The 57,671-nt window shown below is 68.9% G+C and carries 47 protein-coding genes (1 of these 47 only partly in view); 18 read left to right on the top strand and 29 right to left on the bottom strand.

The annotated features are described in order from the left end of the window. A protein-coding gene (locus ACN8ZM_RS33865; protein ID WP_420213177.1) for a nitrite/sulfite reductase crosses the window boundary here: on the top strand, positions 1 to 842 show its 3' portion. The gene continues 943 nt to the left of window position 1, outside the view; the window shows 842 of its 1,785 coding nt (coding positions 944-1,785); its start codon lies beyond the left edge, outside the window; the stop codon is at positions 840 to 842. Next, entirely contained in the window at positions 839 to 1,270 is a 432-nt protein-coding gene (locus ACN8ZM_RS33860; protein ID WP_089452773.1) for a DUF934 domain-containing protein, read from the top strand. Before ACN8ZM_RS33865 ends, ACN8ZM_RS33860 begins: the two co-directional genes overlap by 4 nt. A 78-nt stretch (positions 1,271 to 1,348) precedes the next feature. On the opposite strand, the gene ACN8ZM_RS33855 is transcribed toward ACN8ZM_RS33860, so the two are convergent. The 3 genes from ACN8ZM_RS33855 to ACN8ZM_RS33845 form a co-directional block, all read right to left on the bottom strand. Then, positions 1,349 to 2,629 (bottom strand): virulence factor family protein, encoded by a 1,281-nt coding sequence (locus tag ACN8ZM_RS33855; protein ID WP_420213176.1) that lies wholly within the window; start codon positions 2,627 to 2,629, stop codon positions 1,349 to 1,351. Further along, positions 2,626 to 5,220 (bottom strand): bifunctional lysylphosphatidylglycerol flippase/synthetase MprF, encoded by a 2,595-nt coding sequence (gene mprF / locus ACN8ZM_RS33850; protein ID WP_089452771.1) that lies wholly within the window; start codon positions 5,218 to 5,220, stop codon positions 2,626 to 2,628. The genes ACN8ZM_RS33855 and mprF overlap by 4 nt, the downstream gene beginning before the upstream one ends. Positions 5,221 to 5,647: 427 nt before the next feature. Further along, positions 5,648 to 6,571 (bottom strand): LysR family transcriptional regulator, encoded by a 924-nt coding sequence (locus ACN8ZM_RS33845; protein ID WP_420213336.1) that lies wholly within the window; start codon positions 6,569 to 6,571, stop codon positions 5,648 to 5,650. A gap of 95 nt (positions 6,572 to 6,666) precedes the next feature. Here ACN8ZM_RS33845 and ACN8ZM_RS33840 point away from each other — a divergent pair, with 95 nt between their 5' ends. Both ACN8ZM_RS33840 and ACN8ZM_RS33835 read left to right on the top strand, forming a co-directional pair. Further along, complete coding sequence (locus tag ACN8ZM_RS33840; protein WP_301800741.1) at positions 6,667 to 7,104, top strand: GlcG/HbpS family heme-binding protein; 438 nt, start codon at positions 6,667 to 6,669, stop codon at positions 7,102 to 7,104. A 4-nt stretch (positions 7,105 to 7,108) separates the two neighbouring features. Then, positions 7,109 to 7,885 carry an SDR family oxidoreductase gene (locus ACN8ZM_RS33835; RefSeq protein ID WP_420213175.1) on the top strand — a complete coding sequence of 259 codons (777 nt, stop codon included), beginning with the start codon at positions 7,109 to 7,111 and terminating at the stop codon, positions 7,883 to 7,885. A gap of 42 nt (positions 7,886 to 7,927) precedes the next feature. Here ACN8ZM_RS33835 and ACN8ZM_RS33830 read toward each other — a convergent pair whose 3' ends face one another. From ACN8ZM_RS33830 to ACN8ZM_RS33815, 4 genes are read right to left on the bottom strand one after another with little or no spacing between them, the layout of a single operon-like run. Further along, entirely contained in the window at positions 7,928 to 12,115 is a 4,188-nt protein-coding gene (locus tag ACN8ZM_RS33830) for a molybdopterin-dependent oxidoreductase (RefSeq protein WP_420213174.1), read from the bottom strand. 16 nt (positions 12,116 to 12,131) lie between these two features. Continuing rightward, entirely contained in the window at positions 12,132 to 12,479 is a 348-nt protein-coding gene (nirD, locus tag ACN8ZM_RS33825) for a nitrite reductase small subunit NirD (protein WP_043191070.1), read from the bottom strand. A 38-nt stretch (positions 12,480 to 12,517) separates the two neighbouring features. Continuing rightward, positions 12,518 to 15,115, bottom strand: coding sequence for a nitrite reductase large subunit NirB (nirB, locus tag ACN8ZM_RS33820; protein WP_420213173.1), 2,598 nt, complete (start codon positions 15,113 to 15,115; stop codon positions 12,518 to 12,520). A gap of 21 nt (positions 15,116 to 15,136) precedes the next feature. Further along, positions 15,137 to 16,462 carry an MFS transporter gene (locus tag ACN8ZM_RS33815; RefSeq protein ID WP_420213172.1) on the bottom strand — a complete coding sequence of 442 codons (1,326 nt, stop codon included), beginning with the start codon at positions 16,460 to 16,462 and terminating at the stop codon, positions 15,137 to 15,139. A gap of 665 nt (positions 16,463 to 17,127) precedes the next feature. Here ACN8ZM_RS33815 and cobA point away from each other — a divergent pair. From cobA to ACN8ZM_RS33785, 6 genes are all read left to right on the top strand, one after another. Continuing rightward, positions 17,128 to 17,898: a uroporphyrinogen-III C-methyltransferase gene (gene cobA, locus ACN8ZM_RS33810; protein ID WP_043191113.1), complete on the top strand. Its 771-nt coding sequence runs from the start codon at positions 17,128 to 17,130 to the stop codon at positions 17,896 to 17,898. A gap of 156 nt (positions 17,899 to 18,054) precedes the next feature. Next, positions 18,055 to 18,651 (top strand): ANTAR domain-containing response regulator, encoded by a 597-nt coding sequence (locus ACN8ZM_RS33805; RefSeq protein ID WP_043191078.1) that lies wholly within the window; start codon positions 18,055 to 18,057, stop codon positions 18,649 to 18,651. Between the two features lie 5 nt (positions 18,652 to 18,656). Further along, complete coding sequence (locus ACN8ZM_RS33800) at positions 18,657 to 19,709, top strand: CmpA/NrtA family ABC transporter substrate-binding protein (RefSeq protein WP_420213171.1); 1,053 nt, start codon at positions 18,657 to 18,659, stop codon at positions 19,707 to 19,709. Between the two features lie 121 nt (positions 19,710 to 19,830). Then, positions 19,831 to 20,430 (top strand): uracil-DNA glycosylase family protein, encoded by a 600-nt coding sequence (locus ACN8ZM_RS33795; RefSeq protein ID WP_043191082.1) that lies wholly within the window; start codon positions 19,831 to 19,833, stop codon positions 20,428 to 20,430. A gap of 267 nt (positions 20,431 to 20,697) precedes the next feature. Continuing rightward, entirely contained in the window at positions 20,698 to 21,639 is a 942-nt protein-coding gene (locus ACN8ZM_RS33790) for a helix-turn-helix transcriptional regulator (protein WP_043191084.1), read from the top strand. 125 nt (positions 21,640 to 21,764) lie between these two features. Beyond that, the gene (locus tag ACN8ZM_RS33785; protein ID WP_043191086.1) at positions 21,765 to 22,463 is read left to right on the top strand and encodes a fumarylacetoacetate hydrolase family protein; all 699 of its coding nucleotides are present in this window, start codon (positions 21,765 to 21,767) and stop codon (positions 22,461 to 22,463) included. 74 nt (positions 22,464 to 22,537) lie between these two features. On the opposite strand, the gene ACN8ZM_RS33780 is transcribed toward ACN8ZM_RS33785, so the two are convergent. The 5 genes from ACN8ZM_RS33780 to ACN8ZM_RS33760 form a co-directional block, all read right to left on the bottom strand. Then, entirely contained in the window at positions 22,538 to 23,077 is a 540-nt protein-coding gene (locus tag ACN8ZM_RS33780; protein WP_089452762.1) for a DUF4303 domain-containing protein, read from the bottom strand. A 161-nt stretch (positions 23,078 to 23,238) separates the two neighbouring features. After that, positions 23,239 to 24,450 carry an MFS transporter gene (locus tag ACN8ZM_RS33775; protein WP_420213170.1) on the bottom strand — a complete coding sequence of 404 codons (1,212 nt, stop codon included), beginning with the start codon at positions 24,448 to 24,450 and terminating at the stop codon, positions 23,239 to 23,241. A 228-nt stretch (positions 24,451 to 24,678) separates the two neighbouring features. Beyond that, positions 24,679 to 26,250, bottom strand: a complete 1,572-nt coding sequence (locus ACN8ZM_RS33770; protein WP_420213169.1) for a trypsin-like peptidase domain-containing protein — start codon at positions 26,248 to 26,250, stop codon at positions 24,679 to 24,681. 323 nt (positions 26,251 to 26,573) lie between these two features. Continuing rightward, positions 26,574 to 27,128: a hypothetical protein gene (locus tag ACN8ZM_RS33765; RefSeq protein WP_420213168.1), complete on the bottom strand. Its 555-nt coding sequence runs from the start codon at positions 27,126 to 27,128 to the stop codon at positions 26,574 to 26,576. Positions 27,129 to 27,333: 205 nt separating this feature from the next. Further along, a complete protein-coding gene (locus tag ACN8ZM_RS33760) occupies positions 27,334 to 27,924 on the bottom strand; it encodes a DUF3304 domain-containing protein (RefSeq protein ID WP_043191094.1) in 591 nt (196 codons plus the stop codon). Between the two features lie 376 nt (positions 27,925 to 28,300). Here ACN8ZM_RS33760 and ACN8ZM_RS33755 point away from each other — a divergent pair, with 376 nt between their 5' ends. After that, the gene (locus tag ACN8ZM_RS33755; protein ID WP_043191096.1) at positions 28,301 to 28,858 is read left to right on the top strand and encodes a sugar O-acetyltransferase; all 558 of its coding nucleotides are present in this window, start codon (positions 28,301 to 28,303) and stop codon (positions 28,856 to 28,858) included. A gap of 18 nt (positions 28,859 to 28,876) precedes the next feature. Here the strand turns inward: ACN8ZM_RS33755 and ACN8ZM_RS33750 are convergent, their stop codons facing one another. After that, on the bottom strand, positions 28,877 to 29,281 hold the full coding sequence (locus ACN8ZM_RS33750) for a hypothetical protein (RefSeq protein WP_241018096.1): 405 nt from the start codon (positions 29,279 to 29,281) through the stop codon (positions 28,877 to 28,879). A gap of 94 nt (positions 29,282 to 29,375) precedes the next feature. Next, positions 29,376 to 30,848, bottom strand: coding sequence for a PLP-dependent aminotransferase family protein (locus ACN8ZM_RS33745; RefSeq protein ID WP_043184444.1), 1,473 nt, complete (start codon positions 30,846 to 30,848; stop codon positions 29,376 to 29,378). Between the two features lie 188 nt (positions 30,849 to 31,036). Here ACN8ZM_RS33745 and ACN8ZM_RS33740 point away from each other — a divergent pair, with 188 nt between their 5' ends. Beyond that, complete coding sequence (locus ACN8ZM_RS33740; protein WP_420213167.1) at positions 31,037 to 32,239, top strand: GNAT family N-acetyltransferase; 1,203 nt, start codon at positions 31,037 to 31,039, stop codon at positions 32,237 to 32,239. 24 nt (positions 32,240 to 32,263) lie between these two features. On the opposite strand, the gene ACN8ZM_RS33735 is transcribed toward ACN8ZM_RS33740, so the two are convergent. Together ACN8ZM_RS33735 and ACN8ZM_RS33730 are read right to left on the bottom strand one after the other, a co-directional pair. Continuing rightward, on the bottom strand, positions 32,264 to 32,743 hold the full coding sequence (locus ACN8ZM_RS33735) for a DUF3331 domain-containing protein (RefSeq protein ID WP_420213166.1): 480 nt from the start codon (positions 32,741 to 32,743) through the stop codon (positions 32,264 to 32,266). A gap of 38 nt (positions 32,744 to 32,781) precedes the next feature. Continuing rightward, a complete protein-coding gene (locus tag ACN8ZM_RS33730; protein ID WP_420213165.1) occupies positions 32,782 to 33,993 on the bottom strand; it encodes a CynX/NimT family MFS transporter in 1,212 nt (403 codons plus the stop codon). A gap of 213 nt (positions 33,994 to 34,206) precedes the next feature. Here ACN8ZM_RS33730 and ACN8ZM_RS33725 point away from each other — a divergent pair, with 213 nt between their 5' ends. From ACN8ZM_RS33725 to ACN8ZM_RS33705, 5 genes are all read left to right on the top strand, one after another. Beyond that, on the top strand, positions 34,207 to 34,947 hold the full coding sequence (locus ACN8ZM_RS33725; protein ID WP_420213164.1) for a GNAT family N-acetyltransferase: 741 nt from the start codon (positions 34,207 to 34,209) through the stop codon (positions 34,945 to 34,947). A gap of 348 nt (positions 34,948 to 35,295) precedes the next feature. Then, positions 35,296 to 36,360, top strand: coding sequence for a 2,3-butanediol dehydrogenase (locus ACN8ZM_RS33720; protein ID WP_301767807.1), 1,065 nt, complete (start codon positions 35,296 to 35,298; stop codon positions 36,358 to 36,360). Between the two features lie 449 nt (positions 36,361 to 36,809). Continuing rightward, on the top strand, positions 36,810 to 38,747 hold the full coding sequence (locus ACN8ZM_RS33715) for an ATP-binding protein (RefSeq protein WP_420213163.1): 1,938 nt from the start codon (positions 36,810 to 36,812) through the stop codon (positions 38,745 to 38,747). A gap of 133 nt (positions 38,748 to 38,880) precedes the next feature. After that, positions 38,881 to 39,537, top strand: a complete 657-nt coding sequence (locus tag ACN8ZM_RS33710) for a VC0807 family protein (RefSeq protein WP_043184429.1) — start codon at positions 38,881 to 38,883, stop codon at positions 39,535 to 39,537. Between the two features lie 74 nt (positions 39,538 to 39,611). Then, the gene (locus tag ACN8ZM_RS33705) at positions 39,612 to 40,478 is read left to right on the top strand and encodes a CPBP family intramembrane glutamic endopeptidase (RefSeq protein WP_089452751.1); all 867 of its coding nucleotides are present in this window, start codon (positions 39,612 to 39,614) and stop codon (positions 40,476 to 40,478) included. Between the two features lie 20 nt (positions 40,479 to 40,498). Here the strand turns inward: ACN8ZM_RS33705 and ACN8ZM_RS33700 are convergent, their stop codons facing one another. From ACN8ZM_RS33700 to ACN8ZM_RS33680, 5 genes are all read right to left on the bottom strand, one after another. Further along, positions 40,499 to 41,479: an aldo/keto reductase gene (locus ACN8ZM_RS33700; protein ID WP_205824994.1), complete on the bottom strand. Its 981-nt coding sequence runs from the start codon at positions 41,477 to 41,479 to the stop codon at positions 40,499 to 40,501. Between the two features lie 186 nt (positions 41,480 to 41,665). Next, positions 41,666 to 42,337, bottom strand: a complete 672-nt coding sequence (locus tag ACN8ZM_RS33695) for a MarC family protein (RefSeq protein WP_043184423.1) — start codon at positions 42,335 to 42,337, stop codon at positions 41,666 to 41,668. 140 nt (positions 42,338 to 42,477) lie between these two features. Continuing rightward, positions 42,478 to 43,278 (bottom strand): enoyl-CoA hydratase-related protein, encoded by an 801-nt coding sequence (locus ACN8ZM_RS33690; RefSeq protein ID WP_420213162.1) that lies wholly within the window; start codon positions 43,276 to 43,278, stop codon positions 42,478 to 42,480. 38 nt (positions 43,279 to 43,316) lie between these two features. After that, positions 43,317 to 44,639 carry a phenylacetate--CoA ligase PaaK gene (paaK, locus tag ACN8ZM_RS33685; protein ID WP_011354922.1) on the bottom strand — a complete coding sequence of 441 codons (1,323 nt, stop codon included), beginning with the start codon at positions 44,637 to 44,639 and terminating at the stop codon, positions 43,317 to 43,319. A gap of 58 nt (positions 44,640 to 44,697) precedes the next feature. Continuing rightward, positions 44,698 to 46,254 carry a 3-hydroxyacyl-CoA dehydrogenase gene (locus ACN8ZM_RS33680; protein ID WP_420213161.1) on the bottom strand — a complete coding sequence of 519 codons (1,557 nt, stop codon included), beginning with the start codon at positions 46,252 to 46,254 and terminating at the stop codon, positions 44,698 to 44,700. A gap of 547 nt (positions 46,255 to 46,801) precedes the next feature. Between ACN8ZM_RS33680 and ACN8ZM_RS33675 the strand changes: the two genes are divergently transcribed. After that, positions 46,802 to 47,890 (top strand): calcium:proton antiporter, encoded by a 1,089-nt coding sequence (locus tag ACN8ZM_RS33675; RefSeq protein WP_043184413.1) that lies wholly within the window; start codon positions 46,802 to 46,804, stop codon positions 47,888 to 47,890. 90 nt (positions 47,891 to 47,980) lie between these two features. Here the strand turns inward: ACN8ZM_RS33675 and ACN8ZM_RS33670 are convergent, their stop codons facing one another. The 8 genes from ACN8ZM_RS33670 to ACN8ZM_RS33635 all read right to left on the bottom strand — a co-directional run bounded on the left by ACN8ZM_RS33670 (position 47,981) and on the right by ACN8ZM_RS33635 (position 57,614). After that, positions 47,981 to 49,114, bottom strand: coding sequence for a transporter substrate-binding domain-containing protein (locus ACN8ZM_RS33670; RefSeq protein ID WP_420213160.1), 1,134 nt, complete (start codon positions 49,112 to 49,114; stop codon positions 47,981 to 47,983). 20 nt (positions 49,115 to 49,134) lie between these two features. Then, positions 49,135 to 49,908, bottom strand: a complete 774-nt coding sequence (locus ACN8ZM_RS33665; RefSeq protein ID WP_420213159.1) for a hypothetical protein — start codon at positions 49,906 to 49,908, stop codon at positions 49,135 to 49,137. A gap of 664 nt (positions 49,909 to 50,572) precedes the next feature. After that, positions 50,573 to 51,397, bottom strand: coding sequence for an amidohydrolase family protein (locus ACN8ZM_RS33660; RefSeq protein ID WP_420213158.1), 825 nt, complete (start codon positions 51,395 to 51,397; stop codon positions 50,573 to 50,575). After that, on the bottom strand, positions 51,394 to 52,416 hold the full coding sequence (locus tag ACN8ZM_RS33655; protein ID WP_420213157.1) for an NAD(P)-dependent oxidoreductase: 1,023 nt from the start codon (positions 52,414 to 52,416) through the stop codon (positions 51,394 to 51,396). The genes ACN8ZM_RS33660 and ACN8ZM_RS33655 overlap by 4 nt, the downstream gene beginning before the upstream one ends. Further along, the gene (locus tag ACN8ZM_RS33650) at positions 52,413 to 53,483 is read right to left on the bottom strand and encodes a LacI family DNA-binding transcriptional regulator (RefSeq protein WP_420213156.1); all 1,071 of its coding nucleotides are present in this window, start codon (positions 53,481 to 53,483) and stop codon (positions 52,413 to 52,415) included. Before ACN8ZM_RS33650 ends, ACN8ZM_RS33655 begins: the two co-directional genes overlap by 4 nt. A 22-nt stretch (positions 53,484 to 53,505) precedes the next feature. Next, on the bottom strand, positions 53,506 to 55,392 hold the full coding sequence (locus ACN8ZM_RS33645; RefSeq protein ID WP_089452744.1) for a TRAP transporter large permease subunit: 1,887 nt from the start codon (positions 55,390 to 55,392) through the stop codon (positions 53,506 to 53,508). Positions 55,393 to 55,395: 3 nt separating this feature from the next. Continuing rightward, a complete protein-coding gene (locus tag ACN8ZM_RS33640) occupies positions 55,396 to 56,424 on the bottom strand; it encodes a TRAP transporter substrate-binding protein (protein WP_301767788.1) in 1,029 nt (342 codons plus the stop codon). A 281-nt stretch (positions 56,425 to 56,705) separates the two neighbouring features. Next, positions 56,706 to 57,614 (bottom strand): LysR substrate-binding domain-containing protein, encoded by a 909-nt coding sequence (locus ACN8ZM_RS33635; protein ID WP_043184397.1) that lies wholly within the window; start codon positions 57,612 to 57,614, stop codon positions 56,706 to 56,708. Positions 57,615 to 57,671 lie beyond the last annotated feature (57 nt).

Here is a 57,671-nt window from a genome sequence, read left to right as displayed (position 1 = left end):
CCGCGTCGTTCGTCCCGCCGCGGCTCAAGCCGCGCACGGCCAGCCTGCGCGACGCGAACCTGCGCGTGTCCGCCCAGGCGGCACGCCATCCGGCCTTCGCGCGCTGGCTCGCCCGCAATGTCGCCGGCCACCGCGACCCGGCGCTGCGCATCGTCACGCTGTCGTTCAAGCGCCGCCTGCAGGCGCCGGGCGACGCGTCGCCCGACCAGCTCGATGCGCTCGCCGATCTCGCCGACCGCTTCTCGGCCGGCGAGGCCCGCGTCACGCACACGCAGAACGTCGTGCTGCCGTGGGTGCATGTCGACGACCTGTTCCTGCTGTGGGAAAACGCGCGTGCGATCGGGCTCGCCAGCGCGAACGTCGGACTCCTGACGGACATGATCGCGTGCCCGGGCGGCGACTTCTGCGCGCTCGCGAATGCACGCTCGATCCCGATCGCCGATGCGATCGCGGAGCGCTTCCAGGATCTCGACACGCTGCACGACGTCGGCGACATCGACCTGCACATCAGCGGCTGCATCAACTCGTGCGGCCATCATCACAGCGGCCACCTCGGCATCCTCGGCGTCGACAAGGACGGCGCCGAGTGGTACCAGGTCACGCTCGGCGGTTCGGACGGCTCGACCGCGAGCGGCCCCGCGCGGCCGGGCAAGGTGATCGGCCCGTCGTTTTCGGCGGACGAGATCGTCGATGTCGTCGAGGCGATCGTCAACGCATATCTCGACGCGCGGATCGATGAGGACGGCCGCAGCGAACGATTCATCGACACGGTGCGCCGCATCGGCGCGGAACCCTTCAAGACCGCCGCGAACGACGCGCGCCACCAGGCGGAGCACGCATGAAGCAAGCACACCCGACCGCACGCATCCGGCTGCTGACGCCGGCCGAACACACCGGCGACACGCAGCCGCACGACGCCGCGACACTGACGATCGGCAACGACGAGGAACTGCCGCCGCTCGCCGCGCAGATCGCACAGGCTGCGCGCATCGACCTGCAGTTTCCGTCGTTCACCGATGGCCGCGCGTACAGCCAGGCGTACCTGCTGCGCAAGCGCTACGGCTTCGCCGGCGACCTGCGCGCGACCGGCGACGTGCTGGTCGACCAGGTGCTGCTGATGGAGCGCACGGGGTTTTCGAGCGCGGTGCTCGGCGACGGTACGGACATCACGGCCGCGCGGCGGCAGCTCGACCGGTTCCCGGGCTTCTATCAGCGCGATGCGAGAACGGCACTACCGCAGCAGGACGCGGCCACGCCCGCCGGAAAATGAAACGGGCGGCCCGCAGGCCGCCCGTACGATGAACCGGAAGCTACCGGCCGGTGCCCGCCGCGAAGCGGGCGCCGGCGTTCAGCGCGCCGCCACCGGCTTGCCGAACGCGCCGAGGATCTTCTTCTCGAGCGCGATGTAGTCGCGGCCGAAGTGGTGATCGCCCTGCGTCTTGATCACGTCGACGCCCGTGTTCACCAGCGCCGGACACATCGTGTCCTTCTCTTCCGCGCCGTAGAAGCACTGCACGAGCTGCGGCGGCACCTTCGCCATTTCCGGCGCGACCTTCAGCGCCTTGTCGCTCGCCGGCATGCCGAGCCAGCCCGTCACGCGGATCTGGAAATCGGCGGCCGGCGCGAAGCCGAGCAGCGACATCACGGCGACTTTGTCGCGCAGGTCGGCCGGCAGCCGGTTGTACGCGAACGGCATCACGTCGGCGCCGAACGAGTAGCCGACCAGCGCCACGCGATTCGCATGCCAGCGCGCCGTGTAGGTGCGCATCACGCGCGCGAGATCGCGGCTCACCTGTGCCGGCGGCTTCTCGCTCCAGAAATAGCGCAGGCTGTCGATGCCGACCACCGACACGCCGTCGCGCTGCAGCGCCTCGGCGATCGTCTTGTCGAGATCGCGCCAGCCGCCGTCGCCCGAGATCACGATCGCGAGCCGGTCGCTGCCGCCCTTGGCCGGCAGCTCGACGAGCGGCAGGTCCGACACGTCGAGCTCGTCGCCGCTGGTGGTGTCCCGCAGATGCGACGTGACCAGCGACACCAGCTTCGTGCTATCGCCCGCGGCAGCCGTTTCGACGAAACCCGGCATCGCGCGGCGCACGATCGTCGGATCGGGCGGACACGGCTTGAAGCGCGGATCGAGCTTGGCGGCCGGATCGACCGATACGACGCCGGCGATCGTGTTCTCCGGCGCCATCGACAGGATCTGCTTCGCGATCGCGCCGCCCTGGCCCACGCCCGCGACGATCGGCGTGAAGTAGCGCGACGATTGCGCCAGGCGTTCGAGCTGGTGGCTGACCGCTTCGGCGTCGCCGTCGAGGTGGTGGCAGGTCTCCTGCTTCGCGGCGAGATTCATCGCATACCGCTCGGAATCGACGCCGACCGTCATCGCACCGGCCTTCGCCAGCGCATCGGCGGCCTGCTGGTCGGCCGCATTCCAGCCGGCCTCGCGCGAGAACAGCACGACGAAGCCGCGCAACGGCCCGCTGGGTTTGGTGACGGTAACGGGCCCATAGCGGCCGCCCGACACGGTTTCGGCCTTCACTGCGACTGGCTGCGTGGCGCACGCGGCGCCGGCCAGCATCATTCCCGCGCAGGCGGCTGCCGCCCGCGCGATTCCCTTCTTCAACATCATGAGCGCCGACCTCCAGCCAGCAATGACAGATCCGCCAGCGTGACGAACACGCCGACCGTGCCCGAGGCCGCGAGATAACGCGGCTCCCAGTGCGGTTCGAACTTGCTCTTGAATGCGCGCAAGCCGCGGAAGTTGTAGAAGCGGCCGCCGAAGCGCCAGACCATCAGGCCGATCCGGTGCAACGGCGACGGCATCTTCGCCGCCCCCATCCCCGAGAACGGCGCGATGCCCAGGCTCAGCTTGCGGAAGCCCGCTTCCTTCAGATGCAGCGCGAGCTGCGTAAACAGATATTCCATCGCATACGGCGACGCGTCCGGCAGATGGCGCATCACGCCGACCGTCGCCTCGGTGTTGAGGTCGGTCGTCATGAACGTGACGAACGCGATCGGCTTGTCGGCCTGACGCACGAGCATCACCGACTGCGTCGCCAGATAGCCGTCGTGGAACGCGGCGACCGAGAAGCTCTTCTCGCGCGCGTCGCGGCTGTCGAGCCAGCCGTCCGAGATGTCGCGCAGCGCCGGCAGCGCGGCCGGCACGTCGCACGGTGCGATCACCTCGACCGTCAGCGCGTCCTTGTCGCCGCGGCGCAGCGCGTAGCGCAGGTGCGACCGGTTCGAGCCCTTCAGGTCGAACTGGTCGAGCGCGATATGCGCTTCCTCGCCGAGCTTCATCAGCGTGAGCCCCGCGTCGAGATACAGCGGCAGCGCGTTCGCACGCACCTGGTAGAACGCCGCACGGCCGCTATGCGCATGCGCGAGCGCGATGAACTTGCTGATCAGTGCCGGCCATTCCTCGCGCGGCCCGACCGGGTCGTGGAGCGCGGCCCACGTGCGGCCGTTCTTCGCATACATCAGGAATGCCTGGCGCGACTCCGAGAACAGGAACGACTTGTCGCCCATCAGCGCGAGGCCCGCATCGCTGCATTCCTGCGCGCGGATGATCCGTTCGGCATCCGACAGATCCTGCGCCGCGGGCTTCACGAAACGGCCGGGCGCCGGGCGCAGCAGTTGCCACAGCGCGAACAGCGCGACGAACACGCCGGCCGCGAGCGTCGCGCGCAGGGCACGCGGCGCACGCGCGTCGAACGAGAAATGCGACCACAGCTCGCGCGTGTACGGCACGTCACGGAACGCGAAGAACAGCACCCACACGGCCAGCATCAGCACCATCGCCACCGACACGAACCAGCTCACCGTGAAGCGCTCGGCCAGCAGCGACGAATGACGGTTGAAGCGGCGACGGCTGACGAGCAGCAGCACCAGCAGCGTGCCGAGCACGCCGGCCTCGACGAACGCGAGGCCCTTCACCAGCGACAGTCCGAGGCTGGCGAGCGTCAGCGCGAAGGTCATCCACCATGCGCCGTCGAGGCGGCGCAGCAGCCCGCGCGCGACGAACAGCAGCGCGACGCCGAGCACGCTGCAGATCACCTGCGAGCCTTCGAGCACCCACAGCGGCACGAGGTGGCGCAGGATCGCGATCCGGTGCCAGAACGCGGGCGTCGCGCTCGAGATCACCAGCATCCCGCCGACCGCGAACGTCACGAGGCTCAGGAACACCGGCGCAAGCTGCGACACGCGCACGGCCTGCCGCGTCACGAGCCGGCGCCGCAGCGCGCGGCCTTCGAAACCGGCCAGCAGGCCGGCCGACAGCACGAGCGGCACGCCGAAATAGATCGCGCGGTACGCGATCAGCGCGGCGACCATCGCGTGCGGCGGCACTTCGCGGCCGAGCGTGAAGACCATCGCGGCTTCGAACACGCCGATCCCGCCCGGCGTATGGCCGATCATCCCGAGCAGCAACGCGGCGGCGTAAACAGTAATGAAGGTCGGGAAGCCGACCGGCGCGGCCGGCAGCAGCACCCACAGCGTCAGGCCCGCCGCGACGACGTCGAGGACCGCATAGACGACCTGCGCGACGAGATCGCGCCGCGCCGGCACGTCGAACGACAGCCACTTGAAGCGCGTGACGACCGGGCGCGCGGTGTTGCCGCACATCACGACCATCGCGGCCAGCGCCACCAGCAGCACTGCGCCGGTCCAGGTCAGCACGCCGGGCGCGACGTGCAGCATCGCGGCGAGCGCCTCCGGCACGCAGACCATGCCGATCGCCGTCATCCACACCATCGCGAGCGCCAGCGTACCGCTCGTGAACACCGTCATCCGGCCGATCTGCGCGGGCGTGACGCCCGACACGCCGTACACGCGGGCGCGCACCGCGCCGCCCGTCAGTGCGCCGAAGCCGGTCGCGTTACCGAGTGCGGACCCGGCGATCGCACCGATCCACAACGCGACGCGCGGCACCTTCGCGGCGACATAGCGCAGGCCGACCGCGTCGCGGGCGACGAGCGCGAGATAACTGAGGGCCGTCGCGGCCAGCGACGCGCCCCACTCGCCGACGGACATGTGACGCAACTCGCGGATCACCGACCGGTAGTCGACGGATTCCGACAGGTGCTGGAAAACCACGATCAGCAGCAGGCCGATGCCGAGCGCGAGCAGCGGCGACAGCAGACGCTCGTTGCGGATCAGCGCCCGGACACGGGCGATCACCGCCGCGGCGCGGCCGGGCGAACCAGAGTGGCGGGAAGACATAGAGTGTTCAGTGGTGGTGCATAGCGTGTCGCGGCGCAAGGCGGCCAGGCGGCGACGTATCTGGTTGTTCTGCGTGGGCGGTCGGCCGAAGGAATGGGCAGGTGGCGCCTGGATCAGAACTTACGAGTATACGGAATTTATATTACAGAATCTTTCAGGTTCGGATTGTGCGGATTTGTCGTGCCGCGTGCGTAAAAATCGCATCAAAAATAGTGCGTCCGACAAACGCAAGGTGCGCATCATACCGGGAACCGGACACGATTTTTCATCGGATGAATGGCCGGTAGTGGATTGGGGAGAAATTCTCCCGGCCGGGCGGCACGGGCGAGGACAGATTCACCGGCCAGCGCGGCCCTTCGGAAATGGGGACGGGGTAGTCTGCGTGACTGGCGCTTGCCCTGTTCCGACCCGGGAACACTCGCCCCCGTTACTGCGGCGACGCGTCGTCCGCACCGTTGCGCTCGCGCAGCACGTCGATGAACGCACGCAGCTTGGCCGGCACGTGCTTGCGATTGACGTAGTAAAGCCACATCGGCGGCAGCGTGCGGCATGCCCCGGGCAGCACCTCGACGAGCGTGCCGTCGCGCACGTCCTGCTCGATCCGCTCGCGCATGAACGCGAACGCGATGCCGACGCCCGCGCGCGCCGCATCGATCACCGCGTCGGCGTCGTTCGTCACGAACACGCCGTCCGGATCGAGATCGACGTCGCGCTGCCCGTCGCGCAACAGCCATTTGTGCAGGCGTCCGCTCTCCGAGAACCGGAAACGGATGCACGCATGCCGCTCGAGCGCCGCAATCGACTCAGGCGCGCCATACCGTGCCAGATAGCCGGGCGACGCAACCAGCGCACACGTCAATGCCGGCGCGATCCGCACGCCGATCATGCCCGGCTGCAGCCGGTCGGCCAGGCGAATCCCCGCGTCGAACCCGTCCTTCGCGATATCGACCAGTTCGTTCTCGTAGCGGATCTCGAGCCGGACTTTCGGGTAGCGTTCGCGGAACGTGGCGAGCACCGGCGCGATCACGAGCGCTCGCGCCAGCGGCAGCGCGGTCACGCGCAACAACCCGTTCGGCTCGCTGCGTGCATCCTTCAGCTCGTCGCGGGCCTGCATGACCTGCCGGTAAGCAGGCTCCGTCTGCCGCCAGTAGCGCTGGCCGGCTTCCGTCAGGCTCACGCCGCGCGTGCTGCGATTGAACAGCTTCACGTTCAGCTCGCCCTCGAGCTGCCCGATCGCGAGGCTGACGGCCGCCGGCGTCAGGCCCAGCGCGGCGGCGGCACGCGTGAAGTTGCCGGCCGTCGCGACGGTCATGAACACGTGCAGCCCGGCCATCGGATCGCGTCTGCTCATCATTAAAAAAACTTGAAACTCCTTCGAGCGGAATGCGGATTCTCCCATATACCGCAACTGCCTACACTGGCACTGTCGTCCTCCCGGAGCCTTGCATGAACCCGCTCACCGCCGCGCTGCCGCTCGCAGCCGCCCGCCGCACGATCGACGCGGCACTTGCACATGCCGCATCGCTGCAGGTCGCCGGCATCGCCGTCGCGATCGTCGATGCCGGCGCGAACCTGCTCGCGTTCGCGCGCACCGACGACTGCTTTCTCGGCGCGATCGATCTCGCGCAGCGCAAGGCGCTGACGGCAATCCGCTTCCGCGCATCGACCGGCGCGCTCGGTGCGATGTCGGGCGACGGTCCGCTGCGCGGCATCGAACACAGCCACGGCGGGCTCGTCACGTTCGGCGGCGGCGAACCGCTCGTCGACGGCGACGGGCGCTGCGTCGGCGCGATCGGCATCTCGGGCGGCAGCGTCGACGAAGACACCGCGATCGCGCAGCACTGCCGCGACCGCTTTCCGGCAACGTTCCACTCCACAAGGTAAGCACATGGCACAGAAACGCATCCTCATCACCGGCGCGGGCACCGGCTTCGGCCACGAAGTCGCGCTGCGCCTCGCCGAACGCGGTCACGACGTGACGGCCGGCGTACGCGTCACCGCAGAAATCGACGCACTGACGGCCGCCGCCGCGCAGCGCGGCACCGCGCTGCGCGCGATCAAGCTCGACGTGACGTCACCTCACGATCGCGCCCGCGCGGCCGATCTCGATATCGACGTGCTCGTGAACAACGCGGGCGTCGGCGAAGCCGGCGCGCTGGTGGACCTGCCGGTCGAGATCGTCCGCGAGCTGTTCGACGTCAACGTGTTCGGGCCGCTCGAACTCACGCAGCAGATCGCGCGCGGCATGCTCGCGCGCCGGCACGGCAAGATCGTGTTCGTGTCGTCGATCGCGGGCCTGATCACGGGACCGTTCACGGGCGCCTATTGCGCGTCGAAGCACGCGATCGAATCGGTCGCCGAGGCGATGCACGCGGAACTCGCCCCGCACGGGATCAAGGTCGCGGTCGTGAACCCCGGCCCGTACAGCACGGGCTTCAACGACCGGATGATGGAAACGACGCGACGCTGGCGCGATCCGGCCGCGCATACCGTGACGCCCGAGCGGCTGACGTTCCCGCTCGAACAGCACGATCCGGAGGAAATGATCGCGAAGATGGTCGACGTGATCGACAGCGACGGCGGCGCGTTCCGCAACCTGCTGCCGAAATCGTCGGAAGCGTTCGTGCGCGCCGAACAGGCACGCGCGTGGGAGCGGCAGCAGTAACCCGCCGGCGGAGCGGCGGACGGCACGCCGCCGCCCGCGCGTTCAGTACACGTCCCGCATGTAGCGGCGCGCCTTCGAGAGCCGCGCGACGTAGTCGTTCGCGGCCTCGTCCGACATGCCGCCGTGCTCGGCGACCACCGCCTTCAGCGCCGTGTCGACGTCCTTCGCCATCCGCGCGGCATCGCCGCACACGTAGAAGTGCGCGCCTTCCTCCAGCCACGCGAACAGCTCGGCGCCCTGCTCGCGCATCCGGTCCTGCACGTAGATCTTGTCGGCCTGGTCGCGCGAGAACGCGAGATCAAGCCGCGTCAGGAAGCCGCTGTCGTGCATCGCGCCCAGTTCGTCGCCGTAGTAGAAGTCGGTCTGTGCGTGCTGCTCGCCGAAGAACAGCCAGTTGCGCCCACGCGCGCCGCGCGCCTGCCGCTCGTGCAGGAAGCCGCGAAACGGCGCGACGCCGGTACCGGGGCCGACCATCACGATCGGCACGTCGCCGTTCACCGGCGGCCGGAAATGCGCGGACTTCTGCACGAACACCGGCACGCGGCCGTCGTCCGCGCGATCGGCGAGGAACGTCGACGCAACGCCTTTCCGCGCGCGCCGGCCGTTGTGATAGCGCACGGCCGACACGGTCAGGTGGATCTCGCCCTGGTGCGCGCTCGGGCTCGACGCGATCGAATAGAGGCGCGGCTGCATGCGCTTCAGCATCCCGACCAGTTCCGTGCCCGACAGCTCGACCGGAAATTCATGCAGCACATCCGCGAGCTGCTGCCCCCACAGCCATTGCTTCAGGTCGCCCTTGCGGTCGTCGCCGAGCAGCGACTTCAGCGCGCCGTTCGCGCTGCGCGACGCGATGAGGGCGAGCGTGTCCGGATGCGGGCGCGTGATGTCGAAGTGACGCGCGAGCGCGTCGCCGAGGCGCACGTCGCCGACGCCCGCCACCGACACGGGTGCGTCGGCCTTCAGCGCGGTGACGGCCAGCAGTTCGTCGACCAGTTCCGGGCAGTTGGTCGGCCACACGCCGAGCGCGTCGCCGGTTTCGTATTCGAGGTTCGCGCCTTCGGTCGACAGCGATACGTAGCGCGTGTCCTTCGCCGCGCCCGGACGGTTGAGCCGCAGGTTCGCGACGAGCTTCGACGGCGCCGGATGCGCCTTCGTCGGCAGCAGCCCTGACGGGCTCATCCCGCCGGACGGCACCGCGTGCAGCGCGGCATCGGCCTCCTTGATCCGCGCGACGACGCGTTCAAGCCACTGGTCGGCGTCGCGCTGGAATTCGACGTCGCAATCGACGCGCGCGCAAAGACGCGCCGCGCCGAGTTCCGCGAGCCGCGCGTCGAGCCGGCGGCCGTGGCCGCAGAACTGGTCGTAGTTGCGATCGCCGAATGCGAGCACCGCGAAGTGCACGCCGTCGAGGCGCGCGGCGCTGCCGGCCTGCAGCGCTTCCCAGAATTCGCTGCCGTTGTCGGGCGCATCGCCGTCGCCGAACGTGCTCGTCATCAGCAGCACGTATTGCGCACCGGCGAGCGAAGCGAGCGGATAGTCGGACATGCACGCGGTACGGATCTCGAAGCCCGCGTTCATCAGCTGCGTCGCGTAATCCTCGGTCAGCGATTCGATGTTGCCGGTCTGCGACGCCCACAACAGCACGACCTTCGGCCGCGTGCGCACGATCCGCACGCCACCGGACGCGCCGGCATCGGCCGGCAGCGCGGGCGCCACGGCACCCGGCAAGCTCGCCGGCAGCGAGCGGCTGAACAGCCCCGCGAGCATCCCGTCGAGCCAGAACCGCACCGGCGGCGTGAGCGGCGCGGCAGCCGGCAGCACGGGCACGCTGCCCTCGCGCCGGCCGGCGCTCGCCTTCAGCCCGCTGACGAGGCCGGCCACGTACAGCCGTTCGGTGTCCGTCAACGGCGGCGGCGCGAGGTCGGCCACGCCGAGCGCGGCCGCGAAAGTGTCGATGTCTGCCATGTCGGATTCCTGTGAAGCAGTTGCCTGTGCCAGCACCGGCGCGGGCCGCGCGTCGTCGGCGCGTGCATCGGGTTGCGCCGTCTCGTCGTCGGCGGATGCGAACGCATCGGTCTCGACGCGCCGCAGCGCGACCGCGCAGTATTTCAGTTCGGGTTGCTGCGATTCGGGATCGATCGCGTCGTTCGTCACCGCGTTGATGCACAGGTCGTCGCCGTACACGTCGTTCCAGTGCATCGGCGCGAAGCAGTTGCCGCGCTGCACGCGCTCGGTCACGACGGCCGGCAGCACCGCGCGGCCGCGCGCCGAGCGGATCTCGACGCTGTCCTTCGCGGCGATGCCGAGCGCGCTCGCATCGTCCGGGTGCAGCTCGACGAACGGGCGCGGGTTGAGCTTGTTCAGCATCGCGACCTTGCCCGTCTTCGTCATCGTGTGCCATTGATGCTGCAGCCGCCCGGTGTTCAGCACGATCGGGAACGTGTCGTCGGGTAGCTCGGCCGGATCGACGTGCGGCCGCGCGAAGAAACGCGCCTTGCCTGACAGCGTCGGGAACGCGAGGCGCGGTGCATCGCCGCCGTCGGCGGCCGGACGCAGCGTCTGGCTCACGCCGTCGTTCAGGTAGCGGATCGGGTGCCGCTCGCGCGCGGTGCCCGGCGCAACCGGCCACTGCACGGGCCCGTCGCGCAGCGCCGCGTGGCTCGCGCCGCGCAGGTCGTAGCCGGTCGCCGGATTCGAGAAGCGGACGATCTCGTCGAACACGTCGGCCGCCGACGCATAGTCGAATGCATCGCCGAAGCCCATCGCGCGCGCGACTTCCGCGACGATGCGCCAGTCGGGCAGCGCGTCGCCCGGCGGCGCGACCGCCGCGCGCATCAGCGTCATGTTGCGCTCGGAGTTGATCATCACGCCGTCGCCCTCGGCCCACAGCGCGCCCGGCAGCAGGATGTCCGCGTAGCGGTTGGTCTCGGTATCGAGGAATGCATCCTGCGCGATCACGAGCTCGGCGGCCTGCAGGCCGGCGATCACGTTCTGCCGGTTCGGCACCGTGGCGACCGGGTTCGTGCAGATGATCCAGCATGCCTTGATATCGCCCGCAGCCATCCGCGCGAACATGTCGACCGTGCCCTGCCCGGTCTCCTTGCGCAGCGTGCCGGCCGGCACGCGCCACAGGTTCTCGACGAAACGGCGGTCGTCGTCGGACGCCACCGAGCGCTGGCCCGGCAAGCCCGGCCCCATGTAGCCCATCTCGCGCCCGCCCATCGCGTTCGGCTGGCCGGTCAGCGAGAACGGGCCGCTGCCGGTGCGGCAGATCTTGCCCGTCGCGAGGTGCAGGTTGCAGATCGCGTTGGTGTTCCACACGCCGTGCGTGCTCTGGTTGAGCCCCATCGTCCAGCAGCTCATCCACTCCTGCGCGTCGCCGATCCACTGCGCGACGGTGAGCAGGTCGGCTTCCGCGAGCCCGGTGATCGCCGCGACACGCTCGGGCGTGTAGTCGGCGAGGAACGCGGGCATCGCGTCCCAGCCTTCGGTGTACGCGTCGATGAACGCGGTATCGGTGCGCCCGTTCGCGTGCAGCAGGTGCAGCAGCCCGTTGGTCAGTGCGAGATCGGTGCCCGGCCGGATCTGCAGGAACAGGTCGGCCTTGTCGGCCGTGCCGGTGCGGCGCGGATCGACGACGATCAGCTTCGCGCCGGCCTTCACGCGATCCATCATCCGCAGGAACAGGATCGGATGGCAGTCGGCCATGTTCGCGCCGATCACGAAGAACAGGTTCGCGCGGTCGAAGTCCTGGTACGACCCGGGCGGGCCGTCCGCGCCGAGCGACTGCTTGTAGCCGGTGCCCGCGCTCGCCATGCACAGGCGCGAGTTCGACTCGATGTTGTTGGTGCCGACGAAGCCCTTCGCAAGCTTGTTGACGAGGTACTGCGCCTCGATCGACATCTGCCCCGATACGTAGAACGACAGCGCGTCGGGCCCGTGCGTATCGAGCACCGCACGCAGGCGGCGCGCAGTGTCGGCGATCGCGTCGCGAGCCGGCAGCGGCACCAGGTCGTCCTCGCGCGCGCGGCGCACGAACGCGCGGTCGAGCCGCCCCGAGCGGCGCAGCGCGACGTGCGCCGACGAGCCCTTCGTGCACAGCCGCCCGAAGTTGGTCGGATGGTCGGAGTCGCCGGACACCTTGACGACTTCGCCTTCCTCGACGTGCAGCACCATCCCGCAGCCGACGCCGCAGTACGGGCACACGCTCTTGACGGGGGTGGCGGTCATGCGCGCTCCGGGGCGGTCAGGCTGCGATCCACACGAAGCCGTCCTCGACCCGCGACGGATACGCGCTGACCGACTGCTCGGGCGCCTCGAGGCATTCGCCGGTGCGCAGGTCGAAATGCTGCTTGTACAGCGGCGACGCGACGACGACACGCTCGCCGAGGCTGCCGATCAGCCCGCGCGACATCACGGCCGCCTGCGATACCGGATCGACGTTGTCGATTGCGAACACGCCGCCTTCTTCGGCATGCGAGACGTGAAACACTGCGACCTGCTCGCCGTTGACGAGTGCACACACGCCGGTGTTCGGCACGATGTCGTCGAGCGGGCACACGCGGGTCCAGGACAGCGGAAGACGATCGTTCATGATGGGCTCCTTGGAAAAGACGCTGGTGTCGGTCAGGGTCAAACGGTTGCGGGTTCGGTTGCGGCTTGCGTCACGCCTTCAGCCACGACGGGAATCGACACGGGCTTGCCGCCCGCGCGTTCGCCGGGCGTCGCGGGCCGGATCTGGCCGCGCGTCTCGACGAATTCGATGGTCGTGTCCGGCGCGTCGCTGTTCACGAAGTGGCGGAAGCGCTTGCGCGTGTCGGGATCGGTCACGGCCTTCTTCCATTCGCACTCGTAGGTGTCGACCACGTGCTGCATGTCGGCTTCGAGTTCGGCGCCGATCCCGAGCCGGTCGTGCACGACGACGTCGATCAGGTAGTCGAGGCCGCCTTCGAGGTTGTCGCGCCACACGCTCGTGCGCTGCAGCCGGTCGGCGGTGCGCACGTAGAACATCAGGAGGCGGTCGATGTAGCGGATCAGCGTGGCACGGTCGAGATCGGACGCGAGCAGTTCCGCGTGGCGCGGCTTCATCCCGCCATTGCCGCACACGTACAGGTTCCAGCCCTTCTCGGTCGCGATGATGCCGACGTCCTTGCCCTGCGCTTCCGCACACTCGCGCGTGCAGCCGGACACGCCGAACTTGATCTTGTGCGGCGCGCGCAGCCCCTTGTAGCGGTTCTCCAGGTCGATCGCGAGGCCGACCGAATCGTCGACGCCGTAGCGGCACCACGTCGACCCGACGCACGACTTCACGGTGCGCAGCGCCTTGCCGTACGCGTGACCCGATTCGAAACCGGCCGCGATCAGTTCTTCCCAGATCGACGGCAGTTGCTCGACGCGCGCGCCGAACAGGTCAACGCGCTGGCCGCCGGTGATCTTCGTGTAGAGCCCGTACTTCTGCGCGACCTGGCCCACCGCGATCAGCCCTTCCGGCGTGACTTCGCCGCCCGGCATGCGCGGCACGACCGAGTACGTGCCGTCGCGCTGGATGTTCGCGAGGTAGTAGTCGTTCGAATCCTGCAGCCCGGCGTGCTCCTTCTTCAGCACGAATTCGTTGAAGCACGACGCGAGAATGCCCGCCACCGCCGGCTTGCACACGTCGCAGCCGAGGCCGTGGCCATGCTTCGCGAGCAGTTCGTCGAAGGTCGTGATGCGCTCGACGCGAATCAGGTGGAACAGCTCCTGGCGCGAATGCGGGAAGTGCTCGCACAGATGGTTGTTGACCGCGAGGCCCTGCTTCTTCATCTCGGCCTTCATGATCTGCGTGACGAGCGGCACGCAGCCGCCGCACGACGTGCCGGCGCCCGTGCACGTCTTCAGCGCGCCGAGGCTCGTCGCGCCGTCGGCGACCGCCGTGCAGATCTGCGACTTCGACACGTTGTTGCACGAACAGATCTGGGCGGCCGCGGGCAGCGCTTCGACGCCGATCGCCGGCTTCGCGACGCCGTCCGACGACGGCAGGATCAGGAATTCCGGCGACTCCGGCAGCTCGATGCGGTTCAGCATCATCTGCAGCAGCGTGCCGTATTCGGCCGCATCGCCGACCATCACCGCGCCGTGCAGGAACTTGCCGCAGTCGGACACCACGAGCTTCTTGTAGACCTGGCGGCGCTCGTCCGCGTACTGGTAGGTGCGGCTGCCGGCCGTCGTGCCGTGCGCGTCGCCGATGCTCGCGACGTCGACGCCCATCAGCTTCAGCTTCGTGCTCATGTCGGCGCCGGCGAAGGCGGCCTCGGCTGCACTGTTCGCATCGCCGCCGAGCTGCTTCGCGACCACGCGCGCCATGTCGTAGCCGGGTGCGACGAGGCCGTACACCATGCCGTTCCAGGCCGCGCATTCGCCGATCGCGTAGATGTCGGCATCGCTCGTGCGGCACGCGTCGTCGATCGCGACGCCGCCACGCGGGCCGAGGTCGAGCCCGCATGCGCGGGCCAGCTCGTCGCGTGCGCGGATGCCGGCCGAGAACACGATCATGTCGGCGTCGAGGTGCGAGCCGTCGGCGAACGCCATCCGGTGCGTGCCTTCCTCGCCATCGACGATCTCGAGCGTGTTCTTGCCCGTATGCACGGTCACGCCGAGCGCCTCGATCTTCGCGCGCAGCATCCGGCCGCCGCCGTCGTCGACCTGCACGGCCATCAGCCGCGGTGCGAATTCGACGACGTGCGTGTCGAGCCCCATGTCGCGCAGCGCCTTCGCGCATTCGAGGCCGAGCAGTCCGCCGCCGACCACGACGCCGCGCTTCGCATGCGTGCCGCACGCCTGCATCGCTTCCAGATCCTCGATCGTCCGGTACACGAAGCAGCCGTCGCGATCGTGCCCCGGCATCGGCGGCACGAACGGGCGCGAACCCGTCGCGAGCACCAGCTTGTCGTACGCGAGCGTTTCGCCGGACGCGAGCGTGACCGTATGCGCGGCCCGGTCGATCGACGCGACTTGCGCGTTCAGGCGCAGGTCGAACTGCGGATGACGTTCGAAGAAGCCGGGTTCGACGAGCGACAAGTCGTCCGCCGACTTGCCCGCGAAGAATTCGGACAGGTGCACGCGGTCGTAGGCCGGGCGCGGTTCCTCGCCGAGCACGGTGACCTGCAGCGCGCCCGCGGCACCCGCTTCCGCTGCGACGCATTCGAGGAGCTTGTGGCCGACCATGCCGTGGCCGATGACGATGAGTTTCATGGTGACGTTTCCTTCGGTCGATCAGTTCGCGGCGCTGCTGGCAGCCAGTGCGCGGTCGCGCAACTCGGCTTCGCGTGCCTTGTGTTCTTCGCTGAAGCGCACGGCCATCGCGCACAGCGCGGTCGCGGTGACGGCGAGGCCGAGCAGGCTCAGCGTGTGCTGCACGTCGCCGACGCCCTTCAGCAGGAAGGCCGCAGCCACCGCGCCGACGTTGCCGCCCGCGCCGACGATCCCCGCGACGCCGCCGAGCGCCTTGCGGTCGATGAACGGCACCAGCGCGTAGGTCGCGCCGCAGGCCATGTGCGTGAAGAGGCCGAACGTGAGCATCGCGACGAGCGCGACGTCGATGCTTTGCGCATGCGAGAACCAGATCAGCCCGAGCCCTTCGCCGACGATCAGCGCGCACAGCAGCGCGGCGCGCACGTCGAGGCTGCGGCGCGCGGCGATCTTGTCGGACAGCCAGCCGCCGAGCGCACGGGCAAACAATGCGAGCAGCCCAAACAGGCCGACCGCGAAACCGGCGTCCTTCAGCGACAGGCTGAAGTGATCGACGTAGTACAGCGCGGCGATGTTGTGGATGAACACCTCGACGCCGAAGCACGCGCCGTACGTGACGAACAGCATCCACACACGATAGTTGCCGCAGGCCGCGACGAAGCTCGCCCAGCCGCCCTTCTTGCCGCTGTCGACCGTCACGCCTTCCTTGCGCAGCGCGACGAAGTCGCCTTGCGGGCAATCCTGCGTGAAGCGCCAGTACGCCCAGGCCATCGCCAGCATCGCGACGCCCGGCACGACCAGCGCGATGCGCCACGACGAATCCTCGCCGAAACCGAGCATCAGGCCGGCGGCGACCAGCAGCGGCATCAGCGCCTGCGTGGCACCTGCACCGGCGTTGCCCCAGCCGGCCGTCGTCGCGTTCGCGGTGCCGACCACGTTCGGCGCGAACATCACCGACGTGTGGTACTGCGTGATCACGAAGCCCGCGCCGATCGCGCCGATGCCGAGCCGGCAGATCAGGAACGACAGGTAGTCGTGCGTGAACGACACCGCGAACACCGGGATCGCGCCGAGCAGCAGCAGGCCGACGTACACGCGGCGCGGGCCGAAGCGGTCGCACAGCGGGCCGACCAGCAGCCGCACGGCGATCGTCGCGGCCACCGCGGCGATGTTGATGTTGGCGACCTGGGCCGCCGTCAGATGAAATTCGCGTGCGATCAGCGGCATCAGCGGCGCGCATGCGAACCACGCGAAGAAGCACACAAAGAACGCCATCCACGTCAGGTGGAACGCGCGCATCGGCGCGGTGCGGAAGCTGAAGAGATCGATACGGGTAGCTTTGTCGGTCATGTCATCCGCCAAACGAAAAACGGCGTCCTGCGCACCCGGTCTCGTCGAGACCCGATGCGTAGGACGCCGTTGCCCATGAAGCCCGTTGCCGGGCGCGTCTAGTAATCGGTACTGCCGGACGAATCGCCGTTGATCCGCCCGAACCTCCTAACGCAAGCGCCGTGCCATGTTGATGCGAATCGAGCCCGCAGCCCCGTCGAGCAAGGCTCGCCGGGTGTCGTGCGGCGCGCGGCGACACGTGGCACGCGATGCGCCGTGATGCAGCGAGGCACAGATGTGGTGCGCTGCAGCACTGTCGCCGTGCGACATCGCGGTGCGCGCTGACGGGGCACGATGCACGCCGATGCGGCATTGCGGCTGCCCGCGCGCGGCGGCTGCATCGGCACACGGGGCCATCGCACGGCGCGATGCACCCTCTTCCCGCCGTGCCAGCACGACGTGCCATGCCGGTTGGCCCGGATATTGCTGAACTCGATGCATGACACCGGCAACGGCGCCGGTGGGCAGTCCCCGCAAACCATGCCCGCCCTACCGACGGGCCGATCAGGACAACGGTGTCCCTCCGTGCGCGGCACGGCCGGATGCCGGTGCGTTTCGACCGCCCGCCGCCGCCGCGCAGACAACGCGCTATCGACCGCCGCATGCAGGCGGCACTGGAACACGACATGACGACAGGCAAAGTCACGCTGCTGGGCGCCGGCCCCGGCGATCCCGATCTCCTCACGCTGAAGGCCGCGAAGGCGCTGGCCGCCGCCGACGTGCTGCTGCTCGACGATCTGGTCGCGCCCGGCATCGTCGAACTCGCGCCGCAGGCACGCGTGATCCGCGTCGGCAAGCGCGGCGGCTGCCGCTCCACGCCGCAGGCATTCATCGAGAAGCTGATGCGCCGCTACGCGCTGCGCGGCGCGCACGTGGTGCGCGTGAAAGGCGGCGATGCGCTGCTGTTCGGGCGTGCCGGCGAAGAACTCGCGACGCTGCGCGCCGCCGCGATTCCGGTCGAGATCGTCAACGGCATCTCGTCGGGCTTCGCGGCCGCCGCCAGCCTCGGCATCTCGCTCACGCATCGCGAGCATTGCCACGGCGTCACGTTCGTCACCGCGCACCGTCAGGACCACGGCGAGCCCGACTGGGCGCGTCTCGCGGCGACCGGCACCACGCTCGCGATCTACATGGGGATGAGCCGCGTCGACAGCATCGCCGCCGGCCTGCTCGCCGCGCTGCCGCCCTCGACGCCGGCAGCCGCCGTGCAATGGGCCGGCACGCCCGACGAACGCCGCTGGACCGGCACGCTCGGCCATCTCGCGCGCGGCATCGACGAAGCGCGGCTCGGCAGCCCGGCCGTGATCCTCGTCGGCGGCGCGATCGGCGAAGCGGCCGTGCAGCACGTGCCGGACGCGGGCGCCGCGCTCGAAACGGCCCTGTCCCGGGCTGCGTAGCATGCGCGACACCACGCGGCACCGGCCGCCCACCTATCATGAAGACAGCGGCACCGGCCACCGGGCCATCGCGCCCGGCACCGACACGATGTCTGTGCGGGGCCACCGCCCCCGATCCGTGCATCGCGCCACGATTTCGCCGCCGCCGTTCGCGTCATGAGTACGCCTGCTTCCTCCGCCCGCCTGCGCGTGCTGCTCGTCACCGATACCGACAAGCCGATCGGCGAGCTCGGCGACGCGCTCGCGCACCTCGGCTACGAAATGCTGAACGACGTCGCGACGCCGGCGCGCCTGCCGGCCGCCGTCGAGGAGCAGCATCCCGACGTCGTGATCATCGATACCGATTCGCCGTCGCGCGACACGCTCGAGCAGCTCGCGGTGATGCACGCCACCGCGCCGCGCCCCGTGCTGATGTTCAGCCACGATGCGAACCAGTCGCTGATCCGCGCGGCGGTCGGCGCGGGCGTCAGCGCGTATCTCGTCGAAGGATTGTCGGCCGAGCGCCTTGCGCCGATCCTCGAAGTCGCGCTCGCCCGCTTCTCCCACGACGATGCGCTGCGCCGCCGGCTTGCCGACGTCGAGCGCGAACTCGCGGAGCGCAAGCTGATCGACCGCGCGAAGCGCCTGCTGATGGACCAGCGCAAGCTGTCCGAACACGATGCGTACGCGGCGCTGCGCAAGCGCGCGATGGATCAGGGCCTGCGCATCGTCGACGTCGCGCGGCAACTGCTCGACGCATCACCACAGTCATGACTGCCATGGATACCTCTCTTCCCGTCGCGCCGGAACGCGCGCATCTTCGCCTCGGGTTCGTCGCGCTGAGCGATGCGGCCCCGCTGATCGTCGCGCAGCGCCTGAACCTCGGCGCGCGGCACGGCCTCACGCTCGAACTCAGCCGCCAGCCGTCGTGGGCCGCCGTGCGCGACAAGCTGCTGAGCGGCGAGCTCGACGCCGCGCATGCGCTGTACGGGCTCGTCTGCGGGCTGCAGCTCGGGATCGGCGGCCCGCAGGCCGACATGGCCGCGCTGATGGTGCTGAACCGCAACGGCCAGGCGATCTCGTTGTCGCGCGGTCTCGCCGACGCGTACCGCGACAGCGGCAGCGTGCGCGATGCGCTCGCGACGCTCGGCCGCAAGCCGCTCCTCGCGCAGACCTTCCCGACCGGCACGCACGCGATGTGGCTGAACCACTGGCTCGCGTCGCACGACGTCGATCCGCTGCGCGACGTGCGCAGCGTCGTGATCCCGCCGCCCGAGATGGTGGCCGCGCTGGCCGGCGGCGAGCTCGACGGCTTCTGCGCCGGCGAGCCGTGGCATGCGGTGGCCGACGCCTGCGGCGCGGGGCGAACCGTCGCCGTCACGAGCGAGATCTGGCCCGATCATCCGGAGAAAGTGCTCGCGACCCGGCGCGATTTCGTCGCGCTGTACCCGGCCACGGCCCGCGCGCTGATCCGCACGCTCGTCGATGCCTGCGCGTGGCTCGACAGCGCCGCGCACCGTCGCGAGGCAGCCGACTGGCTCGCGTCGCCCGACGCGCTCGGCGTGCCGGCCCGGCTGATCGCGCCGCGCCTGCTCGGCGACTACGGATCGGGCCCGTTCGCCGTACCGCCGCTGCCGATCCGCTTCCACGACGGCGGCGCCGTGAACCGCCCCGATCCGCGCGAAGGCGAGTGGTTCCTGTCCCAGTACCGGCGCTGGGGCATGCTCGACGGTCCGCACGACGACGCGGGGATCGCCCGCGCGATCGCGCAAACCGCGTTGTATGATGCTGCGGTCGCCGAAAACGGCGCAGCGGGCCCGTCGCGGGCGTAATGCGCGCCGCGTGATGCCGGCGGCGCGCGCGCCCGCGCCCTGCTTGTCCGGGTTGCCTGTCGGCGCCCGGCACGCGCCCCCGGGCGACGCCGCATGACCACTCCGTCCCCGCTCAGAATCGATGCCGAAACCCACGCGCGCGCCGCTCGACGTGCTGCTCACTGAAATCCGCGCGTGCCGTGTCTGCGAAGCCGACCTGCCGCTCGGCCCGCGCCCGGTCGTGCGTGCCCATCGCGATGCGCGGATCCTGATCGTCGGGCAGGCGCCGGGCGCACGTGTCCATGCAAGCGGGATCCCGTGGGACGACGCGAGCGGCAAGCGGCTGCGCGGCTGGCTCGACGTCGACGCCGACACGTTCTACGACGAGACGCGCTTCGCGATCGTGCCGATGGGCTTCTGCTACCCGGGCCGCGGCGCAAGCGGCGACAACCCGCCACGCCCCGAATGCGCGCCGCTGTGGATCGACCGGTTGCTCGCCGAGTTGCCGTCGATCCGGCTCACGCTGCTGATCGGCCAGTATGCGCAGCGGCATTTCCTGCGCGACACGCGCAAGGCCACGCTGACCGACACCGTGCACGCCTGGCGCGACTATGGCCCCGACGTGCTGCCGCTGCCGCATCCGTCGCCGCGCAACCAGGCGTGGTTCAAGCACCACCCGTGGTTCGACGCCGAGGTCGTGCCCGAGCTGCGGCGCCGGGTCGCGCCGCTGGTTGCCGGGTAGGGTCTGGGCGCGCCGGCGCCATCGCCCGATCACTGATATCAAACCGCGCGACGAAGGTGGAGACGCTCGCGCCGGTCGGCACGGCAAGCGGGCTGGGCGGCGTCGGCAGTCCGCGTGCCCGTTGTCCCGGCCTCCCCCGAAAGCGCGACCGCCGCGCGGCACGCCACGACCGACCCCGGGCCAAGCCGCACGGCCGCACAGATCGCCGTCGCGCCCGGTTCGCTGTACCATCGCGGCTCAACCGCGTCACGAACAGCAGAATCCTTCATGCCCTCCACCGCCCCGCCGCGCCTGTACGGGATGCCCGAACGCAGCGACCGGCTCGACTTCTACATCCGCGACCAGGCGTCGCGCCAGGCGATCACCGAGCCGCACCGGCACGCGTATTTCCAGATCCAGTTCAATCTCGGCGGCGACACCGAGCAGCGGATCGGCGGCGTCACGCGGCCGTTTCCGCGCGGCGCGCTCGCGTTCGTGCTGCCGCATCGCGAGCACCTGATCCCGCATCCGGAAGGCGCGCACTTCATCGTGATCAACTTCAGCCAGGCGTTCCTGCGCGCCGATCTCGACGTCGACCCGCTCGATCTCGAGGACGTGCCCGCGCACCGCTTTCCCGAGCTGACGCCGTTCCGCTTTCAGGAACACCTCGACTTCATCCTGACCGGCGACACCTACGACGAAGCGCGCCGCCTCGCGCTGTGCATGCTCGACACCGATCGCGTGCGCACGTTCGGCTCGACCACGTTGCTGCGCGGCTACCTGCTGCAACTGATCGGGCTCGTCTGCACGCAGTACGCGGGTGCGCTCGACAAGCTCGCGCAGCGCGGCGCCCAGCGCGCGGGCCGGCGCGACGCGCTCGCGCGCGTGCTGCGGCACGTGCGCGCCAACCTGACCCGCGAGGACCTGACGCTCGCCGCGACCGCCGAGGCCGCGTTCCTGTCGCCCAACTACCTCGCGCACCTGGTCCGCAAGGAAACCGGCAGCACCTTCACCGATCTCGTGACCGAGCGCCGGATTGCGCTCGCGCAGTCGCTGCTGGCACACACGAGCCGGCGCATCGCGGACATCGCGCGCTCGGTCGGCTTCCGCGACGAAGGGTATTTCGCGCGGCGTTTCCGCGCGCGAGTCGGCGTGTCGCCGAAGGCGTACCGCGACGCGAATGCCGCGCTGCCGGACGGCGACGACGCACCGGCAGCCGCCGACGCGTAGTTTTGTCCCGGTAAAACGCAGTTGCGTCGCATCCGGCCGCACGGGCGTCGGGTATCGTTGCACGCATGCCGGCCCGTGCGCCGCACGGGCGCCGCATCCGTCTTCCCACCGAACGAGGCCATCCGATGTCCGAATATGTCATCGACGCTGCCGAGCGTCCTTCCGTCGAAGTCGAACAGTCGTCCGCGCGCTTTCCGGTGCGCCGCGTCTTCTGCGTCGGCCGCAACTACGCCGACCACGCGCGCGAAATGGGCGCCGATCCCGACCGCGAGCCGCCGTTCTTCTTCACGAAGCCGGCCGACGCGATCGTCCCGGCCAGCGGCACCGTCGCCTATCCGCCGCTGACGAACGACCTTCATCACGAAATCGAGCTGGTCGTCGCGATCGGCAAGGACGGCCAGTCGATCGACCCGGCCGACGCGCTGTCGCACGTATGGGGCTACGGCGTCGGCGTCGACCTCACGCGCCGCGACCTGCAGGCCGAAGCGAAGAAGCTGAGCCGTCCGTGGGACTGGGCGAAGGGCTTCGACGCATCGGGCCCCGTGACCGCGCTGCGCGCGGCGTCGGCCACCGGCCACCCGGCGACGGGCCGCATCTGGCTCGCGGTCAACGGTGAAACGCGCCAGCAAGGCGACCTGGCCGACATGATCTGGGCCGTGCCCGACGTCATCGCGTATGTGTCGCGCTCGGTCGCGCTGAAGGCCGGCGACCTGATCTTCACCGGCACGCCGGCCGGCGTCGGCGCGCTGCAGCCCGGTGACCGCGTCACGGGCGGCGTCGACGGCGTCGCGACGTTCGAGTTCGTCGTGGGCGCGAAGCCGTAAGCCGTAACTAACGCTGCACGCATGGCGGCCGCCCGTCCCGGGCCGCCGTGCGATATCCCGATGGCCGTCAGCCGTCAGTCGTAGCGGCGCAGGAATGCGTCGACGACGGCCGGCGGATTCAGCGCCTTCGCCGATTCGTTTTCGAGCGCCTCGGCAGCGTCGTCGTCGCTGATCGACACGAACAGCGTGATCGCCGCCCTTTCGTCGCCCGTGCCGAACAGGCCTTCGCGGTCGAGCAGGCGCAACGCCCCGATCATCTCGGCGTGCAGTTGTCGCGAAAATTCCGAGAACCGCGACCGGACAAACTGCGGGCTCAGCAGGTCATCGGCAAGCTTGCCGCAGATCGCATTGAACGGCGACGCTTCCGCCGCCGCATACGCCCATTCGGAAAAGCCCCACGCATACCACGGGTCGTCGTCCGGCACGGCCTGTTGCTCGCGGATCCGGCGCAGCCCCTCGACCGAATTGGCCGCCGGCACCACCGTCATCGCGCCGCTGTCGGTGTACAGCGCGAACGCGTAGAAATGCTCGTCCGGGTGCTGCGCCCGCAGCGCCCGGTATGTCGCTCGCGCGGCGTCGGCAATTTCCCGCTGGAAATCAGAAAAATCGCTCATCCCATCCTCGTCCTGTCGCCCTTCGCGCGCCGGGGAGCACTCGGTGCGCGGCGGGTTCGTCGTCTCCCGGTATCCGGCCGATTGTCCGCCAATCGCCCGCGACACGGTAGCGATGCCCACACCAGCCCCCGGTTCCACGCGGCGCGATACCACGCCTGCGTTCACCGCCCAACGTCCCGCGCGTCGAACACCCGCACGCAGACGGCCGCCGCCAGCGCGATCGCGGCCGACAGCAGCATCATCGCCAGCGGCGCATAGCCCGCGTTGCCGGCCGTCAGCACCGCGCCCGTCAACGACGAAAGCGCGGCACCACCGGCGATCGTCATCGCACCGGCCAGCCCGGACGCGCTGCCTGCCAGTTCCGGGCGCACCGACACCGCGCCGGCATGCGCACCGGGATTGGTCAGCCCGTTGCCGATGCCGACCAGCACGCACGGCCCGAACCATGCGATCGCCTGCGTCGCGCCGCCGAACATCAGCGCGAGGCCGATCAGCGGCCCTGCGCACGCGACGATCCGTCCGCACAGGATCGTCGTGGCCAGTGCGTAGCGGCGCGCGTAACGCGCGGCCAGGAAGCTGCCGCACACGAAGCCGGCCGTGATGGTTCCCATGTAGAAGCCGATCTCCGCGGGCGCGATGTCGAACACCGTGTGCGCGGCGAGCGGCGCGCCGGCCAGGAACGCGTAGAACGAGCCGGTCGAAAACGCCATGCAGAGCGCATACGCCCAGAAGCGGCGCGCACGAAGCAGCGCCGGATACGCGCGAAGCTGCTGCCCGAGGCTCGACGACCGGTTCGCGTGAGTTTCAACGAGATCGAACGCACACCAGACGAACAGCGCGATGCCCGCCGCGCCGAGCAGCCAGAAGCTCGCTCGCCAGCCCAAGGTCTGGTCGAGCGCGCCACCCAGCGTCGGGCCGAGCATCGGCGCGAACGCCGCCGCCATCGCCGCATAGCCGATCCGGCTCGCCGCGCGCGCACCGCCGCCGGCGTCCCGGATCGTCGCCATCGACACGGGATAGACCGACGTGATCGCCGCCTGCATCAGCCTGCAGGCCAGAAACGCGCGAATATCGGTCGCCATCGCGCAGCCGAGCGAGCCGAGCGCGAACACACCGACGCTCGCCAGCACGACCGGCCGCCGCCCGAACCGGTCCGACAGCGGCCCCATTACAAATTCGAGCGACGCGGCCACCGCCGCGTAACCGCCGAGCGACAGCGCGACGAGTGCGTAGTCGGCGCGCAGGTCGCGCGCGATCGCCGGCAGCGACGGCAGGAACAGACTCAGCGGCAAGACCGAGCACGCGCACAGCAGGATCAGCGTCGCGTATCTCGGCGACGCCCGTTCGGAAGCGATCGGCAGGTTCGATTGCAAGCGGATGCCCTCCGCGCACGTGCCGCCCGGCCGTGCGCAATGCAAAAAAAAAGCCCCCGAACGAGTCGGGGGCGCATGGGTGCCGGCGCGGTGCCGCTACCGGACCCTGCGCCTGCTGACTACTACGATGAAGCGTGCTGTTTTCATGCCGGATGGCTCCTGAATGCCTGGCTGACTGCGTGCAATATCGGACGATGGTAGGCGGACGATACCGGACGCGTCAACGCCCTAACGCGCCCGCACCGACACGAACTTCCGTGCGTTGTTGCGCTGGATCAGCACCGCGATCACGCTGCCGCCGGTCGCTTCGAGCGACTGCACGTCGTCGGGCGTCTCGAGCAGCTTGTCGTTGAGCTCCAGCACGACATCGCCCGGCTGGATCCCCGCGCTGGCCGCCGGGCCGTGCACCGCATCCACCATCATCCCGACCGCGAGCCCCGTCGAACGGCGTTCGTCGTCGCTCAGCGCATGCATCGTCAGCCCGAGACGGTCGCCGCCGTCGCCCGCCCCGGCTCCCGGCCCCGGTCGTGCGGCCGCCTTCGGCGCGGCCGCGCCGATGGCCGGGCCCTCGTTGCCGGCGGCCTCGTCGGCACCCGTGATCGTCAGCATCACCGGCGCGCGGTTGCGGATCAGCCGCAGCGGCGCCTTCTGGCCCGGCGGCAGCGCGGCGGCCAGGTCGTTCAGCTCGGCCGAGCGGCCGATCGTCTTGTCGCCCAGCTTCACGATCACGTCGCCGGGCTTCACGCCGGCCGCGGCGGCCGGCGAGCCGGGCGCGACGCCGTTGACGAGCGCACCCGCCGGACGCGGCAGCCCGAACGCCGCGGCCAGCCCGATGCCGACATCCTGCACGTCGACGCCGAGCGCGTTGCCGGACGACGCGTCCGGCGCCTGGGGCTGTTGCGCCTGCATCTGCTTCTGCAGTTGCGCACGCACCTTGGCGGCAAACGCGATCGGGATCGCGAACGTCGTGCTCGCGTAGCGGTCCGCGCCCGTATAGACCTGCACCGCGATGCCGATCACGTCGCCCGCGCGATTGAATACGGGGCCGCCCGAGTTGTCGGGGTTCGGCGCGATGTCGGTTTCGAAGAACGGAAACGCGCTGCCGTCCGGCATCCGGTGCGACGTGGCGCTGACGATGCCGGCCGTGACCGTGTTGCCCGATCCGTCCGGCGCGCCGATCGTCATCACCGGCTCGCCCGCGCGTACCTTCGACGAATCGCCGACACGGACGAACGGCAGCTTCGTCGCGTTGACGCGCAGCACGGCGACGTCGCTCTGCGGATCGACGGCCAGCACGGTCGCCTTGAATTCGCGGCGGTCGGTGAGCCGTACCGTCACGTCGGTCGCATCGTCGACCACGTGCGCCGACGTGAGGATCAGGCCGTCGGCGCTGACGATGAAACCCGAGCCGCTGCCCGATACCGCGCGCGGCGACGTGTCGGGCGCAGGCGCCTGTGCCGGTGCCTGCGGGCCTTGCGCGGGCGGCGGCGCGTCGTGCCGGAAAAACGCGGCGAGTGGATCGTCGGGATCGAGGATTGCGAAGGACGGGCCGCCGGCCTGCTGGTCGGGTGCGGCGGTCATGATGGTCACGACCGCCGGGCCGTAGCGGTCGACGATCGCCGGAAAATCGACCGGCATCGCATAAGGCGCTGCAGCCGGACGCTGCTTCATCGGGTGTGGCGTGACAGGCGGCGAGACCGTTCCGGCGAGGACGGCCGGCGGGGGCAGCAAACAACCGGCAAACACGCCCCCGATCAACGCGGTGCGAAGCACGGCGCGAGCAAGCGTCTGGCGAACCACGGTGCACCTCCCCCGGGAGTCACGGCGCCGACATGCGCGAGACGCGCAGGCGCCCGACAAGCCCCGGTACACGCATCCATTTATAGTCCAAGCGGCCTGTTCGAACATACGAATCGAAACCCGAATACGGGGCGGCGCATCACGCGCGGAGCCGCGACGGCATTCGTTTCGAACAAAGTGTGCGGTTCGTCAATCCGCACAAGTCCGATTATCGTGCGTGGCGATGGGTGGTGCGTGTCAGGTGGCGCCATGGATGCGCGCGACGTTGAGCTTCGCTCGACGTGGCGGTCGACGATCCCCGGGAGGCGAGCGATCGCCCGCCATCACATCGAATCGACCGTGTGGGCTTCCGCCAGCGTCTGCAGGCGTCGACTCAGATCCCGGACCGCGCCGGCTGGCACCCCCGACACGACCAGGCACAGGTTCTTGTAGATCCACACGAGTCCGAGCCCGGGCCCGGCGATCGAGCTCTGAACCGACACGCTTCCGAGCGGATCAGGATTCGTCTCGAACGGCACGTACGAGATCGACGGCGAAGTTGTCTCGTCGAGAAAATAATCCGCCGCCTCGAAGCGATCCTTGGCCTGCGCAACCGTGATCGACACGCGTGCTCCGTTGAACCGGCCGTTGAAGACAAACATCCGGAAATCCTTGAGCGGCCCGGTTTCGTCGACAGGCTGTTCGAAATGCTCGATCTTCAGCGCATTCAAACCCGGGGCGCGCTGGGTCGCGAGCTTGCCCCAGTCGAACGCGACGATCTTCCGGCCATCGTCGGTCGCGAACTTCCGGTCGAAATCGATATGCGACTTGAATGCATCGACACGCGCGGTCGGGCTGAAGGCGCTCCGAATGGCTGCGGCTCTTTCATCCGCGCTCATGACGTTTCCCGATACCGGCGCCTGCGCATGACTCGCGCCGACAAGAATGGAACATAGCAACAGACCGATGACCTGCACTTTCATTTCACCGCTCCTGCGTCGGGGCATGTTTTTGTCATCTCATGAAGCCCGCGAGGCATCGCATCCTGCACGCCGGGAATCGCTACGCCGGCATCGGGCCGCCCGGCGGCCGCAACACGAACACTCATCTCGCCGCCCTCGCCATTCCCTTGTCCGGTGTCGGGCAGTCACGGCTGCTGTTCAATACCGTGAAGTGGCCCGGACACGCCTTGCTCGGGACCTGCAATCCTTCGGGAAATTCCGGTGCGCCCGGCAGCCACGGAGACGCGTATGCCTTGATCCTGTCCCCCGGGAAAAACACGATCCACAGATAGCCGTCCGAGAACGAACCATACGGCTCGATCGGCACGACCCGGCTAGCCAGTGCATGTGGATCGCGCTTGAACATCTCGTCGTTGCGCCATTCGACATCGACCGTCAATCCCGGGCGCCATTTTTCCGGAACGGACACACAGCATGTGATGCCGCCGCCGGCGCTGCCGATACGGGCGGCCACATTCCCGCCCCAGGTGCCGTCGACAAAGAAGGTACCGATCGGCACGTCCGTGTAGTTCAGCGCGTTCAGCTTCAGCCCGATCCCGGCCTCATCGGCCGCCGTAGCGGCTTGCGGATCCGCATGATCCGTCTCGCGAGAGCACCCGGCTCCCGTCACGCAGGCAGCCAGGAAAACGGCCAGACGAACGACGGTCATCACCGATCCAGCTCGCACATTCATGACGCGATTCTCTTGTCGGAATCCCGAAGTGAAATCGAAAGCGATACGGTAGCGGAAATCACCGGCAACGGGTAAGGTTACCCGCGCGTCAATCCCCGCCCACCTTCGCCGCGATCTCCGTCAGCATCCGCAACATCGGCTCGAACGCGACAACGCAAGGTGATGCGCGTGCTGCGGGCCGCATGGCTTCATCCGCGCAGGGCCGTACCGGGAGCCAGGCTCCGGGCCCCGGTTGTCGCGTCTGGTCGCTGTACGAAAAACGGGCTCGTTGACGGCTGCCGGCTCGCCGCTACCGGCCTTCCAGAAGCGGGCGGCGCAGCGCGACAACACAGCGTCAACCCGGAACAGTGAATGCCGACCGACAGGATCCCCGTGCATGCCGCATGACGACCGCACCCTCCTCATTCCCCGACGAACGCCCGAATCGGCGACGATGCTCGCGAACGTCAAACGCGCGATGGCGCTCACCGCCCGCCTCAACCGCCTGTCGTTCGACGATGCGGACGAAGTCCGCGCGTTGTTCGGCGAACTGATCGGCAAGCCGGTCGACGACAGCTTTCTGCTGCTTCCGCCGTTCTATACGACCGGCGGGCCCGACATCACGGTCGGCCGCAACGTGTTCGTCAACCAGAACTGCACGTTCTACGATCTCGGCGGGCTCGACATCGCCGACGACGTGATGATCGGGCCGAACGTGAGCCTCATCACGTCCGGCCATCCGCTGGAACCGTCGAAGCGGCGTGCCGCCGTCGTCGCAAAGCCGATCGCGATCGGGCGCAACGTGTGGATCGGTGCCGGCGCAACGGTCATCGGTGGCGTGACGGTGGGCGAAAACGCGGTGATCGGCGCAGGGGCCGTGGTCACGCGGGACGTGCCGCCGAATACGCTGGTGGGCGGTAATCCGGCGAAGGTCATTCGGTCGATTGGCGATTGAGGTCGCGTAGCGCGGCGCCTACTTGATGCACCAGTAGCGCGCCGCAAATTCCTTGTTGATCGACACGACGACCATCCCGTTCGCATTGCGCGGCGGCTTGCCTTCCGAGCAGCGAGCGTTGTCCGCCACGACATACTCGACATTGCCGCGCTTGAACGTCCAGTCGGTATTGACGCACGGGTCGGTGCCGACCGTTTCCTCCGTGCCGCCGTGCAACTCGACGTCCGGCTTGCGATCGACCGAGTGCGGCTTGTTCCAGGCCCGGTAGTTCAACGTGCCGTTCGCGGCGCGGTCGATCACGATGTGATGCTTGTCGGTATTGCAGATGAATCCGTCCTGGGTGGATTGCGCATGGACGGCAGCGGTGGCCAGCAACGCGCATGCGGTACCGGCGAGCGCAAAGAATCTGTAAGGTGTGAGCACGTTCGATCAGGAAAAGAAGGTGAAATCGGAGGCGATACGGTAGCGGAAATCATCGGCAACGGGTGACATAACCCGCGCACCCTGCCACCCGCCCTCAATCTCCGCCCACCCGCTCCGCGATCGCCGACAGCAATCGCAACATCGGCTCGAACGCGTCGGCCGACGTGTTGCCGAAGCCGAGCACGAGCCCGTTGCCCGCCGATGCCGCATCGATCGAAAATCCCGACAGCGGAAACGGCCCGATGCCGTGCTCGCGCGCCGCGTCGACGATCGCGCGATCGCGGTAGCGCGCGGGCAGCCGCAGCGCGAGATGCAGCCCGCACGGCCCGCCCTCGATCTCATGCGGCACGCTCAGGTTGCCGTCGAGCGCGGCGAGCAGCAACCGCCGCCGGTCGCGATACAGCCGGCGCATCCGGCCGAGATGGCGGCCGTACTCGCCCGTCTCGATGAAATCGGCCAGCGCGAGCTGCACGTGGCGCGTCCCGCCGCGCAGCATCTCCGGCAGCACCGGCCGCACCGCGGCCAGCAGCGCATCGGGCAGCACGAGAAAGCCGATCCGCAGCGCCGGAAACATCGTCTTGCTGAACGAGCCGAGATAGACGACGGGCGAATCGGGTGCGAGCCCGTGCATCGCGCCGATCGGCTCGCCGGTGTGCCGGAATTCGCTGTCGTAGTCGTCCTCGATGATCCACGCGCGATGCCGGCGCGCGGCATCGATCAGCGCGAGCCGGCGCGAGATCGACAACACCGCGCCGGTCGGGAACTGGTTCGACGGCGTCGTGTAGACGAGGCGCGGCGTCCGCTCGCGCCAGTCGTCCGCATCCGCGCGCAACCCTTCCGCGTCGACCGGCATCGGCACGACGTCGAGGTCGGCCGCCTGCATCGCGGTGCGCGCGCCGCGATAGCCGGGTTCCTCGACCCACACCGTATCGCCCGGGTTCGTCAGCAACTGCGCGCACAGCGCGATCGCGCCCTGTGCGCCTTCCGTGATCACGATCTGCTCGGGATCGCAGCGCACGCCGCGCGTCACGGCCAGGTGGCGCGCGATCGATTCGCGCAACGCGCGCTCGCCGAGCGGGTCGCCATAGCCGAGCAGGTCGCGACCGGCGCGACGCAGCGCGCGGTCGATCGCGTGGCGCCACGCGTCCGCCGGGAAATGCGTCAACGCGGGCACGCCCGGCCGGAAGCCCTCCGATTCGCCGGTGCCGATGCGGCTCGGGCGAATCCGGCCGAGCCGCTGCGCGACAGCCGGCGGCGCGGCACGCCGGCGCGGCGGCGCCGGCCGCGACAACCCGACCACGCGCGTGCCACGGCGGTCGGACTGCAGGAAGCCTTCGGCGACGAGCTGCTCGTAGACGGCGGCCGTCGTGTTGCGCGACACGCCGAGCGTCTCGGCCAGCGCGCGCGTGCCGGGCAGCCGCGTGCCGGCCGGCATCGCGCCGCCGAGAATCGCGTCGCGCACCCGGCGCAGCAACTGGCGTTGCAGCGAAGGCGCGCCCGGCGTGCGCGCCAGCGGCGCGTCGAGCGGCAGCAACGGCGCGTCGGCGGAAGGAAGGACTGTCGTCATCGGAACATCGCAGCGTGAAAATGTCGGAAGGTGGCGGACGGCTAGTCGCGCACGGCTCGCCGTTCGCGCCCCGAAACACGTGGCACCATAAATTTGCCGATCCCTGGCGCTTCTCATGGTACCTCGCCGCGACTACGATCGTCTGCATGCCGGCATGTCGCCGGCCGCCAACCGAAGCGAGATCGACCTTGTCCACGCTCACCAACGCTTTCCAGCAACCCATCGGCCACCCCGTTCCCGACTGGTCCGCGCGCCCGCGGCCGGAGCGCATCGTCCTCGAAGGCAGCTACTGCCGGCTCGAACCGCTCGACGCCGAACGCCATGCGGCCGACCTGTACGCCGCCTACGCCCAGGCGCCGGACGGCAGCGACTGGACCTATCTCGTCCACGGCCCGTACGCCGACGAGTCGAGCTACCGCGACTACGCGCGCGGCGCGCAGGCAAGCACCGATCCGCTGCACTACACGGTGATCGACCGCGCCACGGGCCGCGCGGTCGGCACGCTCGCGTTGATGCGCATCGATCCGGCCAACGGCGTGATCGAGGTCGGCTCCGTCACGTTCTCGCCGCTGCTCAAGCGCACGCCCGTATCGACCGAAGCGCAGTTCCTGCTGATGAAGTACGCGTTCGACACGCTCGGCTACCGGCGCTACGAATGGAAGTGCGACGACCTGAACATCCCGTCGCGCAAGGCCGCCGCCCGGCTCGGGTTCCGCTACGAAGGCACGTTCCGGCAGGCGATCGTCTACCGCAACCGCAATCGCGACACCGCGTGGTTCTCGATCATCGACGACGAATGGCCGGATGTCCGCGCCGCGTTCGACGCGTGGCTCGCACCGGAGAACTTCGACGCGCACGGCGAGCAGCGCCAGTCGCTCATCGCGATCCGTCACGCGCAGGCGCGCGAGCGCGATGCGGCCAGCCGCGCGCAGGACGCGACGCGCGTCACGGTGCGCCCGCTCGTCGCCGCCGACGAAGCCGCGTGGCGCCCGCTGTGGCAGGGTTATCAGCAGTTCTACGACACCGCGCTGAGCGACGCGGTGTTCGCGACGACGTGGGCGCGCCTGATGGATCCCGCCGAGCCGATGTTCGTGCTTGGCGCATTCGACGCATCGGGTGCGCTGGTCGGGATCGTGCATTCGATCTACCACCGCTCGTGCTGGACCGAAGGGCCCTACTGCTACCTGCAGGATCTCTACACCGCGCCCGACGCACGCGGGCAAGGCGCAGGCGGTGCGCTGATCGAGGCCGTGTACGACCATGCCCGCGAAGCCGGCGCGAGCCGCGTGTACTGGCTCACGCACGAAACCAACACGACCGCGCGCGCACTGTACGACAAGCTCGCGAACAACGCCGGGTTCATCCAGTACCGGCACGACGTGAAGCAGTAACCCGCTGCAGCAGCCGGCCGGCGTTCAGCCGCGAACGTCGGCCGGTGCGTGTGCGTCGTCATCCTCCGCCGTGACGCCACACGCCGCGACGGTGGCACCCGGCACCGACGCCGGGCAGATCATCTCGTCGCCATTGGCCGGCACGGGCCGCCGTACCGGCCGGAACACCGGCTCGCCCGGCTCAATCGACTGCCCCGAGATCGCGCAGCGGCCCGGCTGCAGCGCGATACGCAAACGCCAGCGCTGTTCGCCGTAATGGCAACGGCCGCTCTCGACCCAGCGAACCAGCAACGCGTTGTCGCCGGCCTCCAGCACCGTGACGAACAGTTGCGGACGCAACGGCGAGACAGCCAACGCCGCGTGCTCGGGAACCGGCACCCGGCCGATCGTCACGAGCGGATGCGCGACGCCGTCACACGGCGGCATCGCATCGTGTTCGCCCCATGCCGGCGCATCGCACGGCGGGTCTTCTTCGCAAATCAGGCTTTCCATGGTGTTGAGCATGCTTGACGGATTTCCGTACAGGTTGAACGGCGCCGCGCTCAGCGCCGGCCCAGCGGTTCGCGCGGCAGCGACAGGCCGATCGCCGCGCCGGTGACGGCGGCCGCGAGCATCAGCCCGATGCCGCCCGACCAGCCGAAGGCACCGACGATCGCGCCGATCGCCAGCGGCCCAATCACCTGTCCGAGATAGTTGCCCTGCACGACCCAGCCGATGCTGAGCGGCGCCAGCGACGGCGTCGGCGCGGAGCCGGGCGCGCACGCGAGGATCGTCGCGGGCAGCATCCCGGCGATCGCCGAGAACGCAAAACCCAGCGCGACCGCGAGCGGTGCCGGCGTGGCCGCGCTGAAAAGCCCTGCGCCGGCCGCGCCGATCGCGACCGACGTCGCGGCCATCACGATCCCCGGCCGTGCGCCGCGCGACAGCAGCCAGCCGGCCGTCAGGTTGCCGATCACGCACGCGGCGACGATCGCCGCGCTGATCAGCCCCGCCGCGCCGACCGCGACACCGAGGCGCTGCATCAGGAACACCGGCAGGAACGTCATCGCGGCGAAGAACTGCACGTTGTAGGTGGCGAAACCCAGCGCGAGCAGCGTGGTCGACCGCGACGCGAGCACGTCGCGCAGCGCGGGCCCGATGCGCGGCGCGGCGGCCTGCCGCGACGGCACATCGGCGGACGTCGTGACGGGCACCGCGGCCGCCGCCACGAGCGTCAACGCCGCGGCCGCGAGCCAGCCGTTGCGCCAGCCGCCGAGCAGCGGCCCGACCAGCATCGACAGCGCCATGCCGGCCGGCATGAACGTGCTCCACAGCCCGAACGCGAGCGTGCGCCGCTCGGGCGGCGTCACGCGATTCAGCACCGCCGGCGCGGCGACCACCACGATCACAAAACCGCACCCCTCGGCGAAGCGCGTGACCAGCAGCAGCGCGAAGCTCCCGGCCCATGCACCGGCAACACTCGACAGACCGAGGATGACGAGGCCCGCGATCAGCAGCAGCCGGTCGCCCCAGCGCCGCACCAGCACGCCGGCCGCGATCCCGCCAAATACGCCGACGAACGGAAACACCGACATGATCCCGCTCAGCGAAGCGAGCGAGCCGCCGAACTCGTGCTGGAGCGACGGCAACGCGATCGTCGCCTTGCCGACGTGCAACGCCGACACGATGCTCGCCAGCACGACGTTCGCGACGGCGGCCCGGTAGCGACGCGACGGTAGCGTGGCGGCATCGGCCGCGACAGGCGATTCGGTCATCTCCACCTCGGTTGAAGCGGCCGCGTGCCACGGGATACGTCACGCGTCCGCGATCGGACTGGCGCACATGATACAAATTGAAGTTCACTTCAAGTAAAGGGGTAATGTGCGCAACGATCCGTTCCGTCGATCGCGGCAATGGGCCGGCATGGCAGCGTGCACCGCCCTGATCTCAGCTGTCGGCTACGCCCTGACGACGTTGCATACGCCCGCATGCCGACCGCCTCTCCCGCTCCCGACGCCCCGCTTCCGCTCGACGCAGCCTGGTCGACCTTCCCCCGCCGCAAGGCCGCCGTCCGCACCTTCATCGCCGGATACTGCGCCGCACGCGACCGGCGCGATGCGCCGCTGCACGACAGCCCGGACGGCCACGTCGTGCGGTTCGACGCCGGCATGGGGCGACCTTTCGAGCACTTCGTGATCGAGGGCGCGCCCGCGTATGGCGACGGCCCGTTCGCCGTCGGCGCGTGGATCACGCGCTACGGCGCCGCGCCGCTGCCGCCCACACTCGAAGGGAGGACACGCCGGCTGTCGGACGAGCACTTCATGGCCGCCGATATCGGCGGGCTGTCAGGCGACGAGGCGCTTGCGCAGACGCTCGCCTGCCACACGCCGGGCGACATCGACGGGTTCAATGCGGACGCTCCGTTCCCGCCGTTCCAGCCGAATCCGGCCGCCTTCCTGTTCGCGCACCGGCTGGATGGGCAGGTCGCCGCCACCGCGCGCTACGGCTTTGCGTCGGCCCGCGATATCGTCGTCGACCGCGTCGGGACCGCAGACGCATACCGTCGCCGCGGCCTCGCGATGCAGCTGCTCGCCGCGATCGCCGCGCATGCCCGGCAACGCGGCGCGCAGCGTGTCTGGCTCGTGTCGACCGCGGCCGGTCTGCCGCTGTACCGCGCCGCCGGATTCACGCCGCTCGCACCGGTCGCGGTCGACGAAGTGGTTGCCTGAACGCGCGTCGAACCGCGCCGGCCATCGGCACGCGTCTCGCAATTCGTCTCATTGCGCTGAGACGAACGTCCCAGCGTCTCATCCGGCCTGCGGTTTTGCTTGCGCAGCAAAATCCGCACCACTCCTCCTCAAAACCCACCATCATCAGCGGACACATCGATGGTGCATCGCGCCATTCCCGTCCCGCCCTGCCACCACCCGGCGCCTCCACTCAAGCTGGCCCCGTTCCTGCATACCGGTCGATCGCGCAATCGCGCGACGGGCACACCGGCAGCCACGCGCTGCGCCCGACGACAACCTGATGGAGACAGCAACGTGAGTACACCGGCATCGACCACCGCCCCCAGCATGAAAGCCGCCGTCTGGCACGGCCGCCACGACATCCGCGTCGAACAGGTTCCCGTGCCGGCGCGCCCGCCGGCAGGCTGGGTCACGATTCGCGTGCACTGGTGCGGGATCTGCGGTTCCGACCTGCACGAATACGTCGCGGGGCCCGTGTTCATCCCGGTCGACGCGCCGCATCCGCTGACGGGCCTGAAGGGCCAGTGCATCCTCGGCCACGAGTTCAGCGGCGAGATCGCCGAACTCGGCGCGGGCGTGACGGGCTTCGCGGTCGGCGACCGCGTGACGGCCGACGCATGCCAGCATTGCGGCACCTGCTGGTATTGCAAACACGGGCTGTACAACATCTGCGAGAACCTCGCGTTCACCGGGCTGATGAACAACGGCGCGTTCGCCGAATACGTGAACGTGCCGGCCGAACTGCTGTACAAGCTGCCCGACGATTTCCCGACCGAGGCCGGGGCGCTGATCGAGCCGCTCGCGGTCGGGCTGCATGCGGTGAAGAAGGCCGGCAACATCGTCGGGCAGACGGTCGTCGTGGTCGGCGCTGGCACGATCGGCCTGTGCACGATCATGTGCGCGAAAGCCGCGGGCGCCGGGCGCGTAATCGCGCTGGAAATGTCGGCCGCGCGCAAGCAGAAGGCGCTGGAAGTCGGCGCGAGCGTCGTCATCGATCCGAAGACGTCGGACGCGATCGCGGAAGTGAAGGCGCTGACCGGCGGCTACGGCGCCGACGTATCGTTCGAGTGCATCGGGCACACGACCACCGCGAAGCTCGCGATCGACGTGATCCGCAAGGCCGGCAAGTCGGTGATGGTCGGCATCTTCGAGGAGCCGGCGCCGTTCAACTTCTTCGACATCGTGTCGACCGAGAAGGAAGTGATCGGCTCGCTGGCGTACAACGGTGAATTCGCGGACGTGATCCGCTTCATTGCGGACGGCCGCATCGACGTGCAGCCGCTCATCACCGGGCGCATCGCGCTCGGCGACATCGTCTCGCACGGCTTCGAGGAACTGGTCAACCACAAGGACCGGAACGTGAAGATCATCGTTCAGCCCACCACTGCCTGACCGCTCGCACGGCTGCGGCCGCGATTCGCGCCGCGGCACGCCTGCTGCCGTATCGCCCTGAAGCGTCGCCCGTTCGCGGGCGACGCGCCTGCCGCCCCCCCTCCAGCGTGCCCCTTCCCCGCCTGCCTGCCATCGTCCGAAGCTGATTTGATGCCGCGCTCCGGTCAGACACGTCGATTCAAAACATTCGCAATCCAAACCATCTGTCGTCATGCGCCACGGGCGCGATACGCGATCAGGGTTTCTCCGGATCAAGCGCGATTCGTCCGGTGTCGACAGGACACTGACGCAAGGCGATCCTGTGCCAAGCACGATCCGGCTTCCCGGCCGGGATCGTTGCCGCCCCGTGAAGGCGGCTCCCTGCCCCCCCCAATAAACCTTACGGCGTCACGGCGCCGACAGGCAGAGAATACGGGCCCACCCGGGATAGCTTGCAAACATGGTGTGTCATGAATCGATCATTCTCGTTTAACCGGGAACGCGCATACAACATTCGATCGCTGACGATCCTGCAGAAGACGCATATCGGCTTCGCAATCGTCACAACGCTGCTGGCCTTGCTGTGCGGCACGATTATCTGGGGGAGTTTCCGGCAATACCGGCAGGAGAACGCCGACCTGCAGAGCTTCGAGTTCGTCCGCGGGGCGATGCGCGCCGCCAACGTGATTTCCGCCGAGCGCGGCCCGACGAACGACCTGCTGGTTCGCCTGCAGGACGACGGCGCCACCGAGGCCCGCCACCTGCTCGCCGCACGCGCGCGTTCCGACGAGGCGCTGAAACGCTTTCGCGCCGGCATCGCGCAGGCGACCGTGCTGAACGATCACGAACGCGGCAACCTGCTGCATGCACTCGACTCGGCCCGGATGACGCTCGCCGATGCGCGTGCGGAAGTCGATGCGCTCGACGCGCGGCCGCTCGCGTCACGCACCGTCGACGATATCCAGCACGCGCAGGCGCACCTGTTCCGGGTCGTCGACACGCTGTCGCTGCTGATCGACGGGGCGATGACCGACACCGCGATGCGCGCCCCGCGCACGTCGGGTGCGATCCTGCTGGCGCGGCTCCTCGGCGATCTCCGGGAATACGCGGGCCGCACGGGCTCGCTGCTCATCGCGCCGATGTTCGCGCGGCAGGCGCTCGATCGCACGCAGTTCGCGGACATCATGCGGATGCGCGGCCGCATCGAGCAATTGCGCGCGCTGATCGACGGCGCGATCGGCGCGCAGCTCGACGACCCCGACGTGGCACGCGAATACGCGCAGCTCAACGCGGCCTTCGACACGCACATCCTGCCGCTCGTCGACGCGACGGTCGCCAGCGGCCGGAACGGTGCCTATACGATGAGCGCGGCCGAGTTTTCCCGTGCGATCGTGCCGCATTTCCGGCCGAGCGAGCTGCTGCGCGATCGCGTGATCGACCTTGCCCGGCACCGCGCGATCGGCGACCGAAACGCCGCCCGGATCAAGGTCGGGTTGTCGGCGTTCGCCACGGCACTGTGCATCGCGATCCTGGTTTCGCTCGCGCGCGGCACGCAGCGGCTGCTGTCGAAGCCGCTCGATGCGCTCGGCCGCCGGATCGTCGCGCTCAGCGACGGCGATACGTCGCACGTCGCGATGCCGCGCGGCATCGGGCCCGAGATCGCGCGGATCCATGACGCGCTGGAAACGTTGCGCCACGCGACGGTCCGCCGCGACATGCTCGAGCGCCAGCGCAACGACATGCTGACGCTGTTCTCGCACGACATGCGCGCCCCGCTGACCTCGCTGATCATCCTGATCGACACGCAGGCGCACCGGGCGGGCGATGCGCAGACGAAGCAGCAGTTCGCGAGAATCGGCAAGCTGGCGCGGCACACGCTGGCGATGGCCGACGGTTTCGCGCAGCTCTCGCGTGCGGAGGCCAGCGAATACGAACTCGTGCCGGTCAACCTCGCCGACCTGATGAACGAGGCACGCGACGCCGTGTGGCCGCTCGCGCATCGGAAATCCATGTCGATCGACGACGTGCCGCGGCGCGACGACACGATCGTGCAGGGCGACCCGGCACTGCTGTCGCGCGCGCTGATCAACCTGCTGGACAACGCCATCAAGTACAGCGCGCCGCTGACGAGCGTCGAATGCAAGGTCGAACCGGGTGGCGACGGCAAGACCGTGCGCTGCACGATCCGCGACAGCGGGTGCGGGATCAGCAGCGCGGACCAGATGCGGCTGTTCGAGCGCTACCGGCGCTTCCGCACCGCCGGCCAGCCGGAAACCAGCGGCGTCGGGCTCGGCATGGCGTTCGTCAAGGCAGTCGTCGAGCGGCATGAAGGCAACATCCACGTGCACAGTGTCGTGCTGCACGGCACCACGGTCACGATCACGCTGCCCGTGGCGGTGAATCCGTGACGGCGGCAAGCGGCCGAGGCAACGCCGCAGCCCCGCCCGATTCTTCGATATACTGGACCGAACCCTTTTCGGGGCAACCGGGGGCCACCACGCCCTTTGCACGTTCGCCCCAACCTGCGTGGAATAGCGCACCGTGAAACCGCGAGCCGGACTGATTCTCGAACTCTTCGTCAACCTGGTGCTGCCCTGGGTCGCCTACCGGGCCGCGCAGCCCTATTTCGGCGAAACCGGCGCGCTGTACGCGTCGGCGGTCCCGCCGATCGTCTGGTCGATCGTCGAATTCATCCGCTCGCGCCGCGTCGATGCGGTGGCGGCCATCGTGCTGCTGGGCATCGCGCTGTCGATCATCGGGATGGCACTCGGCGGCAGCCCGCGCACCTTGCTGATGCGCGAGTCGCTCGCGTCCGGCACGATCGGCGTCGTGTTCCTGCTGTCGCTGGTCCGCGCACGTCCGCTGATCTTCTATCTTGCCCGCGCCACCGTGGCCCGCGAAATGGACGGCGGCGCCGCGCATTTCGAAGCCGTCTGGGACGCGCAGCCGGGGCTGCGGCAGATGCTTCGGCGAATGACCTTCGTCTGGGGCGCGTTCATGACGCTGGAAATGCTGCTGCGCCTCTGGATGGTCGTGACCTGGCCGGTCGAACGTGTGCTGGTGGTGTCGCCGATCATCGGCTATACCGTGTTCGGCTGCCTGCTGACGTGGACCTTCTGGTACCGGCGGCGGATGCGCGTGCGCAACAGCGTTCACATCCCGGGCCGCGACGGCGTCACCGAAACCGCCGGCCGCTGAGCGCGCCCGGCCGGCATGGCGGGACGCCTGCTGTATGATGCGCGGCGTCTCGTCCGACGAATGCCGTATCTGTCATGTCCCTTTCTCTCCTTCCGTCCGCCACGATCTGGCTCGCGCTGTTCGCGGCCGCCGCGTTCGCGTGGCATCGCCCGCAGCACGGCCTGAGCCTCGGCCTCGCCGCGCTCGGCTATGCGTGCGCGCTGGCGTTCGGCAAGCTCGCACCACTCGCGCTGGCGCCGTTCGCGTTGCTGGCCGCGGCCGCCTGGGGCGTGATGCCCGAGCGCCCGCGCGCGGTGCGCATCGCCGCGCATGTCGTCTTTGCCGCGCTCGCGATCGCGCTCAGCCTGCACCTGATTCCCGGCTTCCACAATCCGCGCGTGATCGCCGCGACGCGCTTCACGCCGGATGCCGTGCCGTTCACGATGTACCTGAATCTGGACAAGCCGCTCATCGGCCTGTGGCTGGTGTGGGTGCTGCCGTGGGTCGCCCCCGACATCCCGCTGTCGCGCGCGCTGCGCACTGGCGCGGTGGCGGCCGTGGCAACAGCGGCCGCGTGCCTGGCCGGCGCGCTCGCGTTCGGGATGGTCGGTTGGGCGCCCAAGTGGCCGTCGTCGGGCTGGCTGTGGCTCGTGAACAACCTGTTGATCGTGACGCTCGCCGAGGAAGCGCTGTTCCGCGGCTATGTGCAGGGCGGGCTGACGCGCGCGCTGCGCGCGTTCGCATGGGGGCCGTGGGCCGCGCTTGCGATTGGCGCGGCTCTGTTCGGCGCCGCGCATGCGGCCGGCGGCTGGCAATGGATCGTGCTCGGCACGGTGGCCGGCGTCGGCTACGGCCTCGCCTGGCGGCGCGGCGGACTGCTCGCGTCCGCGCTCGCGCATGCGGGGCTGAACGTCGTCCACTTCGGCCTGTTCACCTACCCGATGCTCGCCGCCGCGCGCTGACGGCCGCGCGGCGCGGCCGCTCAGTTGATCCCGGCGACCGCGTGCGGCACGTACGGGCGTTCGAGCGTGGCGATCTCGTCGTCGGTCAGTTTCAGCTCGAGTGCGGCGAGTGCGTCGTCCAGCTGCTGCGGCTTCGAAATGCCGACGATTGGCGCAGTGACCCCGCGCTTCTGCGCGACCCAGGCGAGCGCGACCTGCGCACGCGGCACGTTGCGTGCGGCCGCGATCGTCGCAACGGCATCGACGACCGCCTTGTCCGACTCCGCCGTCGCATCGTAAAGCCGCTGGCCGACCGCATCGCTCTGCTGCCGCTCAGACGACTCGTCCCAGTTGCGCGTCAGGCGGCCGCGCGCGAGCGGGCTCCACGGAATCACCGCGATCCCTTCGTCTTCGCACAGCGGCAGCATTTCCCGCTCTTCTTCCCGATACAGCAGGTTCAGGTGGTTCTGCATGCTGACGAAGCGGGTCCAGCCGTGCTGCTTCGAGGTGTGCAACGCCTTCGCGAACTGCCACGCGAACATCGACGACGCGCCGATGTAGCGCGCCTTGCCGGCCTTGACGACGTCGTGCAGCGCCTCGAGCGTCTCCTCGAGCGGCGTGCCGTAGTCCCAGCGGTGAATCTGGTAGAGATCGACATAATCGGTGCCGAGCCGCTTCAGGCTCTGGTCGATGTCGGTCATGATCGCCTTGCGCGACAACCCCGCGCCGTTCGGCCCCGGCCGCATCCGGTAGAACACCTTGGTCGCGATCACGATCTCGTCGCGTTTCGCGAAATCGCGCAGCGCGCGGCCGACGATCTCCTCCGACGTGCCGTCCGAATACATGTTCGCGGTATCGAAGAAGTTGATGCCGGCTTCGACTGCCCGCTGGATGATCGGGCGGCTCTCCGCTTCCGGCAGCGTCCATGGATGCGAGCCGCGTGACGGTTCGCCGAACGTCATGCAACCCAGCACCAGGTTGGACACTTCCAGCCCTGTCGATCCGAATTTCACGTATTCCATTGCACGCCTCGCCATTGAAGTTGAGCTGACGGCCGGATGCGCGCCGCGCATCCGCCGGACCGTCGCATGGTATCGCGGGTGGCAAAAAGGCGTGCGGCGTCGCCGCAAAGTACGGAGGAGGCGCTGGTCAGCGCGAGGTCGTGCGGGGCGCCGGCTGCACATCACGTGCGCCGCGGCGCCGGCCGCTTACTTGACCTGGTCGGCGATCGGCTGCAGGAACGCGGAGAAACCGGTCAGCATGATCTGCACGCCGATGCACAGCAGCAGGAACGCCGACACGCGCTTCGCGACCTTGGTGCCTTCGCTGCCGAGGTAGCGCGACAGCAGCGCGGAGCGGCTGTAGACCTGCCAGATCACGATCGCAACCAGCACGGAGACGGCGATCGACACGATGCTCGACAGCATGAACTCCGACAGCTTGTGCGTGCGGTTCGCATTCAGCGCGATCGCGGTCGCGATCGAGCCGGGGCCGACCGTCAGCGGCATGGTCAGCGGGAAGAACGCGCGCGTCATGATCGCGTTCGCGTCGATCGGCTTGACCGGCGTATCGCCGCCGCCCGGGCCGTCGGGTTCGTTGAGCATCTGCCAGCCGGCCACCGCAACCGCGAAGCCGCCGCCGATCCGCAGCGCTTCCATCGAGATCCCGAAGAAATGCAGCACCGGCGTACCGGCGAAGAACGCGACCATCAGCACGATGAACGCATTGAACGCGACCTTCCTCGCGAGCAGATCGCGCTCTTGCTCGGTGAGCGCCTCGGTCCGTTCGAGAAACAGGAACGCGATGCCGATCGGGTTGATGATGCCGATCAGGCCGGTGAAGCCGAACAGGATCTCGGAGATAAGGCGGTTGACGATCATCGGATGAAGAATCGGTCGGGGCTGGGCCGGCAGCGCGCCGGGGGTCACGCATTGTAGAGCAAGCGCCCGCGCCCGCGCCGCAAATTGCGGCCGGGCCCGCTGCACGGTCGATCGTCGCCGTTTTCCCTCGCCGTTGCCCCTTACTCGGTGCCCGCCTCCCATGCCGGCGGCCGCTTCGCGAAGAACGCAGTGAAGCCTTCCTTCGCTTCCGGTGTCGCCCGCACGCGGGAGATCGTCTGCGCGGTGAACGCCGCACGCTCGTCCGACGGCGGATACTCGCCGATCGCGTCGAAGAACCGCTTGATCTCCATCAGCGCGTTCGGGCCGTTACGACCGAGTTCGGCGAGCGTCTTGTCGAGCGCTTCGTCGAGCGAATCGAGCGGCACGGCCTGGTGGATCAGGCCGATCGCGACCGCCTCGCCGGCAGCGAGCTGGGTCGCCGTCAGCGCGAGCCGGCGCGCCTGGCGCTGGCCGACCGCCTCGACCAGATACGGGCCGATCACGGCCGGCAGGATCCCGAAGCGTGCCTCGCTGACCGAGAAGCGCGCATGATCGCTCGCGATCACGATGTCGCACGCCGCGCACAGGCCGACGCCGCCGCCGAACGCATGGCCCTGCACGCGCGCCACCGTCGGTTTCGGACATTGCCGGATCGCGCGCATCATCGCGGCAAACCGCTCCGCGTCGCGCAGGTTCGTGGCCGCATCGTTCGCGCTTGCGCGCTGCATCCACTGCAGGTCGGCGCCCGCGCAGAACGCGCGGCCGTCCGAGCGCAGCACGATCGCGCGCACCTCGTCGCGCTGGCCGAGCGTGGTGAACGCGTCGGTCAGCTCGGCGATCATCGTCTCGTCGAACGCGTTGAGCACGTCGCCGCGCTGCAGCGCGACAGTGGCGATGCCGCGCGTATCGACCGTGACGGCCAGGGTCTTCAATCCATCCATCGAACAGGTTTCCTCGGGTAGAACGACAAACATCGGAATTACGCAGCCTGACGGCGGTCGATCACGCGCCGGGCCTTGCCGGTCGCGGTCGCGGGAATGCCGCCCGCCGCCAGCACCGTCACGCCCGACGACACGCCGACCATGGTCTTGATCCGGTGCTGCAGCTCGCGCGCGAGCGCCGCGCGATCGCTGTCGCTGACGGACGCGGCCGCTTCGGAGCGCAGTTCGACCGCGAGGTCGAGCCGGTCCATGTGACCGTCGCGCGACAGCGTGATCTGGAACTGGCCCGACAACTGCGGCAGCGCGACGACGATCTCCTCGATCTGGCTCGGGAACACGTTCACGCCGCGCACGATCAGCATGTCGTCGGAGCGGCCCGTGATCTTCGCGAGACGGCGCATCGCACGCGCGGTCGGCGGCAGCAGCGCGGTGAGGTCGCGCGTGCGGTAGCGGATCACCGGCATCGCCTCCTTCGTCAGCGACGTGAACACCAGCTCGCCCTGGCTGCCGTCGGGCAGCACTTCGCCCGTAACGGGATCGATGATCTCCGGATAGAAATGGTCTTCCCAGATCACCGGGCCGTCCTTCGTCTCCACGCATTCGCACGCGACGCCCGGGCCCATCACTTCCGACAGCCCGTAGATGTCGAGTGCGTCGATGCCCACGCGCGTCTCGACTTCCTCGCGCAGCGCCTGCGTCCACGGCTCGGCGCCGAAGATGCCGATCTTCAGCGACGACTCGGCAGGATCCATCCCCTGCCGCACCATCTCGTCGATCAGGTTCAGCATGTACGACGGCGTGACGAGAATGATCTTCGGCTCGAAATCGCGGATCAGTTGCACCTGCTTCTCGGTCTGCCCGCCCGACATCGGCACGACCATGCAGCCGAGCCGTTCCGCGCCGTAATGAATCCCGAGGCCGCCCGTGAAGAGGCCGTAGCCGAATGCGTTGTGCAGCGTGTCGCCCGGACGGCCGCCGGCCGCGCGGATCGAGCGCGCGGTCACGTTCGCCCACGTGTCGATGTCGCGCGCGGTGTAGCCGACCACCGTCGGCTTGCCGGTCGTGCCGCTCGACGCGTGCACGCGCACGACCTGCTCGCGCGGCACCGCAAAGAGCCCGAACGGATAGTTGTCGCGCAAATCGTTCTTGGTCGAGAACGGGAATTTCGCGAGATCGGCGAGCGACTTCAGGTCGTCCGGATGCACGCCCGCCGCATCGAACGTGCGGCGATAGTGCGGGACGTTGTCGTACGCGTGGCGCAGCGACCACTTGAGGCGCTCGAGCTGCAGCGCCTGCAGTTCGTCGCGGCTGGCGGTCTCGATCGGCTCGAGGGCGGCGGCGGGATGCGTCGGGTGAGTCATCGGGGTGCTCCTCCAATGGAGTGATGTCGTTATCGTGATCGTGGGAACGGGGCCGGCGTTACGAGCGGAACAGGCGGCCGGCTGCATGCAGCGCGGCAATGCGCGGCGACACGCGATAGCGGTCCTCGCCGTAGCTCGCCGCCAGGTTCGACAGCACGCGATACACGCGGCCGATGCCGATCGCATCGGCCCATGCAAGCGGGCCGCACGGGTAGTTCACGCCCTTCTCCATCGCGAGATCGAGATCGGCGGGCGAGCACACGCCCTGGTTCACCGTGTCGGCCGCCTCGTTCGCGAGCATCGCGACGGTGCGCATCGCCACCATGCCCGGCACGTCCGCGACGCCGACGACGCGAAAACCCGCCTGCTGGAACAGACCGACCGCGTCCGCATAGGCCGCATCGCTGCACTGGAGCGCGCGCGTCAGCGCAACGAGCCCGGCCTGCGCGTAATCGCGCGCCAGGTCGACGAGCACGAGATCGGCCACGCCCGTCTGCGCGGCGCGTGCGGTCGCGGTGCGGCCGTCGGTCAGCGCGATCGAGGCGCGGCCGGCCGTCGCGAGCAGATCGTCGGCATGCGCGCCGGCCCGCCGGGCACCCGCGATGCGTTCGGCGAAGCGCGCATGCAGCGCGGCGGCCGGGCCGTCCTGCGCGAACAGCGCAACGTCGGCCGGCGCATCGCGCGGTGCTTCGAGATCGGGCGCGGGCGGCGTCGCGCCGTCCGCATACGAATAGAAGCCACGCCCCGACTTGCGTCCGAGGAAGCCCGCGTTCACGAGTTCCTGCTGGATCAGCGACGGCGTATAGCGCGGATCGTTGAAGTACGCGCGGAACACCGATTCGGTCACCGCGAAGTTCACGTCGTGGCCGATCAGGTCCATCAGCTCGAACGGCCCCATCCGGAAGCCGCCGGCCTCGCGCATCACCGCGTCGATCGATGCCGGCGCGCCGCCCTGCTCGTTCAGCACGCGCAGCGCCTCCGCGTAATACGGCCGCGCGACGCGGTTCACGATGAAGCCCGGTGTCGATTTCGCCATCACGGGCTGCTTGCCCCACGCGGCGGCGGTCGCCACCAGCCCCTGCGCGATTTCGGGCGCGGTCGCGAGCCCGCTGACCACCTCGACGAGCGCCATCAGCGGCGCCGGGTTGAAGAAATGCAGGCCGGCGACGCGCTGCGGCACGCGCAGCCCGGCCGCGATCGACGTGATCGAGATCGACGACGTGTTGGTCGCCAGCACGCACGCGTCGTCGACGTGGCGTTCGAGCGTCGCGAAGATCTCGCGCTTCACGTCGAGCCGCTCGGCCGCTGCTTCGACGATCAGCGCGGCGCCCGCGAACTCGGCCAGGTCACGCACGGCGCGGATCCGGGCGCCGGCCGCGTCCGCCTGGGCCGGTGCGAGCCGGCCTTTCTCCGCGAGCCGCGCGAACTGCGCGCGGATGCCGGCCAGCGCCTTGTCGCAAGCCGCTTCGTTCAGGTCGTACAGCAGCACCGTATGGCCGGCCGCCGCCGCGACCTGCGCAATGCCCGCGCCCATCGCGCCGGCGCCGATCACGCCGACGACGGCCGACGGCGCCAGCGCGCCCGAGTTCACCGAATGTGCAGAAGAAACAGCCATCGCTTGCGATCCGTCATGAAGTGGAGGTGCGAGCGATTATAAACCGACCGGTCGGTAGATTTATGTCAGGGCGAGCCCGAATTTGTCGTGCAAGAGACCGTTACGGAAACTGCAAAGACAAAAAATTGAAAGATTCGGGCACTTTTTGTAAACCGAAAGGTCAATGAAAGCGTTCGAATATGAGATAGTGACCCCCGAACGCCTGATAAAATTCGACAAACCGCCGGATTTCAGGGGGAAACCGCGTGTCACGCCACCACCGCCGTCCATCGCCGGCCGCCCTTTCGGGGTCGGAACCGAGCCTCCGGCACGCGCGTCGTCACGCGGGCGCGCCGCGCCGTTTGCGGCCGGCCGCATCGAACCGTTTCATCCAGCGACGGGCTCCGGCCCGCCCGCGCCCCTCGCCGCCTCACGGCGGCGAACCCAGGGCAGCCGTTGCGTGCTGCCACCCCAGGTTTCATCGTCCTCGTTCGGCGGATAGTACGGCCGGGCTTCGTCAACCCGTGACGGCGCGTCGCGCGCCGCCACTCGCATAAGGAAACCCTCCATGCCGCTCTCGTCCAACCAGCTCCCGCGCTGGACCCTCGTGGCCCCGCTTGCCGCATGGCTGGTCCTCGCGCTGTCGCGCGTCGTGCCGGCCGAAGGCCTCGTCATCGCGGTGTTCGCCGCCGCACTCGCCGGCGCCGTGTTCGCCGCCGTTCACCATGCCGAAGTCGTCGCGCACCGCGTCGGCGAACCGTTCGGCACGCTCGTGCTCGCGGTCGCCGTGACCGTCATCGAAGTTGCGCTGATCGTGTCGGTGATGCTCGGCGCGGGCCCCGAGAAATCGGGCCTCGCCCGCGACACAGTGTTCGCCGCCGTGATGATCATCTGCAACGGCATCGTCGGCCTCTGCCTGCTGGTCGGCGCGTGGAAGCACGGCGAACAGGACTTCCAGGGGCGCGGCGCCAGCAAGGCGCTCGCGGTGCTGGCGTCGCTGTCGGTGCTGTCGCTCGTGATGCCGAACTACCTGAACGCCGCACCGGGCCCGTTCTTTTCGAAATCGCAGCTCGCGTTCGCCGGCGTGGCGTCGCTCGTGCTGTACGGCGCATTCGTGTTCGTGCAGACCGTGCGTCACCGCGACTACTTCCTCACCGCGCACGACAGCGCGAACGAATCGGTGCACGCAGCGCCGCCGAGCAGCCGCACCGCGCTGATCAGCATGCTGCTGCTGTTCGCGAGCCTCGTCGCGGTCGTGCTGCTCGCGAAGCTGCTGTCGCCGGCCGTCGAGCATGCCGTGATGCAGCTCGGTGCGCCCGAAGCCGCGGTCGGTATCGTGATCGCCGCGCTCGTGCTGCTGCCGGAAGGGCTCGCGGCCGTCACCGCCGCGCGCGCGAATCGGCTGCAGACCAGCATGAACCTGGCGCTCGGTTCGGCGCTCGCGAGCATCGGACTCACGATTCCGACCGTCGCGGCCGTGTTCATCTGGGTCGGCCAGCCGCTCACGCTCGGCATTGGCCCGATGGAAACCGTGCTGCTGTCGCTGACGCTGCTGGTCAGCACGCTGACGCTCAGCCAGGGGCGCACGACGGTGCTGCACGGCGTCGTGCACCTGTCGCTGTTCGCGGCTTACCTGTTCCTGTCGATCACGCATTGACGCAGAAAAGCGCGCGGCCCGGCGGATCACCTCCGCCGGGCCGCGCGCAGTCTTTCAAGCCCCTGCTCCCACCTTCCCTTCACGCCGCCGTTACCGCACCGGAATCACCAGATGCTGGCCCGCCAGGATCAGGTTCGGGTTCGCGAGGTTGTTGCGGCGTTGAATCTCGCGATAGCGCTGGCCGCTGCCGAGCTTGCTCGCCGCGATCAGGTTCAGCGTGTCGCCCGCCTTCACCACGTACGTGTGTTCGCCCGACGCGGCCGCGGTCGTCACCGCCTGGTCGCTGACGAAATACTTGCGCAGCAGGTCGAGATACTGCGGCGACTGCTTGAGCTTCGCGATCGCGGCGTTCAGGTAGATCAGCAGATCCTGGTCGTCGGCGCGCACGCCGATCTTGTACGCGATGTTCGAGCCGTCGAGCTTGGTCACCGCGAACTTCAGGTCGGTGCCCTTGATCGAGCTGACCGCGAACGGATAGTCGTAGATGAACGCATCGACCGTATGGCCGTCGAGGCTCTTCGCGATGAACGCCGGATCGGAATCGTCGACTTCGACGAACTTCACGTTCGGATACTGACGCGTGACGAACGCGCGTACATCCGGGTCGCCTTTCAGGATGCCGACCGTCTTGCCCGCGAGATCGTCGGTCGTGCGGATCGCGGAGCCTTGCCGCACGATCAGCGAATAACCGAAATCGTCGACGTACGGCACCGAGTAGACGACGCCCGCCGGCGTGTTGTCCGGGAACGTCAGCCCGTCCATGGCCACGTCGACCACGTGATTCCCCTTCGCGTCCGTATCGAGCAGCTGCTTCGGCACACCCGGGTACGTGTCGACCTCGTGACGCGTATCGACGATGACCGGCTTGCCGCCGTGCGAGAACGACGGATCGGCGAACAGCAGCCGCGCGAATTCGACGTTGAAGCCGTGCGGCGCGCCCTTGTCCTCGCCGAAAAACGGCTCGCTCGGGTTCTGCACCGAGACTCGCACGAGGCCGTTTTCGGCAATCGATTTCAGCGTGCTGGCCTGCGGCGTGAAGCCGGCCGGCAGCACGTTGGCCGACGGCGACGGCTGCGCGGGCTGGCTCGTGTCGCCACCTTGCGCGGATGTCGAGGCCTGCGACGCGTCATGCGCGGGCATCAGCGTCGACAGGCCGCCCTGATGCACCATCCATACGCCGACGAGCACTACCAGAAACGCGATGGCGCCAAGAAGTTTTTTCATGGTTGCGTGCCTGCAGGAAGTTATTGTTGTTTCGACGGCAACTGCGCGGGGTTCGCCGTATCGAGCCCGGGCGCGCGGGGGGCGTTCATCACCGCCTGCTGCTGCGCCTGCTTGACCTCGGGGTTATCCATCAGCGACGTCTCCATTTCGGAGAACGCCTTGTTGACCGAGCGCATCACCGAATCGACGGCCACGTCGGTCTTGATCTGCTCGAACGTGTCGGACGCCTGCTTGCCCGCGAGCTTGTTCATCTGCTGCGCCGCCTGCGACATGTCCCACATCGCCTTCGCGCGGTCGATCGCCGACGCGAAATTCTTCAGCTCGGCCTGCACCTGCTTGTAACGCCCCTCGCGGAACGAAAGCAGTTGCTTCATCGTGTCGAGCTGCTGCCGGAAGCGCGGCGCGTCGTCCGGATACTGCTTCTCGAACAGTTCCGTCTTGCTTTCGAAGTTTTTCACCTCGGTGCGAAACGCGGTGATGCTGTCCGCGAACTTCTGCGCCGCCTGGCGCTTTTCCGCGAGCTGGTTGATCAGCGTCTCGATCGGATTGGCCTGCGCCTCCTCGACGATCATCTTCACCTTCTGGTTCGCGAACTTCATCGCGACGACCGGCGCCAGATAGATCGCGCCAAGGCCGATCACACCTGCCGCGACCAGCGCGATCACCCCCTTCAGGATGAACAGCGCGGCCGGTGCCACGATCGCGACGCCGGCGACGATGATCGCCCACTTGATCAGCTTGACCTTGTTACTCCCCGAACTGCCGTTTGCTTCTTCATTCGAAAGCTGCGACATGAGTTTTTCTCCTTGAACCTCGAACCGAACTGCTTGCGTTTGCCTTTTTCAAGCTCAATCGAAATGCTTCGGACTTCGGTGCCGCCGGGCAGCCAGACAAGCCGGCGGCGCAATACAAGGATGGGCGCGACGGGCGTCACGAGACGCCGGTGTAGGCGCCGGTCAGGATGCGGTGATGAGGCGTGGCGGACGGCGCGGCGATGCGATGCAGACAGGTGTCATGCATCGTCGCGGCTCGCGCGCGAACGGGAACGTGTACCGATGCACGGTACGAAACGGGATGACGGATACGTGACGCGACGGGCGTCGGGAGAAGCGTTGTTCCGGCGGGCCGACAAACGCGGGGCCGGTATTCCGGTACGAGTGCGTAAAGGCTCATCGTTGTTCTTCTGCGTATCGCGGGTGCAGGAACCGCGCGGCCGGCGCGTCCCGCTCCAAATGCACGGACGTATCCTGCGCCGACCGGCATGCAGCGTCAAGCAGTTGTCGCAGTGCAGCGAACGGCTGCGTTCCTCCGTTGGAACACCGGCAGCGAAGCAGCTTTCAGCACGGTAAGGATTCGCAGGACTGCGACCGGTCGTGCTCGGTCAGGAATGCTTGTCATCGCACGCGCAAGCTTCCGGATTGAAAGCTTGTCACGCGCGGCACCACGCCGGGTGCCGGCTCAGAATCCGTAAAGCACGGCCGGATTGTCGGCCAGAATCGCACGGGTGATCGCGTCGTGCGCCGTGCAGTCGTCCAGCCAGCCGAGCAAGGCCATATCGTCGGGGACCGGCGACGCGTTCGGGTGCGGCCAGTTGCTGCCCCATACGCAACGCGCCGGATGGTTTCGCGCCAGCACGGCGGCGAGACGCGCGACATCGTCGTAACCGGGCGCGCCCGAGCGCGACGTCTCGTACGGCGCGGACAGTTTCACCCACGCATGGCCACGGTCGAGCAGGCGCCGCAGCGCGAGAAACGCATGTGCGTCGGGCGCGACGGGCGTCAGGAACTTGCCCGTGTGATCGATCACGACGCGCGCCGGTAGCGAGGACAGCAACGGCAAGACGTCGGGCAACGTCCGGCCGTCGAGCTGCAGGTCGACATGCCAGCCAAGCGGCCCGATCCGCGCGGCCACCCGCTCCAGTTCGTCCCACCGCGCCAGCCCGCCCGCCAACATCATGAACCGGACGCCGCGCACGCCCGCCGCGTGCAACCGCGCAAGCTCGGCATCCGGCACGTCGGCCGGCAACGTCGCGACACCGCGCGCCTGCTGACCGAACGCGGCCAGCGCGGCGAGCAGGCAACGGTTGTCGACACCATAGCCGGTCGGCTGCACGATCACGACGCGGGCCAGGCCGAGCGTCTGCTGCACCCGGCGATACGCATCCACCGGCGCGTGCGGCGGACGGAACGTCGCCGTCGGCGCGAGCGGATAGGCATCGTCATAGATGTGGATGTGGCAATCGCACGCGTCGGACGGCCGCACGGTGGCCGCGTCGTGTCTCATCGCGCGCCCGGCCCGGCATCTGCGCGCGCCGTGCGCCAGCGCGCCAGCCGCGTTGCCTGTACCGCGTTGACGGCGCCGCGCGGCACACTTCCGTCGAGCAGCACGGCGAGCTGATCGACCGTCTCCAGCGCCTGGTGCTCGACCGCGGGCAGCGTCAGGCCGCCGACGTGCGGCGTCGCGATCACCCGTGGATGCGCGGCAAGCGCGGGCGTCGGCATCTGGTCCGCGGCGCGCCCGACGTCGAGTGCACAGCCGGCGAGCCGGCCCGTGTCGAGCGCGTCGGACAGTGCCCGCTCGTCGACCAGCTCGCCGCGCGACGCGTTGATGAAATACGCGCCCGGCTTCATGGCCGCGAACGCGCCCGCATCGATCAGGTTCGCGGTGGCCGGCGTCGCCGGTGCGAGGCACACGACGAAATCGGCAGCGTGCAACAGCGCCGCGAATTCGACCTGTTCGAGCGTCGGCGCGTCGACGCGCACGTACGGATCGCTGACGAGCACGCGCATCCCGAGCGCCGTCGCGATCGGCGCCAGATGGCGCGCGATCTGCCCGTAACCGATCAGGCCGAGCGTGCTGCCGCGCAATTCGCGCCCCATCTGCGGCGCCAGCGGCATCCCGTCGTGATAGGCCGATGCATAGCGGCCGATACCGCGCGCGAGATCGATCATCACGCCGATCGTCCACTCGGCGACCGCCGGCGCGAAGCCGGGGCTCGCCTGCGTGACCAGCACGCCGAACGCGCTCGCCGCGTCGACATCGACGGTGCGAATATCGACCGCGCAGCGCAGGAACGCCGCAAGGGCCGGCAGCCCGGCGAACAGCGCCCGCGGCGCGGGCGTCTGCCGGTACGCGATCATCGCGTCGCAACCCTGCGCGGCCGCGACCAGTTCGTCCGTGCCCAGCTCGCGATCGAGCGGATTGCACGTGACGTCCGCGATCGCCTGCAGCGCACGCAGCGCCTTCGCGCCGAAATAGTGGTCGAGCATCCCCGTCGGATGCGTGACGAAGACGCGCGTCATGCTGCCCCTCCGTGCGAATCGTCCGCTTGCGGCGGCGATGCCACCGAGGCGCGCTCGATGAGGGTCACGCCGGAGAACACGTGCGGCTCGCTCGCCGGCGGCGTGTCGCCATCCGCCCGCATCACGCGCCGCACCATTTCCTCCGCCATCTCGGTGACGGGCAGCTGCACCGTGGTCAGCGCCGGGTTGGAAATCGCCGACAGGAAATGACCGTCCATCCCGACGACCGATACATCGTCCGGCACGCGCAGGCCGCCGTCGCGCAGCCCGGCCATCAGGCCGAGCGCGAACAGGTCGTTGACCGCGACGACGCCGGTCGGCCGCGCCGGATCGGCGGCCAGCGCGACGCCCAGCGCGCGCCCCACGTCGACGATCACGGCGTCGCCGTACTCGTTCGCGGGACCGCCGTCGAGCACCCGTGCGTGCGCCTCGACGCCCGCGTCGCGCGCCGTCGCGAGAAAGCCGCGGATCTTGTCGCTGCGGCTCACGGTCATGCCGGCGACCGTCGCGAACGCGAGCCGCCGGTGTCCCGCGTCGACGAGGCAACGGGTCGCGAGCCGCGCGGCGGCCTCGTTGTCGGCCGTGACGTGATCGACCTTCGACAGCTCGCCGGGCGTCGCGCGCCGGTCGTAGCTCACGACCGTCATCCCGCGCTCGGCCGCGCGCTCGAGGTGGCTTTCGTCGGCCAGCGACGAGATCACGATCACGCGCCGCACGCCATGCGCGAACAGGTCGTCGAAGAACGAAGCTTCCTTCTTCGCATCGCGATAGGTATTGCCGATCAGCACGCGATGCCCGTACCGTTCCTGCGCGCAGGCCTCGACCTCGCGCGCGATGTAGCCGTACATCGGGTTCGCCATCGACGGCACCAGCAGCCCGACGAGCGGCGTCTGCCCCGTCTTGAGCTGGCGCGCCAGCGTGCTGGGCCGGTACTGCAGCACTTCCATCGCGGCCTTCACGCGTTCGAGCGTTTCCTGCTTCATCTGGTCGGTACGGCCGTTGAGCACGTTCGAAACCGTGCTGACCGAAACGGCCGCATGACGGGCCACGTCCTGAATCGTACTCATGTCGTCTTGCTATCAAAAACGGCTACAGGCCGAAATGGGCCGGCAGCCACAACGAAAACGCCGGCACCAGAATCAGCGCCACGAGGGCGGCAACCAGCACCAGCAGATATTTCACCATCGGCCGCGCAACGTGCCGGACGTCGGTGCCCGTGATCGCGCAGGTCGTGAACAGCCCGAGTCCGACCGGCGGTGCGAACAGGCCCAGCCCCATCGCCACCACCACGACCGTGCCGAAATGCAGCGGGTTGATACCGAGCTGCAGCGCGATCGGCGCAAGCAGCGGCCCGAAGATGATCAGCGCCGGCGCCCCCTCGAGCACCGCGCCGAACACGACCATGACCAGTGCCGCGAGCAGCAGGAACATCGTCGCGCCGTACTGATGGGCGAACGCGGTCATTGTGCCCGAGACCAGCGCCGGAATCTGCTCGATCGACAGCGCGAACGACACACTCGACGCCGCGGCCACGATGAACAGGATACCGCCGGCCATCGACGCGGCACGCACGAACACGCGCCCGACCACACGCCAGGTCAGCTCGCGAAACGCGAGCCAGCCCGCCACCAGCGCATAGACCACCGCGAACGCGGACACCTCGGTCGACGTCGCGATCCCCGACGTCACGCCCTTGCCGATCATCGCGACCATCACCAGCGCGACCAGCGCGCCGCCCGCGAGCGGCAGCCACGCGCGGCGTTCCGTGAACACCGTCGAGACGTCGATCCTGCGCCCGGTGATCACCGTGACCACCGCGAGCGACGCGGCCAGCACCGCGGCCGGCACGATGCCCGCGACGAACAACCCGGCAATCGAGATGTTCGCGACGAAACCCATGATGATCATGTTCACGCAGGGCGGGATGGTCTCGGCCATCACCGCGCTGCACGCGAGCAGCGCGGCCGTTTCGTCGGGATCCTGGCGCGCGCGGCGCACGGCCGGCATCACGACGCCGCCCACTGCGGCGATGTCGGCGAGCTTGGAGCCCGATACGCCGGAAAAGCACGCTGTCGCGAGAATCACGATCAGTCCGAGCCCACCGCGCACGCGCCCGAAGATCCGCAGCAGCAATTCGACGAGCCGCGCGGACATGCCGTTCGACTCCATCAGCAGCCCGGCCAGCACGAAGAACGGCACGGCGAGCAGCACGAAGTGATCGGCACCGGCCATGACCTGCTGCGAGTAGACGAGCAGCGGCAGTGTCGGGTCGGCCAGGAAATACAGCAGCGCCGAAAACGCGAGCACGAAACCGATCGGCACGCCCAGCACGAGCCCACCGACGAAACCGGCGACCAGCAGCATGCCTGGTGCGATCGCGTGCGCCGGCACCAGCGCATTCCATCCGTACAGCGCGGCCGCGAATCCCGCGCAGCACGCGAGCGTGCCGACCACGCGTCGGCGCGGCGCGTCGAGCGCGTTCGCGAGCGCGAACACGGTCATGAACAGCGCGCCGAACATCATCGGGTACACGTTGATCCAGCCCGGCAGGCCGCCCGGCGTCAACTGGTCGTACGAATCGGCCAGCAACTGGCACGACGACACCAGCAGGTTCAGCGAGACGGCCGCGACGATCCAGTGGCCGATCTGCACGAGCGCGCCCTGCCAGCGCGCCGGGAACCAGCCGCGAAACAGGTCGATGCCGACGTGCTGGCTGCGCCCGAGCACCGTCGCCGCACCGAAGAACACCAGCACGATCATCAGCGCGCTCGCGACCTCCTCGGTCCAGTCGAGCGGATCGTGCAGGAAATAGCGGCACACGACCGAGACGAACACGACGAGGACATCGACGGCCAGCACCGCCGCGGACACGTATTCGATCGCGCGCAGCATCGCGTCCAGCACGCGTGCGACACGGCGTGCCGGAAGGCCGGCGCCAGGCGCCGCCGCGGCGCCCGAAACGGAACAGGTCTCCATCGTTCAGCTCCGCGCGGCGGCAATCGCCGGAAACAGCGACGCGGTCGCCGGATACTGCCGGGCGAATGCCGTATAGAGCCGGTCGTGCATCGTCTGCCGCACCGCCTCGCGTTCGGCCGCCGCCATCGGATGGAAGCTCATGCCGCGCTGCTTCAGCGCCTGCTCGGCCTGATCGGCCTTCTGCGCGGCAATCGCGCGCTGCTGCGCGGTGGCGTCGGCCACCGCCCGATCGAACGCGGGGCGCAGGTTCGCCGGAATCCGGTCGAGCGCGCGCCGCCCCATCACGACGGTCATCGCGGCAAACACGTGATGCGATTGCCAGCACGACTTCACCACTTCGTCGAACTTGCTCGCGAGCACCGTGGCCGGATCGTGCTCGAGCCCGTCGACGACGCCCGTCTGCACGGCCATGTACAGCTCGCCGAACGGAATCGGCGTCGGCACCGCCCCCATCGCCTTGAAGGTGTCCATGAACGCCGGCGTCGGCAGCACGCGCAGCTTCGTGCCCTTCAGCCCCTGCAGCGCAAGCACGGGTTGCTTCGTGAAGACGCAGCGCCCGCCGAAATGCGAGCCCCAGGTCAGCACCGAGCAGCCCGCACGCTTTTGCAGCAGCGTGTTCAGGCTTGCACCGACCGAGCCGTCAAGCACCTTCGCGACATGCGCATAGCTGTCGAACAGATAGCCGAGATCGAGCATCCCGAGTTCCGGTGCCACCGTCGCCCAGATCGACGAGCCCGCGATCATCATGTCGATCGCCCCGATCTTGACCTGCTGCACGACGTCGCTCTCCTTGCCGAGCTGGCTGTTCGGAAAGTAGTCGACGCGGATCGCGTCGCCGACGCTCGCCTTCAGGTTCGCCGCCAGACGCTCGTACCACACGTAGTGCGCGGCGTTCTGGTCGGCCGGCATCGACGACGAGCAGCGCAGCGTCACCACGGGCTGCGCGCGCGCCACGCCGGGCAAGCCGCCTGCGGCCGCGAGCGTGGCGACGGACGCCGTCTGCAGAAAGCGCCGCCGGGTCAGGGTATTCATGGGCCGTCTCCTTTGCTTGTGCGCATCTCAGCGCGACTGTATCGATTTAGTGTATCGATACAGTAATACGACGACCGATGAATCCGGAATGAGGGTTTCCCCGCGTCGAGCAACAGGAAATACGAAGGAAAACGCCTCAACCCGCATCAGTTAAGGCTTACGAGGAGGCTGAAGCGTCCGCGAATGGGGTATCCCGCTGTCGACGGGCCACCCCGCCAATCGTCAGACAACCGACTTATCGACGCGAGGCAAACGCTTGCCGCGCCCCGCCGCCGGCATTCTCACGCGCGTCCGTCGTCCGCGCTTCCCGGCAGGAATTGCTCGACCATCGCGTTGAATACCGGCAGCGCCGGGTTGTCGTTGTCCGCGCGCCATGCGAGATACAGCTCGGCCGCCACGTCGGCGCCCGCCAGCGGCCGGAACACCACGCCGTCGACGTGCAGCTCGCGCGCCGACGCCGGCACGAGTGCGGCACCGAGCCCCGCGCGCACGAGGCCGAGGATCGTGTGCGTCTGCCCCACGTAGTGCAGGTAGTTCGGCAGCCGCCCCGCGTTCGCGAACAGGCCCGAGATCAGGTCGTGGAAGTATTTCCCCTCGTTCGGCGAATACGCGATGAACGGCTGCCGGTCGAGCTCGTCGGGGCCGATGCGCTCGCACGCGGCGAGCGGCGCGCCCTCCGCGACCGCAACCAGCATCGGCTCGCGCTGCACGAGCCGGTATTCGAGCGGCTGGCGCGCGGCCCGCTGGCGCACGAAGCCCGCGTCGAGCATCCGCGACGCCAGCGCATCGATCTGCACGGTCGACACCATCTCGCGCAATTCGATGTCGACGTCCGGCAGCGCGTGGGCGGCGTGCGCCAACAGCATCGGGATCATCCGGTACGCGCTGACCGCCGTGAAGCCGAGCGTGATGCGGCCGGCCCCGCCATGCGCGACGCGCTGCGCGGCCTGCTCGGCCCGCGCGGAGAATTCGAGAATATGCCGCGCGTCGCGCAGGAACCGCTCGCCGGCCGCGGTCAGCCTGACCTGCCGGCTGCTGCGTTCGAGCAACGCGATGCCGAGCGCATGCTCGAGCAGCTGGATCTGCCGGCTGAGCGGTGGCTGCGTCATGAAGAGCCGCCGGGCCGCGCGACCGAAATGCAGTTCCTCGGCCACCGCGACGAAGCAGCGAAGCTGGTGCAGTTCAATCATCCAATTCCTGAATCAATCGATAGCCTTTTGATGTTAGACGCATATCGATACGATTTC

It is taken from the genome of Burkholderia aenigmatica, from assembly GCF_048627025.1.
Taxonomy (GTDB): Bacteria; Pseudomonadota; Gammaproteobacteria; order Burkholderiales; family Burkholderiaceae; genus Burkholderia; species Burkholderia aenigmatica.
This window is presented reverse-complemented; position numbering and strand designations above follow the sequence as displayed.

Coding starts and splice junctions, on each gene's coding strand:
- ACN8ZM_RS33860 (WP_089452773.1), top strand. CDS start 839: ATGAAGCAAGCACACCCGACCGCACGCATCCGGCTGCTGACGCCGGCC.
- ACN8ZM_RS33855 (WP_420213176.1), bottom strand. CDS start 2,629: ATGATGTTGAAGAAGGGAATCGCGCGGGCGGCAGCCGCCTGCGCGGGA.
- mprF (WP_089452771.1), bottom strand. CDS start 5,220: ATGTCTTCCCGCCACTCTGGTTCGCCCGGCCGCGCCGCGGCGGTGATC.
- ACN8ZM_RS33845 (WP_420213336.1), bottom strand. CDS start 6,571: ATGAGCAGACGCGATCCGATGGCCGGGCTGCACGTGTTCATGACCGTC.
- ACN8ZM_RS33840 (WP_301800741.1), top strand. CDS start 6,667: ATGAACCCGCTCACCGCCGCGCTGCCGCTCGCAGCCGCCCGCCGCACG.
- ACN8ZM_RS33835 (WP_420213175.1), top strand. CDS start 7,109: ATGGCACAGAAACGCATCCTCATCACCGGCGCGGGCACCGGCTTCGGC.
- ACN8ZM_RS33830 (WP_420213174.1), bottom strand. CDS start 12,115: ATGACCGCCACCCCCGTCAAGAGCGTGTGCCCGTACTGCGGCGTCGGC.
- nirD (WP_043191070.1), bottom strand. CDS start 12,479: ATGAACGATCGTCTTCCGCTGTCCTGGACCCGCGTGTGCCCGCTCGAC.
- nirB (WP_420213173.1), bottom strand. CDS start 15,115: ATGAAACTCATCGTCATCGGCCACGGCATGGTCGGCCACAAGCTCCTC.
- ACN8ZM_RS33815 (WP_420213172.1), bottom strand. CDS start 16,462: ATGACCGACAAAGCTACCCGTATCGATCTCTTCAGCTTCCGCACCGCG.
- cobA (WP_043191113.1), top strand. CDS start 17,128: ATGACGACAGGCAAAGTCACGCTGCTGGGCGCCGGCCCCGGCGATCCC.
- ACN8ZM_RS33805 (WP_043191078.1), top strand. CDS start 18,055: ATGAGTACGCCTGCTTCCTCCGCCCGCCTGCGCGTGCTGCTCGTCACC.
- ACN8ZM_RS33800 (WP_420213171.1), top strand. CDS start 18,657: ATGGATACCTCTCTTCCCGTCGCGCCGGAACGCGCGCATCTTCGCCTC.
- ACN8ZM_RS33795 (WP_043191082.1), top strand. CDS start 19,831: ATGCCGAAACCCACGCGCGCGCCGCTCGACGTGCTGCTCACTGAAATC.
- ACN8ZM_RS33790 (WP_043191084.1), top strand. CDS start 20,698: ATGCCCTCCACCGCCCCGCCGCGCCTGTACGGGATGCCCGAACGCAGC.
- ACN8ZM_RS33785 (WP_043191086.1), top strand. CDS start 21,765: ATGTCCGAATATGTCATCGACGCTGCCGAGCGTCCTTCCGTCGAAGTC.
- ACN8ZM_RS33780 (WP_089452762.1), bottom strand. CDS start 23,077: ATGAGCGATTTTTCTGATTTCCAGCGGGAAATTGCCGACGCCGCGCGA.
- ACN8ZM_RS33765 (WP_420213168.1), bottom strand. CDS start 27,128: ATGAGCGCGGATGAAAGAGCCGCAGCCATTCGGAGCGCCTTCAGCCCG.
- ACN8ZM_RS33760 (WP_043191094.1), bottom strand. CDS start 27,924: ATGAATGTGCGAGCTGGATCGGTGATGACCGTCGTTCGTCTGGCCGTT.
- ACN8ZM_RS33755 (WP_043191096.1), top strand. CDS start 28,301: ATGCCGCATGACGACCGCACCCTCCTCATTCCCCGACGAACGCCCGAA.
- ACN8ZM_RS33745 (WP_043184444.1), bottom strand. CDS start 30,848: ATGACGACAGTCCTTCCTTCCGCCGACGCGCCGTTGCTGCCGCTCGAC.
- ACN8ZM_RS33735 (WP_420213166.1), bottom strand. CDS start 32,743: ATGCTCAACACCATGGAAAGCCTGATTTGCGAAGAAGACCCGCCGTGC.
- ACN8ZM_RS33730 (WP_420213165.1), bottom strand. CDS start 33,993: ATGACCGAATCGCCTGTCGCGGCCGATGCCGCCACGCTACCGTCGCGT.
- ACN8ZM_RS33725 (WP_420213164.1), top strand. CDS start 34,207: ATGCCGACCGCCTCTCCCGCTCCCGACGCCCCGCTTCCGCTCGACGCA.
- ACN8ZM_RS33720 (WP_301767807.1), top strand. CDS start 35,296: ATGAAAGCCGCCGTCTGGCACGGCCGCCACGACATCCGCGTCGAACAG.
- ACN8ZM_RS33715 (WP_420213163.1), top strand. CDS start 36,810: ATGAATCGATCATTCTCGTTTAACCGGGAACGCGCATACAACATTCGA.
- ACN8ZM_RS33705 (WP_089452751.1), top strand. CDS start 39,612: ATGTCCCTTTCTCTCCTTCCGTCCGCCACGATCTGGCTCGCGCTGTTC.
- ACN8ZM_RS33700 (WP_205824994.1), bottom strand. CDS start 41,479: ATGGAATACGTGAAATTCGGATCGACAGGGCTGGAAGTGTCCAACCTG.
- ACN8ZM_RS33695 (WP_043184423.1), bottom strand. CDS start 42,337: ATGATCGTCAACCGCCTTATCTCCGAGATCCTGTTCGGCTTCACCGGC.
- ACN8ZM_RS33690 (WP_420213162.1), bottom strand. CDS start 43,278: ATGGATGGATTGAAGACCCTGGCCGTCACGGTCGATACGCGCGGCATC.
- paaK (WP_011354922.1), bottom strand. CDS start 44,639: ATGACTCACCCGACGCATCCCGCCGCCGCCCTCGAGCCGATCGAGACC.
- ACN8ZM_RS33680 (WP_420213161.1), bottom strand. CDS start 46,254: ATGGCTGTTTCTTCTGCACATTCGGTGAACTCGGGCGCGCTGGCGCCG.
- ACN8ZM_RS33675 (WP_043184413.1), top strand. CDS start 46,802: ATGCCGCTCTCGTCCAACCAGCTCCCGCGCTGGACCCTCGTGGCCCCG.
- ACN8ZM_RS33670 (WP_420213160.1), bottom strand. CDS start 49,114: ATGAAAAAACTTCTTGGCGCCATCGCGTTTCTGGTAGTGCTCGTCGGC.
- ACN8ZM_RS33665 (WP_420213159.1), bottom strand. CDS start 49,908: ATGTCGCAGCTTTCGAATGAAGAAGCAAACGGCAGTTCGGGGAGTAAC.
- ACN8ZM_RS33660 (WP_420213158.1), bottom strand. CDS start 51,397: ATGAGACACGACGCGGCCACCGTGCGGCCGTCCGACGCGTGCGATTGC.
- ACN8ZM_RS33655 (WP_420213157.1), bottom strand. CDS start 52,416: ATGACGCGCGTCTTCGTCACGCATCCGACGGGGATGCTCGACCACTAT.
- ACN8ZM_RS33650 (WP_420213156.1), bottom strand. CDS start 53,483: ATGAGTACGATTCAGGACGTGGCCCGTCATGCGGCCGTTTCGGTCAGC.
- ACN8ZM_RS33645 (WP_089452744.1), bottom strand. CDS start 55,392: ATGGAGACCTGTTCCGTTTCGGGCGCCGCGGCGGCGCCTGGCGCCGGC.
- ACN8ZM_RS33640 (WP_301767788.1), bottom strand. CDS start 56,424: ATGAATACCCTGACCCGGCGGCGCTTTCTGCAGACGGCGTCCGTCGCC.
- ACN8ZM_RS33635 (WP_043184397.1), bottom strand. CDS start 57,614: ATGATTGAACTGCACCAGCTTCGCTGCTTCGTCGCGGTGGCCGAGGAA.